This is a genomic window from Massilia cavernae (assembly GCF_003590855.1).
GTDB classification, from domain to species: domain Bacteria; phylum Pseudomonadota; class Gammaproteobacteria; order Burkholderiales; family Burkholderiaceae_D; genus Telluria_A; species Telluria_A cavernae.
Window position 1 is genome coordinate 1 of record NZ_QYUP01000089.1, and the last position, 56,847, is coordinate 56,847.

The 56,847-nt window shown below is 67.6% G+C and carries 48 protein-coding genes and 5 pseudogenes (1 of these 53 only partly in view); 18 read left to right on the forward strand and 35 right to left on the reverse strand.

All coding sequences use genetic code 11. The features are described from left to right. The 3 genes from D3872_RS09170 to D3872_RS09180 form a co-directional block, all read right to left on the reverse strand. Positions 1 to 1,292 (reverse strand): NAD(P)/FAD-dependent oxidoreductase (locus D3872_RS09170; RefSeq protein WP_147373844.1); only part of this gene is annotated, 1,292 nt, incomplete at its 3' end. A 44-nt stretch (positions 1,293 to 1,336) separates the two neighbouring features. Next, the gene (locus tag D3872_RS09175) at positions 1,337 to 2,263 is read right to left on the reverse strand and encodes an electron transfer flavoprotein subunit alpha/FixB family protein (RefSeq protein ID WP_119810484.1); all 927 of its coding nucleotides are present in this window, start codon (positions 2,261 to 2,263) and stop codon (positions 1,337 to 1,339) included. 46 nt (positions 2,264 to 2,309) lie between these two features. Then, positions 2,310 to 3,062 (reverse strand): electron transfer flavoprotein subunit beta/FixA family protein, encoded by a 753-nt coding sequence (locus D3872_RS09180; protein WP_119810485.1) that lies wholly within the window; start codon positions 3,060 to 3,062, stop codon positions 2,310 to 2,312. 232 nt (positions 3,063 to 3,294) lie between these two features. Between D3872_RS09180 and D3872_RS09185 the strand changes: the two genes are divergently transcribed. Genes D3872_RS09185 through D3872_RS09195 form a run of 3 tightly spaced genes read left to right on the forward strand, consistent with a single transcriptional unit; the run spans position 3,295 to position 6,612 of the window. Next, a complete protein-coding gene (locus tag D3872_RS09185) occupies positions 3,295 to 4,509 on the forward strand; it encodes a thiolase family protein (protein WP_119810486.1) in 1,215 nt (404 codons plus the stop codon). A gap of 2 nt (positions 4,510 to 4,511) precedes the next feature. Continuing rightward, positions 4,512 to 5,453 carry a bifunctional OB-fold nucleic acid binding domain-containing protein/MaoC family dehydratase gene (locus D3872_RS09190; protein WP_119810487.1) on the forward strand — a complete coding sequence of 314 codons (942 nt, stop codon included), beginning with the start codon at positions 4,512 to 4,514 and terminating at the stop codon, positions 5,451 to 5,453. A gap of 7 nt (positions 5,454 to 5,460) precedes the next feature. After that, entirely contained in the window at positions 5,461 to 6,612 is a 1,152-nt protein-coding gene (locus D3872_RS09195) for an MFS transporter (RefSeq protein ID WP_119810488.1), read from the forward strand. A 4-nt stretch (positions 6,613 to 6,616) separates the two neighbouring features. Here D3872_RS09195 and D3872_RS09200 read toward each other — a convergent pair whose 3' ends face one another. Further along, the gene (locus D3872_RS09200; protein WP_119810489.1) at positions 6,617 to 7,057 is read right to left on the reverse strand and encodes a nuclear transport factor 2 family protein; all 441 of its coding nucleotides are present in this window, start codon (positions 7,055 to 7,057) and stop codon (positions 6,617 to 6,619) included. A 133-nt stretch (positions 7,058 to 7,190) separates the two neighbouring features. Here D3872_RS09200 and D3872_RS09205 point away from each other — a divergent pair, with 133 nt between their 5' ends. Continuing rightward, complete coding sequence (locus tag D3872_RS09205) at positions 7,191 to 7,964, forward strand: SDR family oxidoreductase (RefSeq protein ID WP_119810490.1); 774 nt, start codon at positions 7,191 to 7,193, stop codon at positions 7,962 to 7,964. Between the two features lie 96 nt (positions 7,965 to 8,060). Here the strand turns inward: D3872_RS09205 and D3872_RS09210 are convergent, their stop codons facing one another. The 3 genes from D3872_RS09210 to D3872_RS09220 form a co-directional block, all read right to left on the reverse strand. Then, complete coding sequence (locus D3872_RS09210) at positions 8,061 to 10,367, reverse strand: TonB-dependent receptor (protein ID WP_182915745.1); 2,307 nt, start codon at positions 10,365 to 10,367, stop codon at positions 8,061 to 8,063. A 317-nt stretch (positions 10,368 to 10,684) separates the two neighbouring features. Then, complete coding sequence (locus tag D3872_RS09215) at positions 10,685 to 12,058, reverse strand: MFS transporter (RefSeq protein ID WP_229459237.1); 1,374 nt, start codon at positions 12,056 to 12,058, stop codon at positions 10,685 to 10,687. A 3-nt stretch (positions 12,059 to 12,061) separates the two neighbouring features. Continuing rightward, positions 12,062 to 13,420 carry a spinster family MFS transporter gene (locus D3872_RS09220; RefSeq protein WP_119810492.1) on the reverse strand — a complete coding sequence of 453 codons (1,359 nt, stop codon included), beginning with the start codon at positions 13,418 to 13,420 and terminating at the stop codon, positions 12,062 to 12,064. A 283-nt stretch (positions 13,421 to 13,703) separates the two neighbouring features. On the opposite strand from D3872_RS09220, the gene D3872_RS09225 reads away from it, so the two are divergent. Further along, positions 13,704 to 15,542 carry a long-chain-acyl-CoA synthetase gene (locus D3872_RS09225; RefSeq protein ID WP_119810493.1) on the forward strand — a complete coding sequence of 613 codons (1,839 nt, stop codon included), beginning with the start codon at positions 13,704 to 13,706 and terminating at the stop codon, positions 15,540 to 15,542. Between the two features lie 138 nt (positions 15,543 to 15,680). Here the strand turns inward: D3872_RS09225 and D3872_RS09230 are convergent, their stop codons facing one another. The 16 genes from D3872_RS09230 to D3872_RS09305 form a co-directional block, all read right to left on the reverse strand. Then, positions 15,681 to 16,745, reverse strand: coding sequence for an alkene reductase (locus tag D3872_RS09230; protein WP_119810494.1), 1,065 nt, complete (start codon positions 16,743 to 16,745; stop codon positions 15,681 to 15,683). Between the two features lie 10 nt (positions 16,746 to 16,755). Then, positions 16,756 to 17,385, reverse strand: coding sequence for a nuclear transport factor 2 family protein (locus D3872_RS09235; RefSeq protein WP_119810495.1), 630 nt, complete (start codon positions 17,383 to 17,385; stop codon positions 16,756 to 16,758). Between the two features lie 8 nt (positions 17,386 to 17,393). Next, positions 17,394 to 18,164, reverse strand: a complete 771-nt coding sequence (locus tag D3872_RS09240; RefSeq protein ID WP_119810496.1) for an SDR family NAD(P)-dependent oxidoreductase — start codon at positions 18,162 to 18,164, stop codon at positions 17,394 to 17,396. A 10-nt stretch (positions 18,165 to 18,174) separates the two neighbouring features. After that, complete coding sequence (locus D3872_RS09245; RefSeq protein WP_119810497.1) at positions 18,175 to 18,915, reverse strand: SDR family NAD(P)-dependent oxidoreductase; 741 nt, start codon at positions 18,913 to 18,915, stop codon at positions 18,175 to 18,177. 105 nt (positions 18,916 to 19,020) lie between these two features. Further along, a complete protein-coding gene (locus D3872_RS09250) occupies positions 19,021 to 20,622 on the reverse strand; it encodes a FadD3 family acyl-CoA ligase (protein ID WP_119810498.1) in 1,602 nt (533 codons plus the stop codon). A 2-nt stretch (positions 20,623 to 20,624) separates the two neighbouring features. Next, the gene (locus D3872_RS09255) at positions 20,625 to 21,659 is read right to left on the reverse strand and encodes a ferredoxin--NADP reductase (RefSeq protein ID WP_119810499.1); all 1,035 of its coding nucleotides are present in this window, start codon (positions 21,657 to 21,659) and stop codon (positions 20,625 to 20,627) included. Then, on the reverse strand, positions 21,656 to 23,398 hold the full coding sequence (locus tag D3872_RS09260; RefSeq protein WP_119810500.1) for an FAD-binding protein: 1,743 nt from the start codon (positions 23,396 to 23,398) through the stop codon (positions 21,656 to 21,658). Before D3872_RS09260 ends, D3872_RS09255 begins: the two co-directional genes overlap by 4 nt. Before the next feature lie 149 nt (positions 23,399 to 23,547). Continuing rightward, positions 23,548 to 25,236, reverse strand: coding sequence for a class I adenylate-forming enzyme family protein (locus D3872_RS09265; protein ID WP_119810501.1), 1,689 nt, complete (start codon positions 25,234 to 25,236; stop codon positions 23,548 to 23,550). Positions 25,237 to 25,239: 3 nt separating this feature from the next. After that, positions 25,240 to 26,376, reverse strand: coding sequence for an acyl-CoA dehydrogenase family protein (locus D3872_RS09270; protein WP_119810502.1), 1,137 nt, complete (start codon positions 26,374 to 26,376; stop codon positions 25,240 to 25,242). A 10-nt stretch (positions 26,377 to 26,386) separates the two neighbouring features. Next, positions 26,387 to 27,571 (reverse strand): acyl-CoA dehydrogenase family protein, encoded by a 1,185-nt coding sequence (locus D3872_RS09275; RefSeq protein WP_119810503.1) that lies wholly within the window; start codon positions 27,569 to 27,571, stop codon positions 26,387 to 26,389. A gap of 26 nt (positions 27,572 to 27,597) precedes the next feature. Beyond that, the gene (locus D3872_RS09280) at positions 27,598 to 28,662 is read right to left on the reverse strand and encodes an MBL fold metallo-hydrolase (RefSeq protein WP_119810504.1); all 1,065 of its coding nucleotides are present in this window, start codon (positions 28,660 to 28,662) and stop codon (positions 27,598 to 27,600) included. A gap of 1 nt (position 28,663) precedes the next feature. After that, the gene (locus tag D3872_RS09285) at positions 28,664 to 29,842 is read right to left on the reverse strand and encodes an acyl-CoA dehydrogenase family protein (protein WP_119810505.1); all 1,179 of its coding nucleotides are present in this window, start codon (positions 29,840 to 29,842) and stop codon (positions 28,664 to 28,666) included. Positions 29,843 to 29,858: 16 nt separating this feature from the next. After that, positions 29,859 to 31,037 carry a lipid-transfer protein gene (locus D3872_RS09290; RefSeq protein WP_119810506.1) on the reverse strand — a complete coding sequence of 393 codons (1,179 nt, stop codon included), beginning with the start codon at positions 31,035 to 31,037 and terminating at the stop codon, positions 29,859 to 29,861. Between the two features lie 24 nt (positions 31,038 to 31,061). Continuing rightward, positions 31,062 to 31,481 (reverse strand): MaoC family dehydratase, encoded by a 420-nt coding sequence (locus D3872_RS09295; protein WP_119810507.1) that lies wholly within the window; start codon positions 31,479 to 31,481, stop codon positions 31,062 to 31,064. After that, positions 31,453 to 32,583, reverse strand: a complete 1,131-nt coding sequence (locus D3872_RS09300; RefSeq protein WP_119810508.1) for an acyl-CoA dehydrogenase family protein — start codon at positions 32,581 to 32,583, stop codon at positions 31,453 to 31,455. The genes D3872_RS09295 and D3872_RS09300 overlap by 29 nt, the downstream gene beginning before the upstream one ends. Positions 32,584 to 32,592: 9 nt before the next feature. Next, positions 32,593 to 33,495: a Zn-ribbon domain-containing OB-fold protein gene (locus D3872_RS09305; RefSeq protein WP_119810509.1), complete on the reverse strand. Its 903-nt coding sequence runs from the start codon at positions 33,493 to 33,495 to the stop codon at positions 32,593 to 32,595. Positions 33,496 to 33,655: 160 nt separating this feature from the next. Here D3872_RS09305 and D3872_RS09310 point away from each other — a divergent pair, with 160 nt between their 5' ends. Beyond that, a complete protein-coding gene (locus D3872_RS09310; RefSeq protein ID WP_119810510.1) occupies positions 33,656 to 34,753 on the forward strand; it encodes an aromatic ring-hydroxylating dioxygenase subunit alpha in 1,098 nt (365 codons plus the stop codon). A 34-nt stretch (positions 34,754 to 34,787) separates the two neighbouring features. Here the strand turns inward: D3872_RS09310 and D3872_RS09315 are convergent. The 3 genes and pseudogenes from D3872_RS09315 to D3872_RS09325 form a co-directional block, all read right to left on the reverse strand. Beyond that, positions 34,788 to 36,256, reverse strand: a pseudogene (locus D3872_RS09315) (FAD-dependent oxidoreductase). Between the two features lie 13 nt (positions 36,257 to 36,269). Next, positions 36,270 to 36,742, reverse strand: a pseudogene (locus tag D3872_RS09320) (MaoC family dehydratase). Next, complete coding sequence (locus D3872_RS09325; RefSeq protein ID WP_370660956.1) at positions 36,735 to 37,523, reverse strand: SDR family oxidoreductase; 789 nt, start codon at positions 37,521 to 37,523, stop codon at positions 36,735 to 36,737. Before D3872_RS09325 ends, D3872_RS09320 begins: the two are co-directional and overlap by 8 nt. 198 nt (positions 37,524 to 37,721) lie before the next feature. Here D3872_RS09325 and D3872_RS25250 point away from each other — a divergent pair, with 198 nt between their 5' ends. Further along, complete coding sequence (locus D3872_RS25250) at positions 37,722 to 37,922, forward strand: hypothetical protein (RefSeq protein ID WP_147373843.1); 201 nt, start codon at positions 37,722 to 37,724, stop codon at positions 37,920 to 37,922. A gap of 506 nt (positions 37,923 to 38,428) precedes the next feature. Here D3872_RS25250 and D3872_RS25645 read toward each other — a convergent pair. The 3 genes and pseudogenes from D3872_RS25645 to D3872_RS26985 form a co-directional block, all read right to left on the reverse strand. Beyond that, on the reverse strand, positions 38,429 to 38,605 hold the full coding sequence (locus tag D3872_RS25645; protein ID WP_182915746.1) for a hypothetical protein: 177 nt from the start codon (positions 38,603 to 38,605) through the stop codon (positions 38,429 to 38,431). Then, the gene (locus D3872_RS26980; RefSeq protein ID WP_307719420.1) at positions 38,602 to 39,321 is read right to left on the reverse strand and encodes an MFS transporter; all 720 of its coding nucleotides are present in this window, start codon (positions 39,319 to 39,321) and stop codon (positions 38,602 to 38,604) included. The genes D3872_RS25645 and D3872_RS26980 overlap by 4 nt, the downstream gene beginning before the upstream one ends. A 61-nt stretch (positions 39,322 to 39,382) precedes the next feature. Next, positions 39,383 to 40,051, reverse strand: a pseudogene (locus tag D3872_RS26985) (MFS transporter); the annotation flags it as partial. A gap of 18 nt (positions 40,052 to 40,069) precedes the next feature. Between D3872_RS26985 and D3872_RS26390 the strand changes: the two are divergent. The 4 genes and pseudogenes from D3872_RS26390 to D3872_RS09345 all read left to right on the forward strand — a co-directional run. After that, positions 40,070 to 41,137: pseudogene (locus tag D3872_RS26390) on the forward strand (acyl-CoA dehydrogenase family protein); the annotation flags it as partial. A gap of 48 nt (positions 41,138 to 41,185) precedes the next feature. Next, positions 41,186 to 42,361: an acyl-CoA dehydrogenase family protein gene (locus D3872_RS26395; RefSeq protein ID WP_274381706.1), complete on the forward strand. Its 1,176-nt coding sequence runs from the start codon at positions 41,186 to 41,188 to the stop codon at positions 42,359 to 42,361. Positions 42,362 to 42,436: 75 nt separating this feature from the next. Next, positions 42,437 to 43,996: an amidase gene (locus tag D3872_RS09340; protein ID WP_119810527.1), complete on the forward strand. Its 1,560-nt coding sequence runs from the start codon at positions 42,437 to 42,439 to the stop codon at positions 43,994 to 43,996. Between the two features lie 144 nt (positions 43,997 to 44,140). After that, positions 44,141 to 46,333: a TonB-dependent receptor gene (locus D3872_RS09345; protein WP_119810512.1), complete on the forward strand. Its 2,193-nt coding sequence runs from the start codon at positions 44,141 to 44,143 to the stop codon at positions 46,331 to 46,333. Positions 46,334 to 46,391: 58 nt separating this feature from the next. Here the strand turns inward: D3872_RS09345 and D3872_RS09350 are convergent, their stop codons facing one another. Further along, positions 46,392 to 47,588, reverse strand: a complete 1,197-nt coding sequence (locus tag D3872_RS09350) for an acyl-CoA dehydrogenase family protein (RefSeq protein WP_119810513.1) — start codon at positions 47,586 to 47,588, stop codon at positions 46,392 to 46,394. Positions 47,589 to 47,776: 188 nt separating this feature from the next. Between D3872_RS09350 and D3872_RS09355 the strand changes: the two genes are divergently transcribed. The 5 genes from D3872_RS09355 to dmpG are packed head-to-tail and all read left to right on the forward strand — an operon-like array spanning position 47,777 to position 52,353. Further along, positions 47,777 to 48,730 (forward strand): flavin reductase, encoded by a 954-nt coding sequence (locus tag D3872_RS09355; RefSeq protein ID WP_229459239.1) that lies wholly within the window; start codon positions 47,777 to 47,779, stop codon positions 48,728 to 48,730. A gap of 34 nt (positions 48,731 to 48,764) precedes the next feature. Then, positions 48,765 to 49,592 (forward strand): alpha/beta fold hydrolase, encoded by an 828-nt coding sequence (locus tag D3872_RS09360; RefSeq protein WP_119810514.1) that lies wholly within the window; start codon positions 48,765 to 48,767, stop codon positions 49,590 to 49,592. 4 nt (positions 49,593 to 49,596) lie between these two features. Continuing rightward, complete coding sequence (locus D3872_RS09365) at positions 49,597 to 50,394, forward strand: fumarylacetoacetate hydrolase family protein (RefSeq protein ID WP_119810529.1); 798 nt, start codon at positions 49,597 to 49,599, stop codon at positions 50,392 to 50,394. A 5-nt stretch (positions 50,395 to 50,399) separates the two neighbouring features. Continuing rightward, the gene (locus D3872_RS09370) at positions 50,400 to 51,314 is read left to right on the forward strand and encodes an acetaldehyde dehydrogenase (acetylating) (RefSeq protein ID WP_220476911.1); all 915 of its coding nucleotides are present in this window, start codon (positions 50,400 to 50,402) and stop codon (positions 51,312 to 51,314) included. Positions 51,315 to 51,330: 16 nt separating this feature from the next. Then, positions 51,331 to 52,353, forward strand: a complete 1,023-nt coding sequence (dmpG, locus tag D3872_RS09375) for a 4-hydroxy-2-oxovalerate aldolase (protein WP_119810516.1) — start codon at positions 51,331 to 51,333, stop codon at positions 52,351 to 52,353. 49 nt (positions 52,354 to 52,402) lie between these two features. Here dmpG and D3872_RS09380 read toward each other — a convergent pair whose 3' ends face one another. Then, positions 52,403 to 53,170: an SDR family oxidoreductase gene (locus D3872_RS09380; protein ID WP_119810530.1), complete on the reverse strand. Its 768-nt coding sequence runs from the start codon at positions 53,168 to 53,170 to the stop codon at positions 52,403 to 52,405. A gap of 150 nt (positions 53,171 to 53,320) precedes the next feature. On the opposite strand from D3872_RS09380, the gene D3872_RS09385 reads away from it, so the two are divergent. Together D3872_RS09385 and coaD are read left to right on the forward strand one after the other, a co-directional pair. Beyond that, complete coding sequence (locus D3872_RS09385) at positions 53,321 to 54,130, forward strand: enoyl-CoA hydratase (RefSeq protein WP_119810531.1); 810 nt, start codon at positions 53,321 to 53,323, stop codon at positions 54,128 to 54,130. Between the two features lie 9 nt (positions 54,131 to 54,139). Beyond that, positions 54,140 to 54,628: a pantetheine-phosphate adenylyltransferase gene (gene coaD / locus D3872_RS09390; RefSeq protein ID WP_119810517.1), complete on the forward strand. Its 489-nt coding sequence runs from the start codon at positions 54,140 to 54,142 to the stop codon at positions 54,626 to 54,628. On the opposite strand, the pseudogene D3872_RS09395 reads toward coaD, so the two are convergent. From D3872_RS09395 to D3872_RS09410, 4 genes and pseudogenes are all read right to left on the reverse strand, one after another. Beyond that, a pseudogene (locus tag D3872_RS09395) lies at positions 54,614 to 54,973 on the reverse strand (YkvA family protein); the annotation flags it as partial. The gene coaD and the pseudogene D3872_RS09395 overlap by 15 nt on opposite strands. Positions 54,974 to 55,084: 111 nt before the next feature. Beyond that, the gene (locus tag D3872_RS09400) at positions 55,085 to 55,441 is read right to left on the reverse strand and encodes a HepT-like ribonuclease domain-containing protein (protein WP_119810519.1); all 357 of its coding nucleotides are present in this window, start codon (positions 55,439 to 55,441) and stop codon (positions 55,085 to 55,087) included. Continuing rightward, complete coding sequence (locus tag D3872_RS09405) at positions 55,438 to 55,728, reverse strand: nucleotidyltransferase family protein (protein ID WP_119810520.1); 291 nt, start codon at positions 55,726 to 55,728, stop codon at positions 55,438 to 55,440. The genes D3872_RS09400 and D3872_RS09405 overlap by 4 nt, the downstream gene beginning before the upstream one ends. 113 nt (positions 55,729 to 55,841) lie before the next feature. Further along, a protein-coding gene (locus tag D3872_RS09410; protein WP_119810532.1) for a coniferyl aldehyde dehydrogenase crosses the window boundary here: on the reverse strand, positions 55,842 to 56,847 show its 3' portion. It continues 389 nt past the right edge of the window; the window shows 1,006 of its 1,395 coding nt (coding positions 390-1,395); its start codon lies beyond the right edge, outside the window; the stop codon is at positions 55,842 to 55,844.

The window sequence follows — 56,847 nt, forward strand, 5'->3', positions numbered from 1 at the left end:
ATCGGCTTGTATCCGGCGGCCGGCTTCAGGCACTCATGGTCGGCGTGGGTACGGCGCAGCGTCCATGGCGCCTTGCCGCGGAACAGGATCTGGTCGATGCCGGTCATGACGGAACCGAGATACAGGCCCTTCGACAGCCACGGCTTGACGTTGCGCGCCACATGCAGTTCTTCCTTCAGCCACGATTGCTCGAACGCCTGCGGATAGCTTGCCAGCTCGTCGTGCCCGCGCGCTTCGCCGAGCGCGCCAAACATCGCGTGCGCTGCCAGCATGCCGCTCTTGATCGCCGCATGGCTGCCCTTGATGCGGCTCATGTTGAGGAAACCGGCATCGCAGCCGATCAGCGCGCCGCCCGGGAACACCAGCTTCGGCAGCGACTGCAGGCCGCCGGCGGTGATCGCGCGGGCGCCGTACGAAATGCGCCGGGCGCCTTCGAAGAAGGTGCGGATCTCGGGGTGCGTCTTGTAGCGCTGGAATTCCTCGAACGGCGACAGGTAGGGATTCTTGTAATTGAGGCCCACCACGTAGCCGACCGCGACCAGGTTATCCTCCAGGTGGTACAGGAAGGAGCCGCCGTAGGTAGCGGAGTCGAGCGGCCAGCCGGTAGTGTGGATCACCAGCCCGGGCTTGTGCCTGGCCGGGTCGATCTCCCATAGTTCCTTGATGCCGATGCCGTACGACTGCGGATCCTTGCCGGCGTTGAGGTCGTACCTGTCCATCAGCTGTTTGCCGAGGTGGCCGCGCGCGCCTTCGGCGAACAGCGTGTATTTCGCGTGCAGTTCCATCCCGGGCTGGAAGTCGGCGCCCGGCTCGCCGTCGCGCCCGACACCCATGCTGCCCGTGGCGACGCCCTTGACCGAGCCGTCGCCGTTGTACAGGATTTCCGCCGCCGGAAAGCCCGGGAAGATGTCGACTCCCATCGTTTCAGCCTGCTGGCCAAGCCAACGCACCACCTTGCCTAGCGAGACGACATAGTTTCCGTGGTTTTCGAAGCAGGCCGGGACCATGAAGCCCGGCGTACGGTAAGCCTTCTTCTCAGTCAGGAACAGGATGCGGTCTTCGCTCACTTCCGTATTGAGCGGCGCGCCCAGTTCCTTCCAGTTCGGGATCAGTTCGGTCAACGCGCGCGGGTCCATCACGGCGCCCGACAGGATATGGGCGCCCAGCTCGCCGCCTTTTTCCAGCACGCAGACCGACACCTCCTTGCCTTGTCCCGCGGCCAGCTGCTTGAGCCGGATCGCCGCCGACAGGCCGGCGGGGCCGCCGCCGACCACGACGACATCGTATTCCATGGTCTCGCGGGAACCGTGCGCTTGCGTGTTGGTCATGATGATCCTTACAGCGCGTCGACCAGCTGTGGAACGATGTCGAACAGGTCGCCGACAATGCCGTAGTCGGCGACGCCAAAGATCGGCGCTTCCGGATCCTTGTTGATCGCCACGATGACCTTCGAGTCCTTCATGCCGGCCAGGTGCTGGATGGCGCCGGAGATGCCGACCGCGATGTACAGGGACGGCGCGACGACCTTGCCGGTCTGCCCGACCTGCCAGTCGTTCGGCACGAACCCCGCATCGACCGCGGCGCGCGAGGCGCCCATGCCTGCACCCAGCCTGTCGGCCAGGGGTTCGAGGATCTTGAAGTTATCGCCCGATCCCATGCCGCGCCCGCCCGAAACGATGACCTTGGCGGCGGACAGCTCGGGACGGCTTGACGCTGCCAGTTCGCGCCCGACGAAGTCGCTGTCGCCGGTGGCCACGACCGCATCGACCGCAACCACTGGCGCTGAAGCGCCACCGCCGGCGGCGTCGAAGCCGGTGGTGCGCACGGTGATGACCTTGACGGCATCACGCGAGCGCACCACGGCGATTACATTGCCGGCATAGACCGGACGTTCGAAGGTATCCGGCGCCACCACCCTGGTGATTTCCGATATCTGCGCCACGTCCAGCAGCGCGGCCACGCGCGGCAGGATGTTCTTGCCGTACGCGGTGGCCGGGGCCAGGATATGCGAATAGCCGGCGGCCAGCGCCACCACCTGGTTCGCCACGTTTTCGGCGAGGCCATGGGCGAACTGTTCGCCGCCGGCGACCAGCACCCGGCTTACGCCGGCGATGCCGCTTGCCGCCGCGGCCACGGCCGCGCAGTCGTGGCCGGCGACCAGCACATGGACTTCGCCGCCGCATGCCAGCGCGGCGCTGACGGTGTTGAGCGTGCTGCCCTTGAGGGCCAGGTTATCGTGTTCGGCGATGACTAGTGCTGCCATGGTAGCTTTCCAATGTTTGTTGAAGATGTGTGGAATGGGATGCGGTTCACGCGATGACCTTCGCTTCGCTCCGGAGCTTGGCGACCAGATCAGCCACGTCCTTGACGATGACGCCGGCCCCACGCACGGCGGGCTCGCGCATGCTTAGCGTCTCCAGGCGCGCGGCGCAATCGACGCCCAGGCTCGCAGGCGTGCAGCTGTCGAGCGGCTTCTTCTTCGCCTTCATGATGTTGGGCAGCGTGACGTAGCGCGGTTCGTTCAGGCGCAGGTCGGTGGTGACGATCGCCGGAAGGCGCAGACACAGCGTTTCCAGCCCGCCGTCGATTTCGCGCGTCACCGTCGCGGTGGCGCCGTCGACCACGATCTTCGACGCGAAGGTCGCCTGCGGCCAGCCCAGCAGCGCCGCCAGCATCTGTCCGGTCTGGTTGCAATCGTCGTCGATCGCCTGCTTGCCAAGGATGATCAGCTGGGGCTGTTCCTGTTCGGCCACCGCCTTGAGCAGCTTCGCCACGGCCAGCGGTTCGAGCGCGTCGCCGGTCTCGACCAGGATGGCGCGGTCGGCGCCCAGGGCCAGCGCCGTGCGCAGCGTTTCCTGGCATTGGCTGGCGCCGCACGAAACGGCGACCACTTCGGCCGCCTGGCCGCCTTCGCGCAGCCGGATCGCCGCTTCCACCGCGATTTCATCGAAGGGGTTCATCGACATCTTGACCCCGGTGAGCTCGACGCCGCTGCCGTCGGATCTGACGCGCACCTTGACGTTGTGGTCGACCACCCGTTTAACTGGTACTAACACTTTCATGGACTACTCCTCTGTGTAACTTGATGCCGTGATCGCGATGCTGTCCAAGCGCATCCTTCCGGCCATCTCCGGTATAGTCGGAATGGCTCGCCCCGTATAGCGAGATTCAGGCCAATGGCTGTCAAAAACATCGTCCGAAAGGAGTAACTCCGGGGCGTAGTCCGCCCGGACGATGGCAGCCCGGCGCCCGCTGGCAAAATGGGCAAACAGCCATGGACGATGAAGGAAGAAAATGGGACTCAAAGGACAAGCCGCCGTGGTAGGCGCCGCGCAGTACAAGCCGGAAAAATACTCAACCGCACCGCGCATGTTCCACCTCGAGCAGGTGGCCGACCTGGCGCGGCAGGCACTGGACGACGCCGGCATGGAGCTGCGCGATATCGACGGCCTGGTGGTCCAGGGCCCGCAGTTCCATGAGGCCAGCATGTTCGTGCCTGCCATGGTGGGCGAATACCTGGGCGTGCCGCTCGACTTCGCCGAAGTGATCGACCTCGGCGGCGCCAGTTCGGTCGGCATGGTGTGGCGGGCGGCGGCGGCGATCGAGCTCGGCCTGTGCAACACCGTGCTGTGCGTCATTCCATCGCGTTTGGCCCCGGTCGGCAAACAGGACGACCACTCCCTGCAGGTCATGAAGGCATCGCGCTTCGGCGGGCACAGCACCCATTTCGGCGCGCCCGAAGCGGAGCTCGACCTGCCTTACGGCCACATGGCACAAAACACCGGCTACGCAATGATCGCGCAACGCTATGCCGCGCTGCACGGCTACGACGCCGCCGCGCTGGCGCGGATCGCGGTGGACCAGCGCTTCAACGCCTGCGCCAACCCGCTGGCGATGTTTTATGGCCAGCCGATCGGCATCGACGACGTGCTCAATTCGCGCATGGTGGCCGAGCCGCTGCGCATGCTCGAAATCGTCATGCCGGTGGCCGGCGGCGCAGCCGTCATCGTCACCCGCGCCGACATTGCGCGCAATTGCAGGCACCGCGCCGTCGAGGTCATCGGCTGCGGCGAGCATGTGCAATCGAAATCGCCGACCTATGCGCGCGACATGCTGTCCACGCCAATCGGCCCGGCATCGCGCAAGGCGTTTGCGATGGCCGGCATGAAGCCTGCCGACATGCACATGGCCCAGGTCTACGACTGCTACACCATCACTGTCATGCTGACGCTGGAAGACGCCGGCTTCTGCGAAAAAGGCCAGGGCATGCGCTTCCTGCGCGAGAACGACTTCACTTACAAAGGCAACTTCCCGATGAATACCCATGGCGGACAATTGAGCTTCGGCCAGACCGGCACTTCCGGCGGCATGACCCAGGTGATCGAGGCGCTGCACCAGCTTCAGGGCCGCGCTGGCGCACGCCAGCTCGCGCGCCACGACCTGGCTTATGTGTCGGGCACCGGCGGCGTGATGAGTGAACAGGGCGCACTGATCCTGCGCGGAGCGTGAACATGGACTGGAACAAGCCCCTGCCCCAGCCGACCACGATCTCGCAGCCGTTCTGGGACGGCCTGAAAGCGCACCAGGTACGCCTGCAGCAATGCGCCGACTGCAATCACTGGATCTTTTTCCCGCGCGCCCACTGCCCGCGCTGCGCCTCGGCCAGCCTGGCGTGGCACGAGGTGTCCGGCGCGGCCACCCTGTACACCTATACCGTGGCGCGCATACCGACCTTGCCGGAATTTGCCGACGAGATGCCGCAAATCCTGGCCGTCGTCGAATTCGACCAGGGCCCGCACATGAACACCACCCTGGTCGGCATCGACGAAGCCGCGCTGAAGGTCGGCATGCGGCTGCGCCCCGTGTTCGACGATCGCCCGGGCAGCGTGACCCTGCTGCGCTACACCTCGCTCGACTCGGATCAAGCCGGCGTGATCGAAGCCACAACGGCCGCGCCGGCGATCGCGGAGCCGGCGCCGTCAGCGCCGCGCCGACAGGTCGCGTGCAAGGACCTCGACGCGATGCGCACGCTGGTGAGCCAGGATTTTTCCGGCTGGTCGAACGAGTTCGTCGTGACGCAGGCCCTGATCGATCAGTTCGCAGAGCTGACCGGCGACGATTACTGGATCCACACCGATCCTGAAAAAGCGCGCGCGCAAAGCCCATTCGGCACCACCATCGCCCACGGCGCACTGGTGCAGGTGCTGGTCAGCAGGCTCACGCTGCCGCTCGACTTCGAAGTCACCGGCTTCAACAACATGGTCAACTATGGCTCCGACCGCTTGCGCTTCGCCTCGCCGGTTCCCTCCGGCAGCCGGATCCACGCGCGCTACCGCATCAAGGCGGTCGAGCAGGTCAAGAGCGGCGTGCAAATGACCATGGAGATCAACATCCATGTGGTGGGCGACCCGCGGCCGGCCGTCGTCAACGACCTCGTCGTGCTCTACATGTAGTCGCGGCATGGCCAATTCACTTTCCGGACGGGCGCTGCTCGCCATCATTCTCGCCGCCAGCATCGCCTCCACCATCGGCGGACTGCCCTTCAATTCGCTGCCGGTGGTATTGGGCAGCATGGCCGACACCTTCGGGCTGCCGCCGGACACCATCGGCATGATGGGCTCGGTCTGCTTCACGGGCTACCTGGCGGGAACGCTCGGCGCGCCGTTCTGGATCAACCGGATCGACTGGCGTACGCTGACCATCGTCAGCGCCGGCGCCACCGCCAGCGCGTTCGCCCTGAGCGCCACGGTGGTGCGCGTCGACATACTCTACCTGCTGTGGGCCTTGATCGGCTTCTTCGCCTCGACCATGACCTGCCTGGGCATGCGCATCCTGTCCGACCAGCCCGACAAGGTACGCGCGCTGGGCGTGCGGCTGGGCGTCGAACTGTCGATCACCGCGGCGGTGCTGTTCGCCCTGCCGCCCCTGCTCATCGCCAGCTGGCGCTATACCGGCGCGGCGCTTGGCCTGGCCGGTGTCGTCCTGCTGCTGGCGGTCTCCGCCCTGTGGCTGCCGCGCGGGCCGCGCGGCGTTCCGGCCAGCAACGCCGCGCCCGGGGCCGCCCTGCCGATGGCATCCTGGGCCAGCCTGGCCGTGTTCTTCCTGTTCTTGGTCGGCAACGTAGGCTTGTGGGCCTTCCTGGAACGCATCGGCGCCGCCAGCCAGGTCGCGCCGGCCGGCATGGGCATGGTGTTTGCCGTACTCAAGCTGCTCGGTGGTGTCGCCGGATTCGCCGTCGCGTTCGCGGGCGAACGCCTCGGACGGCGCCTGCCCTTCCTGCTGGTGCTGGCCGGCAGCACCGCCGGCCTGGCCCTGCTCGCCAGCGGCGGCGGCCTGGTCACGTTCGCGCTGGGCGCCTGGACCTGGGAATTCTTCTTCACCTGCGGCTGCGTGTTCCAGACCGCCGCGATTGCCCATACCGACCGCAGCGGCCGTGCGATCGTGCTGGTGCCGGCGGCGTTTGCGCTTGGCTCGATGGTCGGACCGGGCCTGGCGGGCTACCTGCTCGCCGACGCTGGCATCGCCGCCGTGCTGGGCCTGGCGTTTGCGTCCTCGCTGGCGCCGGTGCTGGCGACCGCCTGGCGCCGTTCCAGCCGCGCGATCGCCGCGTAACAAGCTAGGCGGCTGGACGCAGGATGTCGCGGCGTCCCGTTTCGTGGCTGATCACCATGCGCCGGTGGGCAATGCGCCAGCCGGCTGGTGTCAGTGTCCAGCGGTCCTGGTATTCGGCCAGCGATTCATAGGTCAGGTCCCGCATGCTGCCAGCGCCACGATGCGCCGCACGGACGTATACGCGGCTGTCGATTGCAGCGCCATTGACATCGACCACCAGATTGCCGAGCAGGTGCTGCGAAGGTCCGCAGCCGTCCAGATGCCCGCGGATCATGGCAACGATCGGTTCGCGTCCTTGCAGGCGGTACCCGCTGCCAAATTCAGCGCTGGCCTCCTCGATAAAAACCTCATCCATTGCAGGCCAGTCGCGTTGGTCGCAAGCGCGCGTATAGCGGCAAAGGACCAGGTGGAGCTCGCGCTCAAGCAGCAAAATCTTGGTATCCATCTATACTCCCTCGGTTAGTCCAAAAGCTTGAACATAACATCGCGGGACGCCACCCGTATCGTCCGTTTGGGGGCTGCTGGGCCGCCGGCCACGGACCACAATGAGTTTCACATCTAAAATTACAGGAGAACACATGACCAAAATTGCCATTACAGGATCGGGTTCCGGCATTGGCGCCGCCACCGCGGAGGCCTTGCGTGCGGCCGGCCATCAAGTCATCGGCATCGACATACGCAACGCGGACCTGAATGCCGACCTGTCGACCGCAGACGGGCGTGCGCAGGCGGTGGCCGGCGTCCTGGCGCGGTGCGATGGCGTGCTCGATGGCCTGGTGCTGTGCGCTGGCCTCGGCGTACAGGTGGAGCCGCCCGCGCGTATTGTGTCGGTCAACTATTTCGGCGCGGTCGAATTGCTGGACGGCCTGTTGCCAGCGCTTTCAAAAGGAAGCAAACCGGCCGCGGTCGTGGTGTCGTCGGTGGCGTCCGCGCATCTGAGCTGGGAAGACAACAGGCTCGCCGCGGTGCTGGAAGCTGGCGATGAGGCAGCGGTCGCCGGCGTGTTGGAAAGCGCGGGCGAGAAGCGCGGGAATTTCGCCTATGCCGGCTCGAAAAATGCGGTCACGGTGGCAGTGCGCAAGCGCGCAGTCGATTGGGGACGCGCGGGAGTACGCTTGAATACCGTGGCGCCGGGTGTAACGGAAACGCCACTGCTGCAGGCCAGCCTGGATGATCCGCGTTATTCGAAGGCGGTGCGCGATTTTGTCGCGCCGCTCGGGCGCAGCGCCAAGCCGCAGGAGATCGCGGCGGTGATCCTCTTCCTGCTGAGCACACAGGCCGGCTTTGTCCATGGCGCGCAGTTCTTTGTCGACGGCGGGATCGATGCCATGATGCGGCCAACGCGGTTCTGATTCCGCGGTATTCCGGACCTTCCGGAATCGTGCCTGGCCCACCAATAAAACGGGGGCTGCGGTTTCCCGCAGCCCCCGCAGCACATCAACCCCGGCTTACCACTTGTAGTTCAGCGACAGTCCGAAGGTACGCGGTTCCTGCCAGCCAGCGATACGGTAATAGCCGCCGACGTCGATATGCGCCACCGGCTTGCGCACGTCCGTCAGGTTGCGCACCCACAGCGATGCATTGACCGTCCCGGCATCGCCGAACATCGGGATATTGGCCAGCAGCAGGCGCGCGTTGACCAGGCCCAGCGCCGGGATGGTGGATTCCTCGACGGAATTGCCGATCGCGACATTGGTACCGATCGCCGACTTCTGCGCCGCGTAGTTGACGTAGTTGGACGTGTAGGTATAGTCGACGATCCCACGCAGCGTTCCAAACCTGGTCTCGGCCAGGCGCCCATCGAGGTTCAGGTTGAGCGAGTGCCTTGGCGCATAGCTGTTGCGGGTATTCTCCGCGATATTGACCAGAGCGCCCAGCTGGTTGTACGCCATGTATTCCTTGAACTTCGCATCGAGGAAGCCATAGCTGGCCTGGACGCGCCAGCCGTCGGCGACCTGCAGCTTTCCTTCCAGTTCCAGGCCCTGAGTGCGCACCTTGCCGGCATTGGTGATGGTCGGCGAGGTGCCGTTCGGCGGCAGCTGCGAGGTTTGCCAGTCTTTCACGTTGGTCAGGAAGACCGTGGCATTCAGTTGGGCTTTCCCGCCTAGCAAAGTCGACTTGACGCCGGCCTCGTAGCTGGTCGAGATCTCCGGGCTGAACGGTACCAATGGTCCGGTCCCGGTGGCGCCGTTGGTGTTCGCCTCCAGCGGGAAGCCTCCGCCCTTGAAGCCCTTGGCGTACCGGCCGAACAGGTTGACATTGTCGGTCAGCTTGTAGGCGAGCGCCAGCACCGGAGTGGTCGACGAGAACGTTGCCTCGGCGCTCTGCGGCGTATAGCCGGGCTGGTAGCTCACGCCCGGGCTGCCGGGGAGATCGAAATTGGCATTGGTATTGGCGCGCCAGATGTCGCCCTTCTTCTCCTCGCGCGTGTAGCGCAGGCCCAGGGTCCCGTTCAGGCGCGGGGTAAGCTTGTAGTCGACCTGGCCAAACACCGCGGCGGCATCGGTGCGGATGCGGTAGTAGGGCAATTTGTATTGCGCGGGCGCGAAGTTGAAGGTATAGAACAAACCATCCTGGTAAGAGAGCGTATTGCCGTCATCGCGGAACAGGTAGGCGCCGGCAACATAATTCATCTTTTCCGTATTGCCGATCCATTGCAGCTCATGCGAGGTCGAGACGTAGTGCGTATTCTTCCCCGCGTTGTACACCTGGATTGGCGTGCCATCGAGGTCGGTGCGGTCCTGGTAGTGCATCTTGCGCCGCGCGCCGATGTATTTGACTGCGTTGCTTGGGCTGATCTCATACGATGCGATCAGCGAGTGCCCGTCCGTGTCCAGCTTGTTGAAATAGGCGTTGCCGAACCTTGCGCTGGTCGGATCGGTGGCCACTGCGTCCGGATAGCCGGTGTTGACGTACTGCGCCAGCAGCCTGCCCAGGCTCTTCGGCCCGGCGGCATTCTGGAAGAAATTGTAATTACCGGCGATGCCAGGCGCCGTGTACAGCTTGGCGTAGCCGGTCGAGTCGATCAGCGAAATCGCACCTGGCGTCTCGTCGATCTTCGAACGGTCATACGCGTAATCGATCTTGAAGTTCTTCGAGATGTCGAAGCCCGCCGCAAAACGGGCGGCCTGGCGATCGCGGCTGTCCCACGCGGCGCCATTCGGGTTATCGATGGTACCGTCACGCTTTTCATTGCGCAGCGCCAGGCTGGTGCGCATGATGCCGAAGGCCGGCAGGTCCATCGCAATGCGCTCCGAGTGGCGGTTGTAATTGCCGACATCGATGGTCGCGCTGCCGCCCCATTCGCCGGTCGGCTTGGTCGTGATCATGTTGATGGCGCCGCCTTCGGTGTTGCGGCCGAACAGGGTCCCCTGCGGGCCGCGCAGCACTTCCACACGCTCGAGGTCGACGACCTCGAACAGCGCACCCTGGTTCTTGCCAACGAATACGCCGTCCACGTACATGCCGACCGAGCCATCGGCCCAGATCGCCGGCTGGCCCTGGTTCATACCGCGGATCGAGATGGCGGCGATCAGTCCGGCGCCGGGAGCGGCGGCTTTCACAGTCACGTTCGGCGCCAGGCCAGTCAGGTCCTTGATGCCTTCAATGCCGCGGGTCTCCAGTTGCGCGCCGCCGATCGCCGTCATGGCAAGCGGAACGTCCTGCAACTTTTCCTTGCGCTTTTGCGCGGTGACGACAACCGTTTCGATCACCTCCTGCGCGATCGCGTTGCCGGCATAGGCAGTCGCGATCATGAGCGGCAAGATCCGCACGGCCAACGTGTATTTTCTGATTGTCATCCTCAAACCTCCAGTAGTTGCAGCATTTTATAGTTGCGTCGCCTTCGTAAACTCGTGTCGCATCATCGAATTCTCCAGCGAGCGATTGGCTCTTGGTACTGGAACAAAATATATATGCCCTGTGAGCCCAAACATCGTCCACTTGGACGTACTGGCGATGTTTCAGGTGGACTATCGATGCGCACCGATCGAGCGCGCCGCACGGGGCCCCGTGCGTGCGGACGCCCCGGCGTGTTCGATATGGGAAGGTGGGCGCCGCGCGGTGCCATCGGCTACACCGCCGGCTGGGCGGGCGTAGCGGCAGCACTGTCGGCCATGCCGCGCAGTGCTGCGGGATAGGCGCGCATCGCACGCCAGAATGCATAGACGGACAGGCTCATCAACGCGACCGTACAGATCAGGGCCGCGCGCAGCGCCTGCCCGTGCAGCCAGGGCGTCAGCCAGGCGCTCAGGGCGCCCGTGAAAATCGGACCGATCCCGCCGCCCACGATCGAACCGGCCAGCATGACCATCGCGCTCGCGGTGGCGCGGCGCTGGTGCGGCACCACCAGGCTGAGGGCGGCGTAGCAAGGCGCCACCCACCACGCGATGAAGAACGCGAACAGCGACACCATCAGCGCCGCGGCGCCGGCCTGGCCGGCCGGCAGCGCGAAATACAGCAGGCCGATCGGCATCGCCAGCGTCACGCCGCACAGCGGCACGCCGATCTGCCAGCGCGCATGGCGGCGCCGCACCAGCCGGTCGGCGAGCGCGCCGGCCACCAGGCTACCGGCGACCGAAGCGATTGCCGCCAGCCCGGACACCCATCCCGCGTGGCGCAAGCTCAGGCCATGGCTGCGCACCAGATAACTGAAATTCCAGGCGCCGAAGGAATAGCCGGCCAGTAAAGTGAAGGCAGCCCCTACCATCAGCCAGCGCGCGACGGGGGCGCGCCAGACCAGCGCCACGGCGCCTGCGCCGGACGCATCCTGGACAATCTGCGGCGCCGCGCCGCGCGGCGGCTCGCGCATGAACAGGCGCAGCATCAGCGCCGGCACGACCGCGCTGGCGCCCACGATAGCCAGGGTCGCGCGCCAGCCCCAGCGCTGCGCCATCCACGAGCCCAGCACCAGCGCCAGCATCGCACCGAGGGCGGAGCCGACGCCAAACACGCTCATCGCGCGCGAGCGCTGGGCCGGCGCATACAGGTCGGCGATCAGGGACATCGAGGCGGGAGCGCCGCCGGCGTCGCTAAGCGCGCTGCCGGAGCGCGAGACCATCAGGGTCCAGAAGCCGGTCGCGCCGGCAGCCAGCGCCGCCACCAAGCCACCCAGGCCGCGCGTGAAGGCGATCAGGCTGCGCCGTTCCACCCGGTCGGCCACCCTTCCCAGCGGCACGCCGAGCAGGCTGAACGAGAGCGCGAAACCGAGCCCGCTGACCAGGCCGATCTGCAAATCGCTCAGGCCGAACTCGGCCTTGACCGGCTCGACCACCACCGCGAGGATTTGCCGGTCCATCGCCGACAGCACGGCCATCGCCGTCAACAGCAACAGGAAGCGGCGCCTTGCGCGCACGCTGCCGGCGGGATGCGGCGCCTCCGCCTGTGGCTGCGCCAAACCCTCTGGCGTGACGGCAGCGCCGTCCGCCTGGATGATCTTGTCGGTCACCGCTCAGCGCGCCGCAGGAACCCCGGCCTGGCTGCGCGCATAGGCGTTCAGTGCCGTCGCAAACGCCACCATCGCCAGCACGTACGCGCCCATCGCGCTCACCAGGGCCCAGCGCAGCGCTTCGGCGCCGAACATCGGCGTCAATGCGTCGCTGAGCATGCCGACGAACAGCGGCCCAAGGCCGCCGCCAAACATGGTCAGGCCGAGGCTGTACAGGGCCAGCACGGTGGTGCGCCGATGCGAGGCAACCAGCGCGGTCAGCGCGGCAAAGCTCGGCGCCGTCCACCAGACCGAGAAGAACGAGAACAGCAGGTTGAACACCATGGCATGGGGCACCTTCAGGGGGCCGACCTGCCAGTCGTTGCCGGCCGGATAGAGCAGGTAAATCACGCCGAGCGGAAGCGCCAGCAGCAAGCCGATGATGGGCACGCCGAGCTGCCAGCGGACATCGCGCTGGATCAGGCGGTCGCACAACCAGCCGCTGAACAGCGAGCCGCAGATCGCCGCGACGCCGCTGGTGAGGCCGATCAGGATGCCGGCGTCCTTGAGCGCGAGGCCATGGCTGCGCACCAGGAAGGCGGTGCTCCAGATCCCGATCGCGTAGCCGGCAAAGCCGAGCAGCAGCCCGGCCACGGTAATGCGCATGAAGGCCGACGAAGCCCACATCGCCTTCACCACCGTGGCCAGCGATTCGCCGGCGCCCGCACTCGCACTGGCAGCTTCGCTGCTGCTGTCCCAGCGCCCGCGCAGCGGTTCGATCCCGCCGGTGCGCAACAGGATGGCCGCCACCACGCCGGGCACCATCATCCACAAGAAGGCGCTGCGCCAGCCGTAGCGCTGGGCCAGCCAGGCGCCCAGCCCGAGGCCGAACAGGGTTCCCAGCGGCGGCCCCAGCATGAACACGCTCATGGCGCGGCTGCGCTGGCGTGGCGGGTAGTGATCGGCAATCATCGACAGCGACGGCGCGGTGCCGCCGGCCTCGCCGATCGCCACGCCGACGCGCGCGGCCGCCAGTTGCCAGTAGCTGCCGGCCAGTCCGCACAGCCCGGTCATCAGGCTCCAGGCGCCGCAGCACAGGGCCACCATGTTGCGCCGGTTGCTGCGGTCGGCCAGGCGCCCCATCGGCACCGCCAGGGTGGAATAGAACAGCGCGAAGGCCAGGCCGGTGAGCAGGCCCATGGCCGTGTCGGACACCTGGAACTCCCGCTTCACCGGCTCGATCAGCACACCCATGATCTGCCGGTCGATCAGGCTCATCGCGTAGACGAAGGTCAGCAGCAGCAAGGTGTAGTGGCGGCGCCAGGCCGGCACCGGCGGTGCGGCGGCCTCGCCCGCGTTCCCTGCGTAACTTGATATGGACATGATGTTATCCCCTGTTTGGATAGGCCAGTGTGACACGGCCCCGGCACGGACACCCCCTTCAAATGGACTAGGCGCCGGGTGCCGTCCAACAACATGATACGCGCCCCCCAATCGGCCGGAACCCCCGGTCGGCCGCTTTAGTCTGCTCAGACGATGCAGGCGCAGTCCCTCGGGAACATCATCGCTTTCAGGATGAGCAGAACCGCGCGTTGTTGCGCCGGTCTGCCCGCACATTATTTCACCGATATTGACAACCAGGAGAAGCGGATATGGAGCAGCGTGCATGAGCAAGGACACCGCACCACCAAGCGCGTGCGTGTCGCGCGATGCCACCCAGGCCAAGCTCGACCGGCGCAACGCGGCAAGCGCGGCGATCAAGCCCAAGGACCTGTACACGATTGCAGACCGGGTCGAGCAGCAGGCGCGCGACGCCGGCGAACGCCTGTTCCTGGCCTACGCCGAACAGCGCTTCACCTACGCCGAGCTCGATGCGCGCGCCAACCAGTTCGCGCACGCGGCGCTGGCGCACGGACTGCGCCCCGGCGCCGTTTGCGCGATCGCCATCGAGAACCGGCCGGAGTTCTATTTCACCTGGTTTGGCCTGCTCAAGATCGGCGCCGTGGTAGCCTTCCTGAATACCAACGTCAGCGGGCGCGCGCTGGTACACGCCATCGAGAGCACCGGCGCCAGTTTTGTGATCGTCGGCGAAGAATGCCACGCCCACTTCAGCGCCACCGCCGGCTTGCCGCCGGTGGCGCAGTTCTTCCTGCCCGACCCCGAGAAGCCGCTGCCGGCGGCTCTGCGCGAGGGCATGGACTTCTCGTTTGCGCGCGCGGTGGCCAATGCGCCGCGCACGGCGCCGCCGCCGAGCCTGCGCGAGGGCATCACCGCCGAGCATCCCGCCGTGCTGGTGTTCACCTCGGGCACCACCGGGCTGCCGAAGGCGGCGATCTACAGCCATATGCGCTGGCTGATGTCGGGCGACGTCATGAATGTGACGATCGGCGCCAGCGCCGACGACACCTTCTACTGCTGCCTGCCGCTGTATCACGGCGCCGCCTCGCTGGCGGTGACGTCGACCGCGCTCAAGGCCGGCGCCGCTATCGCAATGCGGCGCAAGTTCAGCGTGCGCGCTTTCTGGCACGACATCCGGCTGCACAAGGTGACGGTCTGGCAGTACATCGGCGAACTTTGCCGCTACCTGGTCAACCAGCCGCCCGCCCCCGCCGACCGCGACCACGGCCTGCGCGCCATCATGGGCGCCGGCTTCAACGCCGAATCCTGGAACCGCTGGGTGGCGCGCTTCGGCCCGATGGACATCTACGAAGGCTGGGGCGGCACCGAGGCGAACACCAACCTGATCAACGTGGACAACTATCCAGGCGCCGTCGGCCGCGTGCCCGACTGGAACAAGACCAACTTCCGCCTGCTACGCTACGACATCGAGAACGACCAGCTGGTGCGCGACCAGAACGGCTTCTGCATCCTGTGCGAAGCCGGCGAGATCGGCGAGGCCACTGGCCTGATCGTCACGGATCCGGACATCGGCGGCGGCCGCTTCGAAGGCTACACCTCGGCAGCGGCGACCGAGCAGAAAATCCTGCGCAATGTGTTCCGCACTGGCGACGCCTACTGGAGTTCGGGCGACCTGCTGCGCTATGACGCCGACGGCTATTTCTACTTCGTCGACCGGATCGGAGACACCTTCCGCTGGAAGAGCGAAAACGTCTCGACGCTCGAAGTGGCCGAGACGCTCGCCGACCTGCCGGGGGCGGAGCTGATCAACATCTATGGCGTCGCCGTGCCCGAGCACGAGGGCCGTGCCGGCATGGCGGCGATCGTCATGCAGCCAGGATGCCAGTTCGATCCGCAGGCGCTGTATGCGATGGCCGAAGAGCGACTACCGCGCTACGCCGCACCGCTGTTCGTGCGCATCGCCCGCGCCGCCGAACTGACCAGCACCTACAAGCTGCGCAAGGTCGACCTGCAGGCCCAGGGCTACGATCCGCGCGCCTTCGACGATCCGCTGTTCGTGCGCGACGAGCAGGGCCGCACCTACCAGCCCTACTCCGCCGCCGCGCTCGAGCAAGCCGGGCTGCCGCCTTTCAAGGGCAAAGCCTGACAGCTCCGGACATGTGTCGTACACATGTCCGGAAACCTGCCGCCTCCGTCCTGGAGGCGACATACATAAAATGGATTTGTGGGGGGATGGTGCCGCAGCCTGCCCGGGCGCACCGGAACGGTACGCCCGGCTGGCCTGCTAGCAGGCGTCGGGATAGTCGGTGTAGCCGGCGGGACCAGGCGTATAGAGCAGCTTGCGGTCGAACTTCGACAAGGCCTGACCGTGGCGCCAGCGCCGCACCAGGTCCGGATTGCCGATGAAGTGGCGGGCGAAGGAAATCGCCTCGCCTTCGTTGGCGGCCAGCGCCTGTTCCGCGCTGTCGATGCCGAAGCCGTCATTGAGGATCAGGCGCGCGCCGAAATGCGCACGCGCCAGCGCGAACGCATCGATCGACGCCAGCGGCGCGCGCATCACGTGCAGGTAGGCCAGTTGCAGCGAGGCCGCCTGGCGCATCAACTCGGCGTGGGTGGCGGCCGAGTCCTCGTCGCTGGTATCGTTGAAGGTATTGCCCGGATTGAGGCGCAGGCCGACCCGCCCTGCCCCGATCGCATCGGCCATCGCGGCCAGGCACTCGAACGCGAAACGCGCACGCCCGGCGGCGTCGCCGCCGTACTCGTCGCTGCGCCGGTTGCTGCCCGAGCTGAGGAACTGCATCGGCAGGTAGCCGCTGGTGCCGTGCAGCTCGACGCCGTCGAAGCCGGCCGCGCGCGCGTTCAGCGCCGCTTGCCGGTGTTCGTCCACCACCTCCTTCACCTCGGCGGTACTGAGTGCGCGCGGCGCGTCGAACGGCTGCATGCCGGCGCTGTCGGTAAACACCTCCCCGGCCGCCTGCAGCGCCGACGGCGCCACCGTTTCCACGCCGGGCGGCTTGATGCAGCTGCTTCCGATCCGCCCGGCATGCATCACCTGCAGCACGATCAGGCCGCCGCGCGCATGCACCGCGTCGGTCACCTGGCGCCATCCCTCGATTTGAGCGGCGGTCGCGATGCCGGGCTGGCGGCAGTACGCCTGGCCGGCCGCGCTCGGCCAGCTGCCTTCGGCGACGATCAGGCCGGCCTCGGCGCGCTGGGCGTAATGCTCGCGCATCATCGCGGTCGGCACGCCTTCCGGCGTGGCGCGGTTGCGCGTCATCGGCGCCATCACGATCCGGTTGGACAGCTGCAGCTCGCCGAGGGTCAAAGGTTCGAATAAATGCTTTGTCATGTCGGCTCCTTCATCGCACGCGAATGCGCGGCGCCGGGGTCCCGCGCCGCATCGTTTCGAGGAACTGTTCCAGCGGCGCCGGCGCCGCCACCTCGGGCAGCACATCCTTGTCCGGCCGGCTGGCCCAGAATTCCGCCCATGACGGGAACAGGTCGTGGAAGGTGCCCGCATACGGCGCCCGCCCCGGCCAGCGCATCTTCATGTCGCCGATCGGCGGCTTGTTCTGGTCGCTGGCGTACCAGTAGCACGGCAGGCGCCGGCGGAAGTACCAGGTGCCGCCCATGCGTTCGTAGTCGTCCCAGTACAGCATCTGCATGGTCACCCATTCGGCGCCGCATTCGTGCTCGTTCTTGGAGTAGACCACGCCGGTGGCGTGCTCGCTGTCCTTGAATTCGATGATGTGCTGGCCCAGGTGGTGCGAGGTGCCGGTAAACTGGTCGCGCAGCGTATCGGTCTGCCACGCCTTGAAATGGGCGCGCCCGACCTTCTCCTTGCCGACCCGGATATCGGGCGCGAACAGGTTGACGTGCGCATCCATGTCGCGCATGTCGAGCGACAGCGAGTAGCGGGCCGCGAGCTGGCGGATGGCGTCGAGCGACTCGAGCCGGTCGATGCGTTGTTCGAGCGTGTTGTTGGACATGTGCGGCCTCACCCGAGCGCCGTGACCAGCACCGCCGAACGGCCGCCGTCGACCGCCAGCGTGGCGCCGGTGACGTAGGAGGCTTCGTCGCTGGCCAGGAACAGGATCGCGTTTGCCAGCTCGTCCGGCCGGCCGACCCGGCCCAGCGGGATCAGCTTCTCGGTGTTGCGGCGCGCCGCCTCGTCGGACAGCATGCCGGCGGTGCCGGGCGTGTCGACCACCGCAGGAATCACCACGTTGACCCTGATGTTGTTAGGTGCGCCCTCGGCCGCGGCAACCCGCGAGAAGTTGATCACTGCCGCCTTGGCCGCGGAGTAGCCGGCCATCCAGGGCGAACCCAGCGTGCCGCAGATCGACGACAGGTTGACGATCGCGCCGCCGCTATCCTTCATCAGGCGCATGGCGCTGCGGGTGCCCCAGAAGGTGCCGTCCACCGAAGTGGTGAAGTTGGCGCGCCAGTCCTCGGTGCCGATCGACTCGATCGGTCCCCAGGTGTAGGCCATCGCGTTGTTGACCAGGATGTCGAGCTTGCCATGGCGCTGGGCTGCGCCCTCGATCGCGGCGACATACTCGGCTTCGATGCCGACGTCGGCCTGCACCGCTTCCGCCGCGCCGCCGTCCTGCACGATCCGCGCCACCACCTCGTCGAGCATGCCCTTGCGGCGCCCGCAGATCACGACCGTCGCGCCTTCCTGCGCAAAACGGATCGCGGTGGCTGCGCCGATTCCGCTGCCGCCACCTGAAATGAATGCTACCTTGCCTTGCAATCTGCCTGCCATGCCGTGCTCCTTAGATAAATGCCATGCCGCCGTTGACGGCGATGTTCTGGCCGGTCATGAAACTGCTGTCCTCGCCGGCGAGGAACAGCGCCGCGCGCGCGATTTCTTCCGGTTCGCCCATGCGCCCCATCGGCACCGCCTTGAGGATCGCTTCCTCCCATTCGCTGGGCAGGCCCTGCATCATCGGCGTGTTGGTCGGCCCCGGCACGATGGTATTGATGCGGATGCCCTGCGCGGCCACTTCTTTCGCGGCGCTGCGGGTCAGGCCCATCACGCCGGCCTTGGAGGCGCAGTAGTGCGCCGGTCCGTCGCCATTGAGCGCCGCCGTGCTGGACAGGTTGATCACCGAGCCACGGGTGCCGCTGGCGGCCATACTGCGCACCGCTTCGCGCACGCAGTGGAAGGTGCCGGTCAGGTTGACGCCGATGACCCGCGCCCAGCTTTCGTCGGGCGTTTCGGCCAGGGTGTCGAACGAGCCGATGCCGGCGCTGTTGACCACGATGTCGATACGGCCATAGCGCGTTACCGCTTCGTCGAACAGCGCGCGCACGGCGCCGCTGTCGGCCACGTTCACGGCGCGCGCCATGCCCGCGCGTTCCGGGTCGGCGCCGGCGATGGTTTCCTGCGCCGCCTCCAGGTTAAGGTCGGCCGCCACCACCACCGCGCCGTGCTCGGCGAACAGGCGCGCGATCGCGCGTCCCATGCCTTGCCCGGCGCCGGTCACCAACGCTATCTTTCCACTGAGTTTCATTTCCTGCTCCACGATTGAATGACTGCTGTTGTTATCGGATCTACTATTACTGCCCTTACCGCCAAGCTTAGTGCCAAGGCCTGCCGCCACCATCGTCCGAGCAGACTAAGGCGCGGCCAAGCGCGCTTGCGCGGTTTTGGCCAGTTCGCGCTTGAGCACCTTGTTCGACGCATTCAGCGGGAAGGCCTCGAATTCGAGCTGGTAGCGCGGCACCTTGTAGTTCGCCATGTGCTGGCGCGACCAGGCCGCCAGCTCGCCTTCGCCGAGCGCGGCCCTCGGGCGCAGGATGACGCAGGCGCATCCAACCTCGCCCATGCGCTCGTCCGGCACGCCCACCACGGCCACCTGCGCGACCGCGGGATGGGCCGCCAGGATGCGTTCGATCTCGGCCGGGTAGCAGTTGAAGCCACCGACGATGAACATGTCCTTCAGGCGGTCGGTGATGCGCAGGTAGCCGCGTTCGTCCAGCACGCCGATGTCGCCGGTATGCAGCCAGCCGTCGGCGTCGATCGCTTCGCGCGTGGCCTCCGGGTCGTCGAAATAGCCCTGCATCACGTGATAGCCGCGCAGCAGAACCTCGCCCGGCTGGCCTGCCGGCACCGGCCGGCCTTGTTCGTCGGCGCAGCGCACCTCGGTGCCGGGTAGCGCCTTGCCGCAGGTGGTGGCAATGGTCTCGGCGCTGTCGTCCGGATCGCACAGCGTGGCGCAGCCGCCGCATTCGGTCAGCCCGTAGGCGGTGGTCACGCTGCGGAAGCCCAGTTCCTCGCGCATGCGGGTAATCAGGATCGGCGGCACCGTGGCCGCGCCGGTGCACGCGGACTTGAGCGAACCGAGGTCGAAGGATTTCAGATCAGGATGCGCCAGCATGCTCAGGAACAGCGTCGGCGGGCCCGGCAGGAAACTGATGCGGTCCTGCTCGATGCGCTGCAGGACCAGCGTGGCGTCGAACACCTGGCAGGGATAGACGGTCGCGCCGCGCAGGAAGGCCGCCACCCAGCCCGCCTTGTAGCCGAAGGAGTGGAAGAAGGGATTGATGATCAGGTAGCGGTCGCCCTCCTCCAGCCCGGTCACCGCCGACCAGGCGCTGAAGGCTCGGATGCTAGGTCCGTGCGCGGACAGCACGCCCTTGGCGCGTCCGGTGGTGCCGGAGGTATACATCAGGTCGGCGATGCTGTCGCCGTCGAGCGCCCGCTCGCGCGCCTGCACGCGCGCCGGCGCCACCTTTGCCGCCAGCGCCAGGAATGACCGCCAGTCGATCTCGCCCTTTGCTTCCGAGTAGCCATCGCGCAGCACGACCACATGGCGCAGGCCGCTCGGGCGCGTGCCGTCGAGCAGGCGCGGATAGTACTGGCCGAGGAAATCGCCGATGCAGAACAACACCTTGGCGTCGCAGCGTTCCAGCACCTCGGCCGCCTCGCCCCCCTTCATGCGGGTATTGATTGGCACCAGCACCGCGCCAGCGGCGTGGATGCCGCAGGCCGCAATGATCCATTCGTGCAGGTTCGGCGCCCAGATCGCCACCCGGTCGCCGGCTTCGACGCCGAGCGCGATCAGCGCCGCCGCTGCCTGTTCGCTGCGGTACGCCAGGTCGGGATAGGCGATCGACAGCGCGCCGTCGACGATCGCCGCACGATGCGGGAACCGGCGCGCCGCTTGGCGGATCATCTGCGGCAGGGTCTGCGGCAAGCGTTCGACTTCGCTAATCATGTTTACTCCGGAAATTTGACACGGACTCGTTGAGTCATCGGTATGGCCTGGCAGCTCAGGGTCCAGGCCCTGGCCAGGTCCTTCTGGTCCAGTACGTCGTTGTGGCGCAGGTGGACGCTTCCTTCCACCACCTGGCACATGCAGGCCGCGCACATGCCGGCCTGGCACGAGCTGGGCAGCACTACGCCGGCACGGGCGGCGGCGGCGAGCAGGGTTTCATCGCCGCCGCAGTCGATGCGGTGGGTCACGCCATCGAGCAGGATCTCCAGTTCGGCGCCCGCCACGCCGCCAGGCGGCGCCGGCGCCGGGGCCGGCGAATCTTCCTCGTCGGGCAGCGACACGAAGCGCTCCACATGCACCCGCGCCGGCGCCATTTCCACCTGCTCCAATGCTGCCACCGCGGCATCCATGAACGGCCCGGGGCCGCAGATGAACGCCTCGGCGCCACGCCACGGCAGGACCAGTTCGGCCAGTTGAGCAATGGACGGCACTCCCTGTTCGGCGTCGAGCCAGTGGATCACCTGCAGGCGCTCCGGGTGGGCGGCCGCCAGGGCATCGAGGACGCCTTGGAAGATCACCGACGGGCGATCGCGGTTAGCGTAGACCAGGCAGGCATTGCCGTGGCCGTCGGCCAGCAGCGAGCGCAGGATGGACAGCACCGGCGTGATGCCGCTGCCGCCGGCGAACAGCACCAGGTCGCGGTCGAGCGTCGCCGGGGTGAAGACCCCGGCCGGCGGCAGCACCTCGACCAGGTCGCCGGCCTTGACGTTGTCGCAAATCCAGTTCGAGCCGCGCCCGTCGCGCACCCGCTTGACCGTTACCCGCAAGCCGTCGTCGAGCGATGGCGCGCTCGACATCGAATAGCAGCGCAGCAGGTGGCGGCCGTCGTACGGCAGGCGCAGCGTCACGAACTGGCCGCAGCGGTAGCGGAAGGTGTCGGACAGGGTGGGCGGCACGTCGAACACCAGGGATTTGGCGTCCGCGCTTTCGTCGATCACGGCACGCACACGCAAGCCGTGGTATCGCTGGCCGCTCACAGCACACCCGCCTTCATGGCGCCGTCGAGCAGGTCGGTGCGTTCCAGCGCGATCGGATTGCCGGCCATGTGCGCCACCGCGCGGTAGGCAAAGGTCATTGCAGGACCCAGCGTGGAGCCGGCGCCCGGATAGGCCGGGCCCATCACCGATGCCGAATTGTTGCCAGTGCAGTAGAGTCCGGGGATCGGCTGGCCGGCGCCGTCGAGCACGCGCGCATCCTGGTCGGTCAGCAGCCCGCCCTTGGTGCCGATGTCGCCCGGGTACAGCCGGATCGCGTAGAACGGCGCCTTGGCCAGCGGCGCCAGGTTGGGGTTCGGCTTGACCGCGGGATCGCCGTAGTAGCGGTCGAATACATTGCCGCCGCGGTCGAACTCGAGGTCCTTGCCGCTGGCGGCCCAGTCGTTCATGCGCGCCACGCTGGCGGCCAGGCCGTCGGCGTCGACGCCGATCTGCTGCGCCAGTCCGGCCAGCGTATCGGCTTTCCAGTACACGCTGCCTTGCCACTTCTTCGGCAGGCGGTGGTCCGGCTGCGCTTCGCCCGGGCCCAGCGGGCCCATCGGATACTTGCGGCGGAACTCGGCGTCGAACACGATCCACGCCGGGATCGCCCCGCCGCCGCTGGCCTGGTCGGCGAACATCGCCTGCTGGAATTCCGGATACGGGCATGACTCGTTGAGGAAGCGCCGGCCGGCGGCGTTGACCACCATGCAACCCGGCAGCGAGCGTTCGACGAACAGCGCGCGGAAACGGTCTTCCTTCGGCACGGAAAGCGTCGGTGCGCCCCAGGTATGGGACATCAGGTGCAGCGCGCCGCCGGCGCTTTCGCCGGCGCGGATCGCGTCGCCCGTATTGCCGCCGGGCGGAGTCGCGGTCCACGCCTGGTCGGTTGGCTTGGGCAGGTACTGTTCGCGCATCGCCTGGTTGCGTTCGAAGCCGCCGGCCGCCAGCAGCACACCCATGCGGGCCCGTACAGCGACCGGCTTGCCGTCGCGCTCGACCAGCACGCCGGTGACGCGCCCGTCTTCGGTCTGCAGCGACTTCAGCGGCGTGCCAAGCCAGAGCGCCACCCGGCGCTTGCGCAGGGCCGCCAGCAGGCCGCCCACCAGCGCCTGGCCTCCGGTCATGCGGCGGTCGCGCTTCGTCTTGCGGCGCCATGGATAGTCGACCGCATAACGCAGCATGATCCACATCAGCTTCAGCTTGGCGCTGCGTTCGCGCGACAGGATCGAATGCGCCTCGAAGGCGTTCAAGGTCATGCGCCCGAGGATCAGCTGGCCCGGATTGGTGGGCCGCAGCTGGGCCAGTCCCTCCAGCCCGAGCAGGGCGCCGTTGAAGTCGGCCGGGTCCATGGTGCGCCCGCCTGGCATTGCGCCATCCATGCCCGGATAGTAGTCGGAATACTTGGGCATGCTTTTGTAGCGCACCCCCAGCTGGTCGAGGTAGCGCGCCATGTGGCGCGCCGTTTCGACGTACGCCAGGATGCGCTCGTCGCTGGACAGTCCCCGCGCGCAGGCGCGTACGTACCTGAACGCGGCGTCGACGCCATCGCTCAGGCCGACGCGCGCCATGTCATGGTTGTCCGGGATCCAGATGCCGCCGCCGGACGTCGCCGAAGTACCGCCGGCCACCTCAGCCTTCTCCACCACCAGCGCCGTCAGTCCGGCATCAGCCGCGCGGATCGCGGCGAGCAGCGCACCGGCGCCCGAGCCGACCACCACCACATCGAATATTTGCTCCACTACCGCTCCTTGGGTTGTGCCATGAGGGTGCAAGCCGGGCTTCGGCTTGCCCGCCAGGACACTGTCCTGGCGTAGTGAATCGTCCCACTTGCCGCCGCCGCGATCATCGTCTGTCCGGACTAAAAACTGCCCGGAAGCGGGGCGGCGTTTCAGGTGCCGGCGTACTCGCGCTTGAGCGCGGACTTGAGCAGCTTGCCGACCGCGTTGCGCGGCAGCGGTCCGGTGTGCAGGTGCACCCGCGAAGGCACCTTGTAACCGGCCAGGCTGGCGGCGACGTGGGCCTGGATGGCGGCGCCGTCCAGCGCGGCGCCCGGCTTGGGCACCACTACCGCCACCACCGTCTCGCCGGCAGCCTCGTCGTCCGCCGCCAGCACCGCCACCTCCAGCACCTGCGGATGTTGCAGGATGCAGGACTCGACTTCGCTGGCGGCGATCTTCTCGCCGTTTCGGTTGATGACGTCCTTGATGCGGTCGACGACGAACAGGAAGCCTTCGTCGTCGATGTAGCCGATGTCGCCGCTGCGGAACCAGCCGTCGGACATCGCCGCGGCGGTGGTGTCCGGGTCACGCCAGTAGCCGTCCATCAGGCTGGCGCCGCGCAGCCACAATTCACCCGCCTGGCCGGCCGGCAGCGGCGAACCGTCGATGTCAGCCACGCGCAGCGTCATGATCGGCGACAGCCGCCCTGAACTGCGCGGCTTGTAGACGAACAGGTCGCCCGAAGCCGCGGTGCCAACGCCGTTCGATTCGGTCAGGCCGAAGCCAACGCCCGACAGCGAGTCCGGCTTGCGGCGCAACAGCTCGTCGATCGCGCGCTGCGGCAGGCCGGCGCCGCCGAACCCGATCCCAGCCAGGCTGGTTGTAGCCTCGTCGAAGCCAGGTTCGGCCAGCAGCTGCAGAACCATCGACGGCGCGCCGTTGAACTGGGTGATGCGTTCCGAGCGAATCAGCTCCAGCGCGCGCGCCGGATCCCAGCGGTGCATGAACACGATGCGCCGCCCATTGCGCATGGCCGACAGCAGTTGCGCGTGCAGGCCGCTGACGTGGAACAGCGGCACCGCCGCCAAGATGGTGGGCGCAAAGCCGCGCTGAACGATCGCCGCCACGCGTTCCGGCGAGGCGAGCGCCGACACCGCGCCAATATAGTCCATATTGCACAAGGCCTGGCAGACCGCGCGCTGGCTCGACAGCACGCCCTTGGCCTTGCTGGTGGCGCCCGAGGTGAACAGGATCAGCGCCGGATCCTGCGCCGACAGCTGCACCGCGCGCGGCGTGCGCGCCGGCCCGGCCACCACGTCCTCGTAGCGCAGCACCATCGGCGCTGCGGCGTCGCCGCCGACCACCACCGCAACGCAGTCCAGCTGCGCCGGGACGTCGGGGACGCGCGCCAGCCGCTCGCCGTCGCACAGCACCACGCGCGGCGCCACGTCGCGCAGGCTGGCGGCCAGTTCCGCGCTCATGCCGAAGCTGTTGATCGGCGCCGCCACCGCGCCGATGCTGGCCGCGGCCACGAAACCCACCGCCCATTCGGGCCGGTTGCGCATCATGATCGCGACGCGGTCGCCGCGCGCGACGCCGAAGCGTTGTTGCAGCTGCGCGGCCAGTGCATCGACGGCCTCGAAGAAGCGGGCAAAGGTCCAGCGGTCGCCCTCGTACACCATGAATTCCTTGTCGCCATGCACTCGCGCCGCCGCGATCAGCTCGGGCAGCGTGGCGAAGGCGTTGCGGTACATCGGCATCGGCACGCCGCCGATCTCGCCCTGAACCAGTTCGAACGGCGCGCCGGGCGCGGTCAGCTGCTGCTGGCACCGGCTGGCTGTCTGTGGAATATTTGCCATGTTTCAAAAACCCTTCAACTGGGCGTAGCGGTCGCGGTGGAACACGCCGTCGCCGAATGTTTGCTGAATCACCCGGCCGCGCTTGACGAACAGGCCGAGGTCGAGTTCGTCGGTGACGCCGATGCCGCCATGCAGCTGGACCGCTTCGTTCAAGGCGCGTTCGCTCAGGTCGGCGGCGCGCGCCTTGGCCAGGCTGCCCAGCAGCGCCACCTCGCTGCTGCCGCTATCGATCGCGTCGAGCGCCGCGCCGACGCAGCTGCGCAGCATTTCGAGGTCGACGTACAGGCGCGCCATGCGGTGCTGCAGCGCCTGGAACGAGCCGATCGCGACGTCGAACTGGACCCGCTCCTTCAGGTAGGCCACGGTACGGTCGAACGCCTCGCTGATCACGCCGAGCGCCTCGGCGGCCAGGCAGATGCGGGCGCGGTCGAGCACCGGTTCGAGCAGCGCGAAGCCCTCGCCGGCGGCGCCGAGCAGCGCCGCGCCGTCGAGCCGCACGCCGGACAGGCGCACCCGCGCCGCATTGCGGCTGTCGGCCATCAGGCTGCGCTGCACGACGACGCCTTCCGCCTTCGGATCGACCAGGAACAGGCTCAGGCCATGGGAATCGCCCGGCGCGCCGGCGCTGCGCGCCACCACCACCAGCATGTTGGCCACGTGGCCGTCGAGCACAAACCATTTTTCGCCGTCCAGCACCCAGCCGCCGGCATCTGGCCGCGCCGTGGTGCGCACCGCGCAAGGCGCGTGACGGCCCTCTTCTTCCAGCGCCAGCGCCAGCAGTGCGCTGCCGTCGATGACGCCGGCGATCAGCGCGCGCTGGCGCGCGTCGCCGCCGGCGAGCAGCAGGCCGCCGCCCAGCACCACGGAAGGCAGCAGCGGCAGCGCAGCCAAGGTGCGGCCGGCCTGCTCGAATACCGCGCCCAGTCCCTTGTAGCCGAAATCGAGGCCGCCTTCGGTTTCCGGGAATACTGCCGCGGTCCAGCCCATCTCGGCCACTTCGCGCCATACGGCGGGGTCGTAGCCGAGCGGGTCGCGGCTGTCGCGCAGGCGCCGCAAGGCGCTCACCGGCGCGCGGGCGGACAGGAATTCGCGCGCGGTCTCGCCCAGCAGGCGCTGTTCCTCGTTCAATAACATGCTCATGGTCTTTTCCTCACGCCGGCAGTCCGAGGACCCGCTTGGCGATAATATTGAGCTGGATCTCCGACGATCCGCCGGCAATGGTGTAAGTCTTGGACAGCAGCCAGGCGCGGCAGATGTCATGCTCTTCCGCACTGAACTCGCTGCCCTCCCAGCTCAGGCCGCGATGGCCCATCAGCTGCATCAGCAGTTCGTACTTGGCCACCTCGTGCTCGGTCATCACCAGCTTCATGATCGCCCCCAGGGCGCTGACGTCCATGCGCGCCGCCGCTTCCTCGGTGATGCGGCGGTGCGTCTGCGTGAACGCATGCGCGTCCATCAGCAGTCCCGCCAGGCGGTCGCGCCAGACCGGTTCGCGCAGCACGCCATCGGCGTCGTACAGGTAGGGACGGGCCACCGCCAGCGCGTCGTGCGACGGCGCCCCGCCTTCGGTGAATTTCGACATCGCGGCGCGCTCGTGCTGCAGCAATTGCTTGGCCACCGCCCAGCCGCCGTCAAGCGCTCCGACCAGGTTTTCGGCCGGCACCCTGACGTTGTCGAAGAAGACCTCGCAAAAGCTCGACTTGCCACTGATCAGTTCGATCGGCTTGGCCGTCACGCCAGGGCTGTGCATGTCGATCAGCAGGAAACTGATGCCGTCCTGCTTGCGCGCCGTATTATTGGTGCGCACCAGCGCGTACATCCAGTCGGACTGGTCGCCGTACGAGGTCCAGATCTTGGCGCCGTTGACGATGAAGTCATCGCCCTCGCGGCGCGCCGAGGTTTTCAGGCTGGCCAGGTCGGAGCCGGCGTTCGGCTCGCTGAAGCCCTGGCACCAGCGCACCCGCCCTTCCATCATCGGCGTCAGGTGCCGGCGCTTCTGCTCTTCGCTGCCGAGCGCCAGCAGCACCGGTCCGAGCATCCAGATGCCCAGGTTGTATTGCGGCTGGCGGCAGCCGAGGGCCGCCATTTCCTGCTCCAGCACGGCGGCCTGGCGGGCGCTCAGCCCGCCGCCGCCGTATTCCTTCGGCCAATCCGGCGCGAACCAGCCGCGCTCGCGCATGCGCTCGAACCACAGGCGCTGGTCGGCGTTCCTGAATTCGAGGCGCGAGCCGCCCCATACCATCTCGTCGGCGACGATCGGCGTGCGCATCGACGGCGGGCAATTTGCCAGCAGCCATGCGCGCACTTCGCCCCGGAATATCTCCATCTCACTCATTGCTTCCCCCGTTTGATCCGCATTCTTCATTCCACCATGCTGAATTTATACCTGCCGTCGTCGTCGAGCACGCGCCGGATGCTGCCGTCGTAGCGCAGCCAGGACAGGTGGGCAATCGCCTCGCCCAGTCCCAGCATATAGTCGATCGGGCTGCGCAAGTTGGGAAACATGGATTCCATCGCCGCGAAGGCGGTGCAATCCGGATTGTCTCGCACATGGGCGCGCAGCTGGTCGAATTCGTGTGCGTGATGGTCGCGCAGTTGCTGCACCCGCGTGTGCAGGCCTCGGTACACCCGCTGGTGCGACGGCAGCACCAAGGTGTCCGGGGCCAGCTGGTCGAGCCGGTCGAGCGACTCGAGCCACAGCTGCAGCGGATTGGCCTCCGGCTCTATGCAGCTGACCGCCACGTTCGAACTGATGCGTGGCAGCAACTGGTCGCCGGCGATCAGGATCCGCTCGTCCTCGCAGTACAGGCAGGCATGCTCTGGCGAATGGCCCTCGCCGATCACCACGCGCCAGCGGCGCGCACCGATGTCCAGCACGTCGCCGCCGCGCAGGCGGCGAAACGCCTGCGCGGCCGGCGCCAGGAAGGGATCGGCGCGCATCTTCGCCATCATCGGCTCGATGATGGCCTCCGGCATGCCGGCGCGGCTGAAGAAGTCCTGGTGCGCCTGCGGCATCGGGTCGGACGGCGGCGTCGACGCCATGCGCAGCATGAAGTACTCGCCATGCGTCATGTACAGCGGCACCTTGAAATGCTCGGTCAGCCAGTGCGCCAGGCCGGCATGGTCGTAGTGAAAATGGGTGCACAGGACCGCCTTGACCGGCAGGCCGTCGAGGTGGGTGGCGGCGATGTGGATCCACAGCCGGCGCACCGCATCGGTATTGAGGCCGGTATCGACCAGGGTCCAGCCGTCCTCGGCACGCAGCAGGTAGACGTTGATATGGTCGAGCGACATCGGCATCGGCATGCGCGCCCACAGGATGCCGGGCGCGATCTCGACCACCGAACCGTCCGGCAAGGGCGCGACCAGCGGATAGTCGAGCGCCGGGGGCGTGGCTGGAATCCCGGCGAGGGATATCGGCGCCATGTCAGCGCACCGGCCGCGGCATGTTCAGCCCGAACTGGGCGATCAGTTCGCGCTGCAGTTCATTGGTGCCGCCGCCGAAGGTCGAGATGGTCGCCTCGCGGGTTTCGAATTCGATCTCGGCGCACAGGCGCGTCGCCGCCGAGTCGACCGTGCCGGCGCGCACCATCGCACCGGCGCCGAGGATGTCGCTCAGCGCGCGCAGCACCTCGATCACGCATTCGGAGCCGTAGACCTTGGTGGTCGATGCCAGCGCGACATCGAGGCTGCCCGCTTCCAGCGCAGCGGCGACACGGAAATTGATCAGGCGCATGGCTTCGAGCTTTGCATAGCATTCCGCCAGCGAGCGCCGCACCCACGGCTGGTCGATCGCGCGCCGGCCGTGCTCGTCACGCGCCTTGGCCCACTGCAGCACCTTGCAGAACGGTCCGAACACCTTGTCGGCCCAGGAACCGAGGCCGAGCCGCTCGTGGTTGAGCTGCGCGGTGATCAGTTTCCAGCCGCCATGCAGTTCGCCCACCATCATTCCCAGCGGCACCTCGACGTCGTCGTAATAGGTGGCGGCGGTCCAGGTCGCCGTGGTCTGGATCAGTGTGTGCGAAAAGCCGGGCGAGGCGGTATCGACGATCAGCAGCGAGACCCCCTTGTGGCGCGCCAGCTCGGTGCTGGTACGGGCGGCCAGCCAGACATAGTCGGCCGATTGCACGCCGGAGGTCCACAGCTTGTTGCCGTTGACCACGAAGTGGTCGCCTTCGAGGCGCGCCTGGGTGGTCAGCATGGCCAGGTCGGAGCCGGCATTCGGCTCCGAGTAGCCGATCGAGAAGATGATGTCGCCGCTGGCCATGCCGGGCAGGAACTTTTTCTTCTGCTCGTCGGTGCCGTGCGCCATCAGCGCCGGCCCCACCGTGCTGATGGTGACGAAGGGCAGCGGCGCGCCGGCGATGTTGGCCTCTTCGAAGAAGATCAGCTGCTCGGTCGGGCCGTAGCCTTCGCCGCCGTGTTCCTTCGGCCAGCCGACCGCCAGCCAGCCGTCGCGGCCCATCTGGCGGATCACGTTGCGGTACAGCTCGCCGCCTTCGGAACCGCGCAAGCTATGGCGCAGTTCCGGCGTCATCAGTTCCTTGAAGTAGTCGCGCACGCGGATGCGCAGGCGGTGCTGCTCGGGAGTCAGGTCTACCAGCATGGGAAGTTCCTTTTCATCACGAGTTGCTCAAGATCAGGCCGCTGGTCGGCACGCCGCTGCCGGCGGTCACCAGCACATTGTGCACATCCTCGACCTGGTTGACGGCGCTGCCGCGCACCTGTCGCACCCCTTCGGCGATGCCGTTCATGCCGTGGATATACGCCTCGCCCAGCTGGCCGCCATGCGTATTGATGGGCAGCGAACCGCCGCGCGCATGCTCGCCCGAGCGGATGAAATCCTTCGCCTCGCCGCGCCCGACGAAGCCGAATTCCTCCAGCTGCGGCAGCACGAAGGGGGTGAAGTGATCGTAGATGATGGCGGTCTGGATGTCGCCCGGCGACAGCTTGCTCTGCTGCCACAACTGGCGCGCCACCAGCCCCATTTCCGGCAGGCCGGTGATGTCGTCGCGGTAGAACGAAGTCATGCTCTGCTGGCCGCGGCTGACGCCCTGGGCGGCGCCCTTGATCAGTACCGGCTTCTGGCGCAGGTCACGTGCGCGCTCGACCGAAGTGATCACCATCGCCACCGCGCCATCGGACTCCTGGCAGCAGTCGAGCAGGCGCAGCGGCTCGCAGATCCAGCGCGAGGCCTGGTGCTCTTCGAGGGTGATCGGCTTGCCGTAGAAGAAAGCCTTGGGATTGGTGGCGGCAAAGTCGCGCACCGCCACCGAGATGCGGCCGAAGTCCTCGCTGGTTGCGCCGTACATATGCATGTAGCGCCGCGCGAACATGCCGACCCAGGCCGCCGGCGTGTGCAGGCCGTGCGGCATGTACCAGCCGTAGTTGACGTTGTCGAAGATCGGGGTGTCGCCGAAACCGTAGCTGCCGCTGCCGAAGCGGTACCACGAGCGTTCGTTCATGGCGCGGTACACCACCACGGTCTTGGCCGCGCCAGATGCCACGGCCATCGCCGCGTGCATCACCGGCGCGCAGGCGGCGCCGCCGCCGTGCGGGATCTGCGAGAAGAAGGTGACGTCGTTGGCGCCGAGCAGGCGCGCGATCTCGTATTCGGGAACCTTGTCGACCGAATAGGAGCAAAAGCCGTCCACCTCGGACGGATCGATGCCGGCATCGGCCAGCGCCGCCAGGGTCGCTTCCATCGCCAGCCGCAGCTCGGTGCGGCCGGAGTTCTTGGAAAATTCGGTGGCGCCCAGGCCGACGATGGCCGCGCGCCCGGAAAGTGAATTTGTTGGCATGGTAGGGGTTCCTTGGTACGCGGCTTAAGGCAGGTGCAGGCGCACGGTGCCGCTGACGTGGGTGCCGATCGAATTGGTGCCGGCCAGGGTCAGCTCGACGCTGCGGTCCTCGGGCCGTTTGGCGCTGACCTTGCCGCTGAAGGTCATGGTGTCGCCCGGGTAGTTCGGCGCCCCCAGCTTGATCTTCAGGGTAGTCATCCGCGCATCAATGCCGGCCCAGGATTCGACGAAACGCTGCACCAGCCCGTTGGTGGTGAGGATGTTCATGAAAATGTTGGGCGAACCGAGCTTGCGCGCGGCTTCCAGGTCGTGGTGGCCCGGGAAATAGTCGCGCGTGGCGATCGCGCCACCGGCAATCAGGGGCACCGTGATCGGCACCGCCAGCGCCGGCAAGTCGTCGCCGACGGCGACATCGTCAAACCGCATGGTCTTCTGGGAGGTCATATTTCCAGCCTAAAGTATTATGATCGGCAAGCCAGTCACCCAGCTTGGCAAGATTGTGTTCCGCGCCGCCCAGGGTCACGCCCAGCACCCGGCTCCAGAACAGGAAACGGTGGATCGGGAAGGTGACGTCGACGCCGATGCCGCCGTGCACGTGCTGCGCCATGTGGCCGATCCGGTGCCCGGCGCCGCAGGCCAGGAAACGGGTGGCCCAGCCCTGCGGCGCGCAGCCCAGCCCGGCATCGATCCGGTAAACCAGCTGCCACAGCGAGCTGCGCAGCGCTTCGGCGGCGATGTGGCCGTCGGCCATTTGTCCTGCCACCAGCTGGAACGAGCCGATCACACGGTTGAACTGCTTGCGCTCGCTGACGTACTCGACGGTGCGGCCCAGCTGCTGCAGGCTCACGCCCAGCTGCAGCGCGGCCAGGCAGGCGATCGCGCGCGGCTCGACCCAGTCCAGTGCCGGCTCGGCCAGCAGCGCAGACACGGGCAACTGCACGCCGTCGAACACCAGGTCGGCCACCGCCAGGTGGTGCTGTGCAACGCCCTCGGCCTTGCCGATGGCGCCATTGGCCAGGTCGAGCAGCATCAGGCGCGGCGCGCCATCGAGCACGACGCCGGCCAGCAGCCACGCCGCCTGCGCACCCAGCGGCACCGCCGCGGCGCATCCGTCGAGCCGGAAGCCGGCGCCCTCGCGGCGAGCCTCCAGGGCCGGTCCGCGCGCGGCGGCCAAGCCGCCCAGCGACAGGGTCAGCAGCGCGTCGGCAGGCAAGGTCTTGAGCGCGGCGCACAGCGGGTCGGAACCGAAACGCAGCGCCGCCGCCAGCGCCAGCTGGTGTTCCCACAGCGGCACCGGCGCCAGCGCGCGGCCCTGCTGCTCCAGCACGCCCATCAGCTCGGCCATGCCCAGCCCCAGGCCGCCGCCGTCCTCGGGCACCAGGATCGCATGCAGGCCGCCGGCAACGCACTGCTGCCATAAGTCTTGCATGAACGGCAAGCCGGAGGCGTCGAAGGCGCGCAGCTGCTCGTCGTTGCAAAAGTCGGCGAACAGGGCTTGCGCGATGTCGGCGAAAGCGCGCTGGTCTTCAGTAAGTTGGAAGTCCACGGCGGCTCCTCAGGCAGGCACGGGACGGAATTGCGGCAGCGTCAGGCCGCCGTCGAATTCCTCGAATTCGACCTGCAGCTGCTGGCCGATTTGCAGCGCGCCGGGATCGACCCCGACCAGTTGCGCGACCAGGCGCGTGCCCTCTTCCAGTTCGACCAGGCCGATCGGGTTCGGATGGTCGAACGGCGCCACCACCGGATAGTGCATCACCACGTAGGAGTACAAGGTGGCGCGGCCGGAGGCTTCGCGCGTGTCCCACTCGAAGCTGTGGCATTCCGGGCACACCGGGCCGGGCGGATGGCGCAGGCTGCTGCAGGCCTTGCAGCGCTGGATCAGCAGCTTGCCCTGGCGCGCACCTTCCCAGAAAAAGCGGGTGTCGTCGCTGACGCCCGGCATCGGGCGCTTGACCTTGGGCGCCGGCGCGCTTGCCGGACGGAATTTGAACACCCTGAACAGCAAGCGCCCGACCTGCTCGTCGCCGCCGTCCTTCTGCGAGAAATAGGTCATGACCAGGGTGACGAAAAAGCCGGTGCCCAGGCCCGTGGTCTTTTCCTCGCCCACCGAATCGAGCCGGGTGGTGTAGTACAGCTTCTCGCCCTCGTGCAGGTAGCGGCTGAATTCCAGCTCCGAATTGACCGCCACCACCGACGGATAGCCGTGCGCCTCGATCAGTTGCAGCGCCTCGTACGGGTTCTCCGTGGTCGAGCCAGGCGGGTAATTGTTCTGCTCCAGCCCTTCCATGCACCACACCTGCAACATCGCCGGCGGCACCTGCCCGGCAACGTGGGTCACGCCCATCACTTCGCACCATTGCCTGGCCATCGGCGCGTTGACCGGGTCCCAGGCATATACGCGACCGTATTCCTTGCCCACCAGGGCACGGACCTCCGCCATCCATTCTTGTTCAACCAAGGCAGTTCTCCTCAAGATCATTCGTCGTTGCGACTGCTGCTGATTGTCAATTTATAAGAAGCGGCCCAGCCCGAATACGTCCATAAGGACGATGCCGGCATGGCGGGCGCGAACGAACATTGGGGCAGCACAGCTCGATAGACTTACACAAGGAGGATTTATGGCAACATCGAAGGATTACCGCCTGGGCGACTTCACCTTCCCGCGCGGCTGGTTCATGGTCGCCGACGGCGCCGAACTGAACACCCACAAGCCGTTGGCGGTACGCTTCTTCGGCAAGGATTTCGCGCTGTACCGTGGCCGCGAGAGCGGCAAGGTGGTGCTGCTCGATGCCTACTGCCCGCACATGAAGACCCACCTGGCGGCGCCGAACACCACCTCCTACGTGGTGATCGACGGCGGCGGCAGCAATGTCGAAGGCGACGGCATCCGCTGCCCTTACCATGGCTGGCGCTTCGGCGCCGACGGCAAGTGCGACGACATCCCATATCACCAGGGGCCGATCCCGGCGGCCGCCGCCGTCAAGTCGTGGCCGGTGGTCGAAAGCATGGGCGCGGTTTGGGTCTGGCACGACCCCGAAGGCGGCGAACCGGAGTGGAATCACCCGTCGCTGCCGCAGTGGGACGATCCGTCCTGGGTGCACTGGAAGTTCGACCACCTCGGCATGCTGCAGCAGCATCCGCAGGAAGTGATCGACAACATCGCCGACGTCGCGCACCTGAGCCCGATCCACGGCTCGACCGTGCAACGGTACGAGAACATCTTCGACGGCCACACCGCCACCCAGCGCCAGTGCGGACCGCACCGCACGCTCGTGGCAGCCGACGGCGTCAGCACCATCCTGCATACCGACACCACCTACCACGGCCCGGGCGTGCTGATCTCCTACCTGACCGGCTACCTCGAGTCGATCCTGATGATCACCCACACCCCGGTCGAAGACGGCAGCATCAAGGTGTGGCACGCGCTGATGGTGAAATCGGCCGGCAACAATGCGCAGGCGACGGTACCAGACGTGGTGGCCGCGCGCCAGTTCCAGGAATCGAGCCGTCTCGCATTCATGCAGGATTTCGAAGTCTGGACCAACAAGGCGCCATGCCTGCAGGGATTGTTCCTGCCCAGCGACGGCCCGTTCATGAAGACGCGCATCTGGTACAAGCAGTTCTACAACCCGCGTGCCAACAAGCACGAATACCTGGACCAGTGCGAAGGAACCTACGTCCCGCGCGGCGCGGTGGCGTATTCGGAAGCCAGATAGCGGCAAACGGCGCGCCAGGCCGGCGCGCCGGCTGTCAACGGGCTGCCGCGTGCAGCCCGGCCATGCGGCCGAAGAAGGTGGAGTCGCCCAGCGACATGCCGGAACTATAGCCTTCGCCCCAGCGCGGAAGTCCGCATGCGGTGCGGCCGGCGGCGTACAGCCCGGCGATCGGCTGGCGACCGGTGTCGAGCACCCTGCCGTCCGGCAGCGTGGCCAGCCCGCCGAGCGTGAAGGCGTGTGCCGGCATATCGTCCGGGCAGTAGCTGAGCGCGGCGAACGGCCCCTCGCTCAAGGGACGCAGCCAGGTGGCCGCCTTGTGGAAGTACGGATCGTCGCCGGCGGCGGCATGGCGGTTGAATTCCTCTACCGTGTGCACCAGCGCTCCGGTCGGCATGCCCAGTTCCTGTTCCACTTCGCTCCAGCTGTCGCCCGCCGCCGCCACCGTGATGTCGGGGTGGATCATCGGACGGCCGAAGATCCCGTTGTCGACCAGCAGCCATGCGCGGCCGCCGGGCTGGCCCAGCACGTAATGAGCGACCCGGCCGTGGTAGGCGTCCTCGTTGATGAAACGGCTGCCGCGCTGGTTGACGAAGATGCCCTTGACCAGCGATTCGGGCGGGAAGAACGGCAAGGTGGCGAAGAACTGATCCATGTGGATCGCCGCGGCGCCCACCGAGATGCCCATCCGGATGCCGGCGCCGTCGTCATTGCCCCCCGAAACAAGCTGCGGGCAGCGCAGCGCGGCGGGCGCGTACTGCCCGACCATCTCGCGGTTGCCGATGAAGCCGCCGGCACACAGGACCACGCCGCGCCGCGCGCGCACGAAGCGCAGCGCGCCGTCGATCCGCACCGCGATGCCGGCGATGGCGCCGGCCTGGTCGACAACCAATGCCAGCACGCGGCTGCTGTAGTGCGCCACGGCGCCAAGCGCCAGCGCCCTGGCCGACAGGCTGGCCATCAGCACCTTGCCGGCGCCCCAGCCGTCGAACTGGGCGGCGTGCCCGCGCGGCGCCGGCCTGGCCGCTGCCGAAAACGGCCAGGCCTGTTCGGAACCGGACCACACCAGCGTGTCGTCGGTCAGCGGTTCGAGCCACTTGCCCGGCAGGTAGGTCCCTTGAACGGCACCCCCTGCTCCTGCAGCCAGCGGAAGTGCGGCTCGGCCTGTTCGGCATACAGCCGGGTGCGCGCCTCGTCGGCGCCCGGCCCGCCCGCCATCATCAGGTATTTGTACAAATCCTCGGTGGCGTCCTCGAAACCGGCGGCGCGCTGCACCGAGGTGCCGCCGCCCCCGCCGACATACACTTCTCCGCCCGACAAGGCGGCGCTGCCGCCCGCGGCAGCGGCGACTTCAAAAATCTCCACCTGCGCGCCCGCCGCCAGGGCCTCGATGGCGGCGCAGCTGCCGGCGGCGCCGAAGCCGACCACCACCACGTCGGTCTCGCTGTCCCACTGGGGGACATCCTCGGCCCGGCATGGCTGCGACGGCGAATACTGGTTCTGCATGGGCACTCCCTCCTTATTCGAAGAACAGGCGGCTGATGGTATCGGCCACGCAGCCGGGACGTTCGGAGCCTTCGATCTCGACAGTGATGCGCACGGTGACCTGCACGCCGCCGCCCGCCTCCTCGGCGCGCAGCACCAGGCCGTGGCCGCGCACGCGCGCGCCGGCCGCCACCGGCGCCGGGAAGCGCACCCTGTCGCAGCCATAGTTGACGCCCATCTTCAGGCGGTCGTAGGCGACCAGCTGCGGAAGGAAGCAGTTTGCCAGCGCCAGGGTCAGGTAGCCGTGCGCGACGCAGGCGCCGAACGGCCCTCGGCGGCGCGCACCGGGTCGACGTGGATCCACTGGTGGTCGCCGGTGGCATCGGCGAACAGGTCGATCCGGTCCTGGCCGAGCGTCATCCACTCTGTCACGCCGAGGTCGCAGCCCTGGGCCGCCATCACCGCGGCGACGGATCCGAAGCGCTTGCCGGTGCTGTCGTCACGCATGCTGGGCACTCACCGACACCACTTCGCCGGTCATGTAGGAGGCATAGTCGCTGGCCAGGAAGACCATGACGTTGGCCACTTCCCAAGGCTCGGCGCCGCGGCCGAACGCCTCCTTGCTGGTCAGCTCGTCGAGCAGTTCCTCGGAGGCGGATTTCTTCAGGAAGGCGTGCACCGCGATCGACGGCGCGACGGCGTTGATCCGCACGCCGAAGGGGGCCGCTTCGAGGGCGCTGCAGCGCGTCAGCGCCATCACCCCGGCCTTGGCCGCGGCGTAGTGCGCCTGCTCGGCCTGCGCGCGCCAGCCCAGCACCGAGGCGTTGTTGACAATCACGCCGCGCCCGCGCGGCTGCATCGCCTTGAGCATCGCGCGCGTCATGCGGAAGGTGCCGGTCAGCGTGACGTCGATCACCTTGTGCCATTCGTCATCGCCCATCTCCACCACCAGCTTGCTGGTGCCGAGGCCGGCATTGTTGATCAGCACGTCGGTGCCGCCCATCACGCTTTCGGCGGCGCCGACCAGCGACTGCACCTGGTCTTCCCTTGCTGACGTCGCAACAGCTGGCCGTGCACTTCCTGCCAAGGCCGGCTTTGCTGGGATCGCCCCGACCCGCTTCGCCAACGGCCCGACTGCGTGCACGTCGGAGATGAACAGGCGCGGCAGCCTTCTTCGGCGCAGCGCAGCGCGGCCGCGAAGCCGATGCCGGCGCCGGCGGCGGAGGTGACGAGACGAGTGCCGGCCAACAGGGCCGTGCGGCGGGACATACTGGGAGCTCGGTTTCATGGGTCTCGATTCTCGTGGTTCAGTAATTCAATGGTCGACTTGGTGCGCCCGCGGACATCGGCCGCGCCGGAGGTGGGTCGGCCGCAGGCGCTGGGACGGTTCCGGGCGCTCCATCCCAGCTCGCGCCGGATCGGGCCAGTCGGGCAGCGGCGCCATGCTGGGAGCCGCCGTGGCGTGCAAGCCAGGCGCGCACGCTGTATGGGGGGCTTATCCAGATCACTCCCGCCCCAGCCCGCGCTCGCGCGCGAGGGGCTGACAGTCGAGCATCCGGCCGACCTTGACAGCGCCCGCCGCGTCCGGTCGGTGGCCAGCCACAGCAAGGTGGCAGCGATCGCAGCCGCTTCAATCGCAGCCGTAGCGCTGCTCCAGTGCGCCCGCCGTTCGCCCCAGGTGGCGTGACCGGCTCGGTGCTGACCAGGCCCGGGTTGACGCGAAGGCGCGCAGCCCTGTGCGCCGTGTTCGAGGTTGATGCCAGCCAGCCATTGCGCGCCATCGCCGCCTTCGAAAGCGGCCGTAGGCGAAGCCCCAGGCCGCCTGGGTCGGCCGCCACCGCAGGGTCCGCTCTTGCCGGCGCGCGAACAACGTTGATTGACCTGGCCGCCGCCTTGGCGATCATGCGGCAAGCAGGCGGGCACCAGGCGCAATGGCGCCACACCACATTGCCGTGCAGGGTGCCGCCAGCCGGCGTCGTCCAGGTCGGCAGCATGGCGTTCATCTCGCGGCCGGTGACCGCATTGGTGATCAACAGTCGACCCGGCGAAGCCGCGCCAGCACCGCATCGGACGCGCAGGCTCGAGCGAGGCGCGCGACCATCAGGATCCAAGATCGGATGGACGAACACGTCGGGCGCCCACCGCACATCGAGCGCCGCCGCGGTGGTGGCGAGGCTGCCGCCAGCCGCTGCGTCAGGCCGGCGCAACCTGGTGGTGGTGCTCTGGAGCGGGTTCGCCTGCGACCTGGCTGCGGGCGGTGATCGCGGTGAGCGTGGTCGCGCTAGCCCCCCCGCCGAAAGCCCAAGCCGTGGCGGCGCCGATTGCCGGGCTGGCGCCGGTGACCAGCACCACAGGGGAAGATGCAGTCATTCTGCTATTTCTCGCTTACCAAAGGGGTGGGCCGCAGGCGCCATCGACGCCAGCCGCGTGCGGTAAGGCGACATCGCCAGGCCGTACAGGACGACCGAGACACCATCAGGCACATCGCGCTGGCCAGTGCGTAGCGCAAGCCCTCCTGGCCGTACAGCGGCAGGAACCAGTCGCTCAGGGAGCCGATCGCCATCGGGCCGATGCCGAGGCCGAGCAGCGTCATGAACAGGTTCAGCGTGGCGGCCGCGGTGCTGCGCTGGTGCGCCGGCACCATGTGGCTGGTGGCGCTGTACGACAGCGCCGGCCACCAGCTGGCGAACAGCGCAAATATGAATGCGAACGCGATCGGGATGCGGCACCTTCAGCGCGCCGAGCATCCAGTGGCCGCCGCTCGGCCACAGGAAGAACGCCAGCGAGGCCGGAATGCTCAACGCCACGCCCAGCATCGGCAGGCCGAGCTGCCAGCGCGTGTCGCGCCGCACCAGCTTATCGCACAGCAGGCCGCTGAGCAGCGCACCCACGATCGCGCCGACGCCGCTGACCACTCCGAACACCAGGCCGGCATGGGCGAGCGACATGCCATGCGAGCGCACCAGGTAGCTCGGCGTCCAGACCCCGTAGCCGTACCCCGCGACGCCGGCGACGCCGCAGGCCAGGCAGACGTTGCGGAACGCCGGGATCGCCAGTAGCGCCAGCATCCGCCGACGGTTGCGCATCGGCCGGCGCCGGCGCTTCGAAGGCGCCGCGGCGCGGTTCTTTCACCAGCAGCCAGACCAGCCCTGCCAGCACCATTCCGGGCACGCCGAACCACACGAAGGTCGCGCGCCAGCCGTACTGCTGCGCGATCCAGCCGCCCAGCGCCAGGCCGATCAGCACGCCCAGGTTCGGTCCCATCATGAACAGGGTGATCACCAGCGAACGCCGCTCTTTCGGATACAGGTCGGATACCAGCGCGATCGACGGCGCCATGCCGCCCGCTTCGCCGACCGCCACCGACATGCGCGCCACCACCAGCATCCAGAACCTGGGCACGAGGCCGCAGGCGAGCGTGGCCAGGCTCCACAGCGCGCAGCAGAAAGCGACGATGTTGCGGCGGTTGCCGCGGTCCGCCAGCTTGCCGACCGGCACGGCGAGGCCGGCGTACAGAATTGCGAACGCGAGGCCGGTCAGCATCCCCATCGCGGTATCGGAGACGCCGAACTCACGCTTGATCGGCTCGATCAGGATCGAGATGACCTGGCGGTCGATATAGGAAAAGATATACACCAGCGCCAGCAGCGCCAGGCTGAGGTGGGCGCGGGGAGAAACGGTTGGGATCGGTGTGGCTTGCATGGCGGGTCCAGGTTGGATGCGGTTTATACATGGTCGCGCCGCCGCGCAAGCGGGGCATCGTCCCTTCGGACGACGCCGCGCAACTGGCGCGGCCCTACCTTGAAGGCATCGCATCTAACTAGGAAAACCAGCATGGATTTCGCACTGACCCCGGAACAGGAAATGATCCGCGACGCGGCGGCCGCCTTCCTGGCCGCACAAAGCGGCTCGGCCGCGATGCGGCAGGCGCATGGCCACGACGCCGGCCTGTGGCGCGCAATGGGCGAAGAACTGGGCTGGTGCGGCGTCGCCATCCCGTCGGCGCTGGGCGGGATGGGCATGGGACAGGTCGAACGCGCGCTGCTGATGGAGCAGATGGGCCGGCGCCTGGCGCCCGTGCCCTACCTGGCCAGCGCCTGCCTGGCGGCCGACGCCCTGCTGCATGCCGCCACCCCGGCGATGCAGCAGCGCTACCTGCCGGCGCTGGCCGCCGGCACGCTCGGCGCCGCGCTGGCACTGCCGGCGCCGGCCGGCTGGGATCCGGCCGCGTGTACCGTGAGCGCCAGCCGCCACGGCGCCGGCTACGCACTGAGCGGCGAGGTCGCGCAGGTGCCCGGCGCGGCCCAGGCCGCACTGCTGCTGGTGCCGGCACGCCTGGACTGGCAACCCGGCGCATTCGGCCTGTTCGCGCTCGACGCGAATGCCGACGGCGTGGCCGTGACGGCGTTGCCGGCCCTGGATGCGACGCGCTCGATCGCGCGGCTGGCACTGAAACAGGCCGCCGGCATCCGCATCGACCCGGAGGACAACCCGGCCGCCCTCGGCGCCGGTTTGCACAAGACCGTCCACCTGGCCATGCTTGCGCTGGCCGCGGAACAGGTCGGCAGCGCCTGGCAATGCCTGGACCTGACCCTGGACTACGTCAGGCAGCGCAACCAGTTCGGCCGGACAGTCGCCTCGTTCCAGGCCGTCAAGCACCGCTGCGCGCAGATGCTCGTCATGCTGGAAGCGGCGCGCGCGGCCGTGTATGGGGCGCTGCGGGCTGCGTCCGCGCTGCCGGACGGCGCGCTCGGGTTCGAGGCGGCCTGCGCCAAGGATGCCGCCGGCACGGCGCTGTTCTTCTGCGCGCAGGAGGCGATCCAGTTGCACGGCGGCGTGGGCTTCACCTGGGAGTACGATCCGCACCTGTACTTCAAGCGCGCGCAGGCGGCGCGCCACTGGCTGGGCGACGACGCCGGCTGCACCGCCCTGCTGGAGGAAGCGCCGCCGCTGCAAACAGGAGGCGAGCACGCCGGCCTGCGCGCCGAAGTCGCGGCATGGATGCACCAGCACCTGAAGGGCCAGTACGCGCCGCTGCATCACCGGGGCGGCCCGGGCGACGAGGACGCCTTCCCGCGCGAGCGCAAGGCATGGGAAGCGGAACTGGCGGCCGGCGGCTGGACCTGCGTCGGCTGGCCGCGCAGCGCCGGCGGACGGGAGCTGCCGCCCGCCCAGCAGCTGGTGGTCCACGAGGAGTACGCGCGCGCCGGCGGGCCGGGCAGGATGGGCCACATCGGCGAAGGGCTGATCGGCCCTACCCTGATCGCGCACGGCAGCGCGGACCAGCAGGCGCGTTTCCTGCCCGGCATCCGCAACGGCACGATGTTCTGGTGCCAGGGTTATTCGGAACCCCATGCCGGCTCGGACCTGGCCAACGTCCAGACCAGGGCGGTGCAGGATGCCGGCGGCGACTGGCTGGTGCACGGCCAGAAAGTCTGGACCTCGCTGGCGCATGAAGCGGACTGGATCTTCGTGCTGGCGCGCTGCAAGCCGGGCACGCGCGGCAAGCAGGGCCTGATCTTCCTGCTGATGCCGCTCGACCAGCCCGGCGTGACGGTGCGGCCGATCCGCCAGATCGGCGGTTCGTCCGAGTTCAACGAAGTATTCTTCGACGGCGCCCGGGCCAGCGCCGCCGACGTCGTCGGCGCGCCCGGCGACGGCTGGCGCATCGCCATGGACCTGCTGGTCGCCGAGCGCGGCATGTCGACGCTGGGCCAGCAGATGCATTTCCGCCATGAACTCGAGCTGGTGGCCGACGCCGCGCGCGCCAACGGCGCCTGGCGCGACCCGGTGCTGCGGCGCCGCATCGGCCAGGCCCGCGCCGGCCTGCACGCCATGCGCTACAACGCGCTGCGGATGCTGTCCGACGCGGCCGGCCACGCCGGGCTGATCCACAAGTACCTGTGGTCGAACTGGCACCGGGCGCTGGGCGAACTGGCGATGGACGTGCTGGGCGCCGACGGCAACCTGGTCGCGCCGGACGATGCCCGCCGCAGCCGCCTGCAAGCCTTGTTCCTGTTCAGCCGGGCCGATACGATTTATGCTGGCACCAATGAAATCCAGCTCAACATCATTGCCGAGCGCGGGCTCGGGATGCCGGGAGAGCCGCGCCGCGCCGCAGCCTAGTCCGTTGGGACGTTGCAGCCAGCGAAACGGGCTGCAAATATCGCCTTGACCACCTTTATCGACAGGAACCAGTACATGACCAAACCTACCCCATCCGGCGTTCCCGACAACGGCCGCCGCCGCCTGCTCGCGGGCGGCACCCTGGCCGCCGGCGCCGCCCTGCTCGGCCCGTTCGCGCGCGCGGCGCAGGCCGCTCCCCGCGGCGCCATCAGCAGCGCCGACTACCTGGCGCTGGACGCCACCGCGATGGCCGAGGCGGTACGGCGCCGCCAGCTCAGCGGGGCCGAACTGATGGCGGCGGCGATGGCGCGCTGCGATGCGGTCAACCCGCGCGTCAATGCGGTGGTGATGCGCCACGACGAACGTGCGCGCGCGCTGCTGGCTGGCGGCGCCGGCCGCGGCGGCGCACTGGCCGGGGTGCCGATGCTGGTCAAGGACCTGCAAACCCAGGTGGCGGGCACCGTCACCACCCACGGCAGCCGGCTGTTCCGCGACGCCCCACCAGCCGAGCGCAGCAGCACCCTGGTCGAGCGCTACGAAGCGGCAGGTTCGGTGGTGTTCGGCAAGACCTCCTCGCCCGAGTTCGGCCTGAGCACGACCACCGAATCGCGCCAGTGGGGCCAGACCCGCAATCCGTGGAACCTGGCGCACAGCGCCGGCGGCTCGTCCGGCGGCGCGGCCGCCGCGGTGGCGGCCGGCATCATCCCGGCCGCCCACGCCACCGACGGCGGCGGCTCGATCCGCATCCCGGCCTCGTACTGCGGCCTGTTCGGCCTGAAGCCGAGCCGCTACCGCACGCCGTCCGGACCGCTGCGCTACGAAGGCTGGTTCGGCGCCAGCGTCGGCCACGTGGTCTCGCGCAGCGTGCGCGATTCGGCCTTGCTGCTCGACGTGGGCCACGGCCACGAAGCGGGCAGCCCGTACTGGAGCGCACCGCTGGAGCGCCCCTTTGTCGCCGAGCTCAAGCGAGCGCCTGGCAAGCTGCGCGTCGCCCTGGTCGCCGATGCGCTGACGGGCGCCCCGCTCGATCCGGCCATCCGCCGCACTCTCGACGACACCGTGAAGCTGCTGCTCGGCCTCGGCCACCATGTCGACGCCGACCGCCTGGGGCTCGATCCGCGCCAGCTGTTCGGCTCGCACGGCGCCGTGGTCGGCGCGGCCTTGCTGGCCACCGTGCGCGACCGCGAGCAGCAGCTCGGGCGCGCGCTTGCCACCGATGAGCTGGAGCAGGTTACCCACCACATCCTGCGCAACGGCGCCACCGTCACCGGCGAAGGCCTGTACCGCGCACGCCAGGGCTTCGAGAGCATCACCATGGGCATGGAAAGCATGCTGGCCAAATACGATGTGATCCTGTCGCCGGTGACCGCCACCGTCACCCCGCTGCTAGGCGCGCTGTCGCTCGACCAGGCCTACGAGTCGTACGCCCGCGCCGCGATGGGCAGCGCCGCATTTACCCTCCCGGCCAACGTGGGCGGCCAGCCGTCGATGTCGGTGCCGCTCGGCTGGAGCGATGACGGCCTGCCGATCGGCATGATGTTCACCGCACGCATCGGCGCCGAAGGCCTGCTGTTCCGCCTCGCCGCGCAACTCGAGCGCGAACGTCCCTGGGCCCAGCGCCGCGCCCAGCTCTGAGCCGCAACGCCCCCGTTCCGGGGGCGCTCCAGCGCCGCTAGTCCGCATGGACGATGGTGTATTTCGTTCAGTCTTTATGATCAAGCAAGGCACGCTTCGCTTCGGGGCGCTGCACTTCCGCAAAAAAAATTCATAAGGGACAAAATGCATCCAACCATCCATGCGAAATACCGACTAACCCTGCTGGCACAGCTGCTCGGGGCCGCCTTCGCGGCCCCTGCCCTCGCCCAGAGCCCGCCGCCCGCCGCCACCGACGACGCGCCGCAAGTGGTGATGGTCACCGCCCAGAAGCGCAAGGAAAAACTGCAGGACGTGCCGGTCGCGGCCACCGCTCTCAGCGCCCGCGAACTCGAGATGCGCGGCCTGGACAACGTCGCTAACCTCGGCTCGATCGCGCCCAACCTGGCCGTCACCCACACCCCCGGCAATTCGACGGCGGCGCAGATCTCGATCCGCGGCTCGGTCACCATCAATCCCGCGCTGTTCTGGGAGCCGACGGTGGGCATGTACGTCGACGGCGTCTATTCGGGCAAGGTGCAAGGCGCGGTGATGGACCTGGTCGACCTCGAACGGGTCGAGGTGCTGCGCGGCCCGCAAGGCACCCTGTACGGGCGCAACACGATGGCCGGCGCGATCAACTTCATCACCCGCAAGCCATCCGGCGAACTGGGCGGATCCGCCACGCTCGAGGTGGGCAACTACCGCGCGCGGGTCGGCAAGGCCACGCTCGACCTGCCGCGCGTGGGCATCTTCAAGGCCACGGTGGGCATGCGCGCAGAACGGCGCGACGGCTGGGTCACCACCACGCCGGGCAGCTCGGTGCCGGAGCTGAACAACCGCGACGGCCAGTCCGCCCGCATCGCGCTCGACGCCGATGCCAGCGAAGACGTCCAGTTCAGCTACCGCTACGACGCCAGCCGCGCCGACCAGAACGGCAGCTTCTCGCAGGTGGTGCATTCCGACTTGCCTGTTCCCGGCATCGTCGTCACGCAGGGGCGCACCGAACGCGCCAGCGTCGACGCGCCATCGCTGGAAAAGATGGACAGCGACGGCCACGCGCTGAGCGCCGACTGGAAGCTCGACGCCGGCAACACCCTGAAGGCCACTGTCGCCACCCGCGCCCTGACTTGGGACGACGGCCTTGACCTGGACGGCTCGCCGATCCCGCTGGCGCAGGCGGAGCGCCATTCGACCTACCGGCAACGGTCGGCCGAACTGCAACTGACCGGCCAGCGCGGCGCCTGGTTTTACGTGATGGGGCTGTACGCATTCCGCGACGATGGCTTCACCAACAATCCGCAGTCGTTCTTCTTCGGCGCCGCCAACTACGATTCGCAATACGGTTTCACCACCGACGCGAAGTCGGCCTACGCGCAGCTGGATTACCAGATCACCGAACAGCTCAGGGTCAGCGCCGGCCTGCGCTACACCGAAGAAGACAAAACCATTTCCCGCTTCCTGGCCGGCCCGGGCGTGTCGGTACCGTTTGGCACCGCCGGCGCGGCGACCTTCCGCGCGACGACGCCATTGCTCAGCGTCGGTTACAAAGTCAACGCGCGCGTCAACGTCTACGCCAAGTACGCCGAAGGCTTCAAGAGCGGCGGCTTCAACGGCGAGGCGAGCGACGTCGTCGAAACCTTGACCCCGTTCCGGCCCGAGAAGCTGAAGTCGGTCGAAGCGGGCCTGAAGACCACGCTGGCCGGCGGGACTACCCTCAACCTGGCGCTGTTCAACAACCTCACCACCGACCTGCAGGAATCGATCTTCACCGCCCAGGGCGCGGCGGCGTCGAACATCCGCAACGCCGGCAAGGCCACCACGCGCGGGCTGGAACTCGAATTCGGCACGCGTCCGGCCCAGGACCTGCGCCTGCAGGCCAGCTATGGTTACCTCAGCGCGCACTACGACGAATTCATCGACCGTGGCGTCAACGTCGCCGACAACCGTGCCATGGTGCACGCGCCGAGGCACAGCCTGAACCTGCTGGCCGACGCCACCCTCAGCCGCAACTCCTACGGCACCTGGCGCGCGCTGGCCGACTACGTGTATTCCGCTTCGCATTACAGCTATCCTTACCAGCTGCGGCAAACCGACCCGTCCTCCGCGGTGGCCGGCAACAGCCGGATCGCCGCGGCGGGCTTCCTCAACCTGCGCCTGGCGCTGTCGGGTATTGCGGTCGGCGGCACGCGCCATGAGATCGCGTTCTGGGCGCGCAATGCGCTCGACAAGGAGCACGTGGCCAACTACATCGATTTCGGTCCCGGCTTCGGCAACCTGCGCCAGGCCTACTATGCGCCGCCGCGCACCATCGGCGCTACGCTGAAATCCACGTTCTAAGAAAAGAAAAGGCCGGGTGCGCATCAGCACCCGGCCTCTTTTCTTACCGCCCTGGCGCTTACACGAAAGGATCGGCGTTCGGCAAACCAAGCATGACGGCGCCATGCGCGCGCGCGTAGGCGTCGGTGTTGTTGGCGATGTGGCCACGCGACTGGTAGATGTCGCGCAGCGTACGCTCGACCGGGTTGGTCTTGTACATGCCCGAGGCGGCGCTAGCGCGCATCAGCGCATCGACCCGCTCGGCGCACACCTTCGGCACCTGGGCCGACTGGGCGCGCTGCAGCAGGCGGTCCTCGACCGACATCCGCTCGCCGGTGACCGCGCACTCGACCACGCGCGCGATATTGCGCATCAACACCAGCTTGAGGGCGTCGACCGTCATCATCGCTTCCGACACCGCGCTTTGCGCGTTCGGGTCTTCCGCCGTCTTGCCGCCGTGCTTGCCGACGTGGGCTGCGGCGCGCCGGCGAAAATCGTCGATCGCTCCCTGCAGGGCGCCAATGCACGCGCCCGAAACGGCGCGCTGGAACACCTGGGTGAACGGGATCTTGTACAGGGGCGCCGAGTTGTGCGCGCGCCCCGGGCAGCCGGCGTCGCTGTGGTCGTTGGTGCGCTGGGTGCGGTGGGCCGGCACGAACACGTCCTCGACGACGATGTCGTGGCTGCCGGTCGCGCGCAGGCCAAGGACGTCCCAGTTATGCACGATCGTGAAGTCGGCTGCCGGCAGCAGGAAGGTGGTGTGTTCGAGCGCGCCGGAACCGTCCTGCTTCGGCAGCAAGCCGCCCAGGAAGATCCATTGGCAATGTTCGACCCCGCTGGAGAACGACCAGCGGCCGGAGAAGCGGTAGCCGCCCTCGACCGGCTCGGCCTTTCCTGTCGGCATGTAAGTCGAGGCGATCAAGGTGCCGGTGCCGCCCGACCAGACGTCTTGCTGCGCCTGTTCCGGGAACAAGGGCAGCTGCCAGTTGTGGACCCCGATCACGCCATAGATCCAGGCGGTCGACATGCAGCCTTCCGCGAGCGTCATCTGGACCTGGTAGAACACGCGCGGATCGAGCTCGTAGCCGCCGAAGCGGCGCGGCTGCAGCACCCGGAACAGTCCCGCTTCCTGCAGGTCGCGAATGGTCTCCACCGGCACCTTGCCGGCCTTTTCCGCCTCGGCGGCGCGCGCCGCCAGCACCGGCACCAGCGCGCGTGCGCTTTCAATCAGCCTGATCGCATCGAGCGTCATATAGGTTTCGTTAGGCCTGCTCATCTCACTCCTCGTTGTCGGTAGTTTGTACGCCGCGCCACGCGCGGGGCATGAAGGCATGTTCCCACCGCCGCCACGCCGCTTCATCGTCTGAGCGGACTAACGCGGCGCGCATGACTAGTCCAAGTGGAGGATTCCGCCCGCGCCCAACTGCCGCAAGCTGATCCTGTACATCAGAAAAGGGAGCAACCGTGGACACTTCGAGCGCATTCGACCCGCGCGACTTTCGCCAGGCGCTGAGCATGTTCGCCACCGGCGTCACCATCGTCACCACCAAGGGCGACGACGGCGTTGCGGTCGGCATGACCGCCAACAGCTTCAACTCGGTGTCGCTGGATCCGCCGATGGTGTTGTGGAGCCTTGCCAAAAGCGCGCGCAGCCTGCCGGCGTTTTCCGCCGCGCCGTACTGGAACGTGCACGTACTGGCCAGCGACCAGGACGCGCTGTCGAACCGCTTCGCGCGCGCCGGCGAGGACAAGTTCGCCGGCCTGCCGCTCGAGGACTGCGCCACGGGCATGCCGCTGCTGCCCGGCTGCAGCGCGCGCTTCCAGTGCCGCTCGGTGTTCCAGTACGAGGGCGGCGACCATATCATCTTCGTCGGCGAGGTGATCGCCTATGACCGCGCCGAACTGGCGCCGCTGCTGTACGTCTCCGGCGCCTACGCCATCGCCGCGCACAAGGGCGAGCCGCCCAAGGCGGCCGCGGCGCCGCAGGTGGGCGCGTTTTCCGAAGACATGCTCGGCTACCTGCTGGGGCGCGCCCACTACCAGTTCATGGCGCGCTTCCGCCCGATGCTGGCCGAGAAGCGGATCAGCGACCCCGAATTCTTCCTGCTCTCGCTGCTGAGCGTGCGGCAGCCGATGTCGCTGGCGGAAATCGCCGCCCACATGGCCGACACCGGGTTCGAGACCAGCGAAGCGGTGCTGGATGCGGCCTGCGCGCGCGGCCTGCTGCGCCGCGACAGCGGCGGCTACAGCCTGAGTCCGGCCGGCAGCGACGCCATCCTGCACATCCTGGCTGCGGCCAAGGCGGTCGAGGCCGACCTTGGCGGACGGATCGGCGCGCTGCAGGGCACCGCGCTGCGCCAGTTGCTCAAGACCCTGGTCGGCACCACCGACCGGGGGCTGCCCAGCCTGTGGGCCTAACCCGATTCAGTTTGCCATCCACCACAAGGAAACCATGGAACAGCAGTCACCCATCCCGGTCGGCCACTTCGCCGACATCGGCAACGGCCACCAGATCCACTACCACGACAGCGGCAGCGGCGCGCCGGTGATCTTCCTGCATGGCGCCGGCGCCGGCGCCAGCGGCTACAGCAACTTCAAGGGCAACTTCCCTGAGTTCGCCGAAGCCGGCTACCGCAGCATCGTGCCCGACCTGCTCGGCTACGGCCTGTCGAGCAAACCCGACCTGCTGCAGTACGACCTCGACTTCTTCATCGCCGGCGTCAAGGGCCTGGTCGATGCGCTCGGTCTCAAGCAGGTGACCCTGCTCGGCAACTCGCTGGGCGGCGCGATCGCAATCGGCTACGCGCTGGCCTATCCCGAGGATGTCGGCCGCCTGATCCTGATGGCCCCGGGCGGCGTCGAGCAGCTCGACACCTACCTGGCCATGCCGGGCGTGGCCAACATGTTCGCCGTCTACAAGTCGATGCTGACCGGCGTCGACGCCATGCGCGCCGTGATGACCATGCAGCTGTACGACCCGTCACTGCTGACCGACGCCATCCTGGCCGAGCGCGCGCCGATCGCCGCCACCCAGACCCAGGCCGCGCGTTCGATCCTGAAAGTGCCCGACATGACCTCACGCCTGGCCGAACTGAGCTGCCCGGTGCTGGCGTTCTGGGGCGTCGACGACCAGTTCAATCCGGCCAGCGGCGCCGATAAGCTGATGGCGCATTGCCGCAACATCCGCACCATCCTGGTCAACCGCTGCGGCCACTGGGTGCAGGTCGAGCACCGCGCCATGTTCAACCGCATGTGCATCGACTTCCTCCATCATGGGTAGCCCGATGCAGGAGGACCTGGTCGCCGCGCTCGGCGACGAATTGTTCCATGCCTGGCGCAGCGGCGCCACGCTGGCCCCCTTGACCGAGCGCCATGCCGCCATCACGCTCGACGACGCCTACCGCATCTCGCTGCACACGCTGAGGCGGCGCGAGGCGGCCGGCGAGCGCGTGATCGGCAAGAAGATCGGCGTCACCTCGGAGCCGGTGCAGAAGATGCTGAATGTGCACCAGCCCGACTTCGGCTTCCTGACCGATACCATGCAGTATCCGGACGGCGCCAGCGCCAGCGTCAGCCTCGCCGCGGCCGGCCTGATCCAGCCGCGCGCCGAAGGCGAGATCGCCTTCATGCTCAAGCACGACCTGCACGGCACGGCAATCACGCTAGATGACGTGCTCGACGCCACCGACTGGGTCGCGCCCTGCTTCGAAATCGTCGACTCGCGCGTGCGCAACTGGGAAATCCGGATCCAGGACACGGTGGCCGACAACGCCTCGTGCGGCGTGTTCGTGGTCGGCGCCAGCCGCACCGCGCCGCGCGCGCTCGACTTGGCGGCGGTGCGCATGGACCTGTACCGCAACAACACGCTCACCTGCAGCGGCCTCGGCTCCGCGGTGCAGGGCCATCCGGCCGCCGCGGTGGCGTGGCTGGCGAATACCCTGGGCCGCTTCGGCATTCCGTTCCGCAGCGGCGAACTGATCCTGTCCGGCTCGCTCGCCGCGCTGGTGCCGGTAAGTGCCGGCGACGCCTTCTCGCTGCAGATCCATGGCCTCGGCGGGTGCTCCATCAACTTTGTCGAATAAAGAGAATCATGAAGAAAATTAAATGCGCCGTGATCGGCCCCGGAAACATCGGCACCGACCTGCTGTACAAGCTGCAACGCAGCACTGTGCTCGAACCGGTCTGGATGGTGGGCGTCGACCCGGCCTCGGAAGGCTTGTCGCGCGCCCGCGCGATGGGCGTCAAGACCACCGCCGACGGGGTCGACGGACTGCTTCCGCACGTGCTGGCCGACGGCGTGCAGATCGCATTCGACGCCACCAGCGCCTACGTCCACGCGGAAAACTCGCGCAAGCTCAATGAGCTGGGCGTGCTGATGATCGACCTGACCCCGGCAGCCATCGGCCCGTACTGCGTGCCGCCGGTGAACCTGAAGGAACTGGTCGGCACCAGCCAGATGAACGTCAACATGGTGACCTGCGGCGGCCAGGCCACGATCCCGATGGTGGCCGCGGTCTCGCGCGTGCAGCCGGTGGCGTATGGCGAGATCATCGCCACTGCTTCGTCGCGCTCGGCCGGTCCAGGCACCCGCAAGAACATCGACGAGTTCACCCGCACCACCGCCGGCGCGATCCGCGCGGTCGGCGGCGCAAAGAAGAGCAAGGCGATCATCGTGCTCAATCCGGCCGAACCGCCGATCATCATGCGCGACACCGTCCATTGCCTGACCGAGGGCGTTCCGGACCAGGAAGCGATCACCGCCTCGATCCACGCCATGATCAAGGAAGTGCAGAAGTATGTCCCCGGCTACAAGCTGGTGAACGGCCCTGTGTTCGACGGCAACCGGGTCTCAATCTTCCTCGAAGTCGAAGGACTGGGCGACTACCTGCCGAAATACGCCGGCAACCTGGACATCATGACGGCGGCCGCGGCCCGCACCGCCGAGATGTTCGCCGAAGAACTGCTGAACGGCACGCTCACGCTCGAACGCGTGGCGGCCTGACCATAAGGAGATCCAGATGAACCTCAAGGGCAAGAAGATCATTTTGCATGACAACACGCTGCGCGACGGCATGCATCCGAAGCGTCACCAGATCACCATCGACCAGATGCTGGCCGTGGCCAAAGGGCTTGACGCTGCCGGCATGCCGCTGCTCGAAATCACCCACGGCGACGGCCTTGGCGGCAATTCGGTCAACTACGGCTTTTCGGCCCACAGCGATGTCGAGTATCTCAATGCGGTGATCCCCCACCTCAAGCACACCAAGGTGTCGGCGCTGCTGGTGCCGGGCATCGGCACCGTCGACGACCTGAAGGAAGCGTTTGACTGCGGCCTGCACACGGTGCGGGTCGCGACCCACTGCACCGAAGCGGACGTCTCCGAGCAGCACATTATCGCGGCGCGCAAGCTGGGGCTGGACACGGTCGGCTTCCTGATGATGGCCCACATGACCAGTCCCGAGCGGCTCGCCGCGCAGGCGCTGCTGATGGAATCGTACGGCGCCCAGTGCGTCTACGTCACCGATTCGGCCGGCTACCTGCTGCCGGACGGCGTCACCGAGCGCGTCGCCGCGCTGCGCGCCGCGCTGCGGCCCGAGACCCAGATCGGCTTCCACGGCCACCACAACATGGCGATGGGCGTGGCCAATTCGCTGGCCGCGGTGGAAGCCGGCGCGGTCCGCATCGATGGCTCGACCAACGGCCTGGGCGCGGGCGCCGGCAATACGCCGCTGGAAGTGATGGTCGCGGTCTGCGACCGGATGGGCATCGAGACCGGAGTCGATCTTTACCAGATCATGGACGTGGCCGAAGACATCGTGCTGCCGATGATGGACCACATGGTGCGGATCGACCGCGACGCGCTGACCCTCGGCTACGCCGGCGTGTACTCGACCTTCCTGCTATTCGCCAAGCGCGCCGCAGCCAAGTACAAGGTGCCGGCGCGCGACATCCTGGTCGAGCTGGGACGGCGCGGCATGGTCGCCGGCCAGGAAGACATGATCGAGGACACGGCGCTGACGATGGCGCGGGCGCGGGGCTGAGGAAAGGGGTTTGCGCGGCCGCCAGGCGGCCGCGCAAAGCGGAGGGAATTTAGTGCTGGGCCGCGGCCAGGAAGGCCGGTTTCTCGCCGCCGCCGTGCAGCAGCAGGTTGCTGCCGCTCATGTAGGCTGCCTTCGCGGAGGCGACGAACACGCAGGCGTTGGCGATGTCGGCAGGCTGCGCCATGCGGCCGGCCGGGATGGTGGCGCCGACGGCGGCGATACCGTCCGCGTCGCCGTAATGCAGGTGCGACTGTTCGGTCTGCACCAGGCCGGGGCTGACGGCCACCACCCTCACCTTCGGTGCCCATTCCACCGCCAGCGAGGTCACCAGGCTCAGCACGCCCGCCTTGGCGGCGCCGTAGGCGGCGGTGCCGGGCGACGGCCGCAGCGCGCTGACGCTGCCGATGAAGATGATGACGCCGCCCTGCCCTGCCTGCATCATCGCATTGGCCTCCTGCGCCAGCTGGAACGGCGCCAGCAGGTTGAGGCGGATGATGCTGTCGTGGAAGCGTGGCGAGGCGGTCGCGGCGTCGGCCGACGGACTGCCGCCGGCGTTGTTGACCAGCACGTCGAGCCGGCCATGGCGTTCGGCGATGGTGCCCATCATGGCCTTGACGGCGTCGCTATCCTTGACGTCGCAGGCGATGAAACTGGCGCTGCGCCTGCCGGCGGCAGGCAAGCTGTCCGGCGCCGTGCGCCCGCAGACGATCACCTGTGCGCCGGCGGCGAGAAAGGCTTCGGCGATGGCGCGGCCGATGCCCTTGGTGCCGCCGGTGACGAGCACCAGGCGCCCGCTGAAATTGTCGGACTCGGTCATGTCATTGTTCCCTGTAGTTATGGTCACCTTACTGTAGGAGCGCGCCGAGGCGACGGATACGTCCAAAGGGACGATGCCGTCGCCGCTCCCAGCGCCGATGATCGCTGCATGACGCTGGCGCACCGCGCCGCGCGCGAAGGAGGAACCATCATGCACAGCGCAACAGCGCAAGCCCCATCCGGACCGGCCATGCCGGAACTGGTCGTCGAACGCCCGCACGAGGGAGTCGCCCTGGTCTTGCTAAACCGGCCCGACGCCACCAATGCCCTCAGCCTGAACCTGCAGGCGCTGCTGTCGGCCGCATTCACCGAACTGTCCGCCGATCCGGCGGTGCGCGTCATCATCCTCAGCGGCGGCGCCAAGGTGTTCGCCGCCGGCGGCGACATCAAGAGCATGGTCGATGCCGGCCCGATCGACATCATGCAGCGCCATACCGAGCGCGTATGGGCGCCGCTCGAGCGCTGCCCGAAACCGGTGATCGCGGCGGTGTGCGGCTTTGCCTTTGGCGGCGGCAACGAACTGGCCATGCATTGCGATATCATCATCGCCGGGGAAAACGCCAGCTTCGCCCAGCCGGAGATTCGCATCGGCATCATGCCGGGCATCGGCGGCACCCAGCGCCTGGTGCGCGCGGTGGGCAAGTTCAACGCCATGCGGATATTGCTCACCGGAAAACCGATCAGCGCCGCCGAAGCCAGCCAGATGGGCCTGGTCAGCCTGGTGGTGCCGGACGACAAGGTGCTGGACGAAGCGTTGGCGATGGCGCGCACCATCGCCGCCATGCCGCCGCTGGCGGCCATGCAGATCAAGGAAGTGGTGCTGGCGGGCATGGATGCGCCGCTCGACGTCGCCCTCATGCTCGAGCGCAAGGCCAATCAGTTATTATTCGCCAGCCATGACCAGCAGGAAGGCATGCAGGCATTCATCGACAAACGCAAGCCCGCCTATCAGGGCCGTTAGGAGCATCACATGGTTATCGCAGTCTATCCGGGTACCTTCGATCCATTTACCCGCGGCCATGAGGACCTGGTCCGGCGCGCCGCGCGCCTGTTCGACGAACTGGTGGTCGGCGTGGCCGACAGCAAGAGCAAGAACCCGCTGTTCCCGCTCGAGGAGCGGGTCGCCATCGCCACCGAGGTGCTGGGCCACTTCCCGAACGTCCGGGTGGCCAGCTTTTCAGGATTGCTCAAGGATTTCGTGCGCGCCAACGATGCCCGCATCATCGTGCGCGGCTTGCGCGCCGTGTCCGACTTCGAATTCGAATTCCAGATGGCCGGCATGAACCGCTACCTGATGCCGGATGTCGAATCGATGTTCCTGACCCCGTCGGACCAGTACCAGTTCATCTCCGGGACGATGGTGCGCGAAATCGCCAGCATGGGCGGCGACGTCTCGAAGTTCGTCTTCCCGTCGGTGGAGAAGTGGCTGCTGCAGAAGCTGGCGTCAAAGCAGGGGTAACAGGAACACGCGCGCCACAAGAACCGCGCAGGCAATCCAGAGAGCAATGATGAGGCCCGCAGCGAACCGGCTGACGGGCCGCTCGGAAGCCTTGTCTGCGGCTTCTCGATGCTCGGCCATCAGCTCGGGCGGAATGAGGCGCACGACCAGAAGGATGCCGAGCGGCACAATGACAAGATCGTCGAGATAGCCAATGACCGGGATGAAGTCAGGAATCAAGTCGATGGGCGAAACGGCGTAGGCGGCGACCGCCAGCGCGAGTACCTTGGCGAACCAGGGCGTGCGGGGATCGCGGGCAGCAAGCCATACTGCGTGCACGTCGCGCTTCATGGTGCGCGCCCACTGTTTTGCGGTATCGATCAGGCGCGTTGTCATGACTGAACCCCTACCGCGATGTGTGCACCAAATTGACGATCCGGTAGCCGATTACGGTTCTATCCTATCGTCGTTGCGGACTTAATCGTCGGCATCCTGGCGTACGGCGGACAGCTGCTTGAGCAGCTCCGGCAGCGCCGTTTGCACGGTGTCCCACACCACGTCGAGGTTGATGTCGAAGTAGCCGTGCGCGATACGGTTTCGCATGCCGCGCATACTGCGCCAAGGCACCTCAGGATGGGCCTGTGTGAATTCAGCATAGACATCCATCACCTTCGTCGCGGCCTCGCCGATGATGATGAGACTCATGATGACGGCCTGCTGGGTTCGCTTGTCCTTCAGGAAGTCATCTTTGACCAGCCCTTCCATGAAGCCACATGCATCTGTCGCCGCCTGCCGCATGTGGTCAAGGTAATCGGGCAGGCGGTTCTCGCTCATACCGGCCGCGCCTCCGCAAGTACCTTGGCCCGGAACTTCGGCGGCAGATCGGCCGGGGTCAGCAAGTCGACGCGGATTCCAAGCAGCGATTCCAGCTCATCATGCAAACCGCCCAGGTCGAACAGCGTCGCGCCGGGCAGCGCATCGACCAGCAGATCGAGGTCGCTGCCGTCCCGGTCGGTGCCGTGCAGCACCGATCCGAAGACGCGCGGGTTCGCCGCACAGAAGCGGCCTGTCGCTTCGCGCACTGCGCTTCGCTTCATATCGAGCACAACGGACGGTCGCATAGACCCCTTTCTTATCGAAACTCGTTGAGATGGTATGCAATCAATAATAGCATTTCAAGAACTATTCTCGAGAATTGCAATGCCCTGTTCCTCCTCGTCCGTTCGCAGCAGCGTCAGGGCGTGACGGCGGCGCGCATCATCGCGCGCAGCTGGTCCCCGTACGGCGGCAGCATGCCCCATTCGCGGCGCGGGTCGTGTCCGCCGGCCTGGTAGACGCTGCGCGCGTGGCTGAACGCGAGGAAGCCTTCGCGCCCGTGGTAGTGTCCCATGCCGGAAGCGCCGACGCCGCCGAACGGCGCATCGGCCAGCGCCGGATGCATCGTGACGTCGTTGATCGATACACCACCCGACAAGGTGCGTTCGAGTACCTGCTGCTGTTCGGCCGCATCGCTGCCGAAGTAGTACAACGCCAGCGGGTTGGGTCCGGCATTCACGGCATCCAGCGCCTCGCCGATCTGGGTAAAGGTGTTGATGACCAGTGCCGGGCCAAAGATCTCGTTGGTGGCGATCAGGCTGTCGGCAGGCGGATCGATCACCAGGTGCAGCGCCATCCGGCGTCCGTCGGCAGTGCCGGCGGTCTCGATGCGCGCGCCGCGCGCGCGCGCGTCGTCGAGGTAGCCGGCAATGCGCTGGTAATGGCGCTCGTTGACCACCGCCACCACGTCGGTGGCATCGGGGAACATTCCCTCGTGGCAGGCGCGCGCGGCCCGGATGAACGCCTCGAGCTGCTCATGCGGCAGCCACACCACGTCCGGCGAGACGCACAACTGGCCGCCGTTGCCGGACTTGCCGACGATGATGCGTTCGGCGGCGTTGCCGATGTCGGCGCTACGGCCGATCAGCACCGGCGACTTGCCGCCCAGTTCCAGCGTCAGCGGCACCAGGTTGGCGGCGGCAGCGGCCATCACCGCCTTGCCGACGCCGGTCGAGCCGGTAAACACCAGGTGCGCCCACGGCTGCGCGCTGAATTCCGCCGCCACGGCGGCGTCGCCAGTGACAACGGCCAGCACCGCCGGATCGAAGAAATCGGCCACCGCGGCGGCCAGCACGGCGCCGGTACGCGGGGCGATCTCGGACGGCTTGAGCACCGCGCGGTTGCCCGCCGCCAGCACACTGGCC

What these genes read in the sequence shown, in the direction of transcription:
- D3872_RS09175 (WP_119810484.1), bottom strand. Translation starts at nt 2,263, where the DNA reads ATGGCAGCACTAGTCATCGCCGAACACGATAACCTGGCCCTCAAGGGC.
- D3872_RS09180 (WP_119810485.1), bottom strand. Translation starts at nt 3,062, where the DNA reads ATGAAAGTGTTAGTACCAGTTAAACGGGTGGTCGACCACAACGTCAAG.
- D3872_RS09185 (WP_119810486.1), top strand. Translation starts at nt 3,295, where the DNA reads ATGGGACTCAAAGGACAAGCCGCCGTGGTAGGCGCCGCGCAGTACAAG.
- D3872_RS09190 (WP_119810487.1), top strand. Translation starts at nt 4,512, where the DNA reads ATGGACTGGAACAAGCCCCTGCCCCAGCCGACCACGATCTCGCAGCCG.
- D3872_RS09195 (WP_119810488.1), top strand. Translation starts at nt 5,461, where the DNA reads ATGGCCAATTCACTTTCCGGACGGGCGCTGCTCGCCATCATTCTCGCC.
- D3872_RS09200 (WP_119810489.1), bottom strand. Translation starts at nt 7,057, where the DNA reads ATGGATACCAAGATTTTGCTGCTTGAGCGCGAGCTCCACCTGGTCCTT.
- D3872_RS09205 (WP_119810490.1), top strand. Translation starts at nt 7,191, where the DNA reads ATGACCAAAATTGCCATTACAGGATCGGGTTCCGGCATTGGCGCCGCC.
- D3872_RS09210 (WP_182915745.1), bottom strand. Translation starts at nt 10,367, where the DNA reads ATGATCGCGACTGCCTATGCCGGCAACGCGATCGCGCAGGAGGTGATC.
- D3872_RS09220 (WP_119810492.1), bottom strand. Translation starts at nt 13,420, where the DNA reads ATGTCCATATCAAGTTACGCAGGGAACGCGGGCGAGGCCGCCGCACCG.
- D3872_RS09225 (WP_119810493.1), top strand. Translation starts at nt 13,704, where the DNA reads ATGAGCAAGGACACCGCACCACCAAGCGCGTGCGTGTCGCGCGATGCC.
- D3872_RS09230 (WP_119810494.1), bottom strand. Translation starts at nt 16,745, where the DNA reads ATGACAAAGCATTTATTCGAACCTTTGACCCTCGGCGAGCTGCAGCTG.
- D3872_RS09235 (WP_119810495.1), bottom strand. Translation starts at nt 17,385, where the DNA reads ATGTCCAACAACACGCTCGAACAACGCATCGACCGGCTCGAGTCGCTC.
- D3872_RS09240 (WP_119810496.1), bottom strand. Translation starts at nt 18,164, where the DNA reads ATGGCAGGCAGATTGCAAGGCAAGGTAGCATTCATTTCAGGTGGCGGC.
- D3872_RS09245 (WP_119810497.1), bottom strand. Translation starts at nt 18,915, where the DNA reads ATGAAACTCAGTGGAAAGATAGCGTTGGTGACCGGCGCCGGGCAAGGC.
- D3872_RS09250 (WP_119810498.1), bottom strand. Translation starts at nt 20,622, where the DNA reads ATGATTAGCGAAGTCGAACGCTTGCCGCAGACCCTGCCGCAGATGATC.
- D3872_RS09265 (WP_119810501.1), bottom strand. Translation starts at nt 25,236, where the DNA reads ATGGCAAATATTCCACAGACAGCCAGCCGGTGCCAGCAGCAGCTGACC.
- D3872_RS09270 (WP_119810502.1), bottom strand. Translation starts at nt 26,376, where the DNA reads ATGAGCATGTTATTGAACGAGGAACAGCGCCTGCTGGGCGAGACCGCG.
- D3872_RS09275 (WP_119810503.1), bottom strand. Translation starts at nt 27,571, where the DNA reads ATGAGTGAGATGGAGATATTCCGGGGCGAAGTGCGCGCATGGCTGCTG.
- D3872_RS09280 (WP_119810504.1), bottom strand. Translation starts at nt 28,662, where the DNA reads ATGGCGCCGATATCCCTCGCCGGGATTCCAGCCACGCCCCCGGCGCTC.
- D3872_RS09285 (WP_119810505.1), bottom strand. Translation starts at nt 29,842, where the DNA reads ATGCTGGTAGACCTGACTCCCGAGCAGCACCGCCTGCGCATCCGCGTG.
- D3872_RS09290 (WP_119810506.1), bottom strand. Translation starts at nt 31,037, where the DNA reads ATGCCAACAAATTCACTTTCCGGGCGCGCGGCCATCGTCGGCCTGGGC.
- D3872_RS09295 (WP_119810507.1), bottom strand. Translation starts at nt 31,481, where the DNA reads ATGACCTCCCAGAAGACCATGCGGTTTGACGATGTCGCCGTCGGCGAC.
- D3872_RS09310 (WP_119810510.1), top strand. Translation starts at nt 33,656, where the DNA reads ATGGCAACATCGAAGGATTACCGCCTGGGCGACTTCACCTTCCCGCGC.
- D3872_RS09325 (WP_370660956.1), bottom strand. Translation starts at nt 37,523, where the DNA reads ATGAAACCGAGCTCCCAGTATGTCCCGCCGCACGGCCCTGTTGGCCGG.
- D3872_RS25250 (WP_147373843.1), top strand. Translation starts at nt 37,722, where the DNA reads ATGGGGGGCTTATCCAGATCACTCCCGCCCCAGCCCGCGCTCGCGCGC.
- D3872_RS25645 (WP_182915746.1), bottom strand. Translation starts at nt 38,605, where the DNA reads ATGACTGCATCTTCCCCTGTGGTGCTGGTCACCGGCGCCAGCCCGGCA.
- D3872_RS26980 (WP_307719420.1), bottom strand. Translation starts at nt 39,321, where the DNA reads ATGCGCAACCGTCGGCGGATGCTGGCGCTACTGGCGATCCCGGCGTTC.
- D3872_RS09340 (WP_119810527.1), top strand. Translation starts at nt 42,437, where the DNA reads ATGACCAAACCTACCCCATCCGGCGTTCCCGACAACGGCCGCCGCCGC.
- D3872_RS09345 (WP_119810512.1), top strand. Translation starts at nt 44,141, where the DNA reads ATGCATCCAACCATCCATGCGAAATACCGACTAACCCTGCTGGCACAG.
- D3872_RS09350 (WP_119810513.1), bottom strand. Translation starts at nt 47,588, where the DNA reads ATGAGCAGGCCTAACGAAACCTATATGACGCTCGATGCGATCAGGCTG.
- D3872_RS09360 (WP_119810514.1), top strand. Translation starts at nt 48,765, where the DNA reads ATGGAACAGCAGTCACCCATCCCGGTCGGCCACTTCGCCGACATCGGC.
- D3872_RS09365 (WP_119810529.1), top strand. Translation starts at nt 49,597, where the DNA reads ATGCAGGAGGACCTGGTCGCCGCGCTCGGCGACGAATTGTTCCATGCC.
- dmpG (WP_119810516.1), top strand. Translation starts at nt 51,331, where the DNA reads ATGAACCTCAAGGGCAAGAAGATCATTTTGCATGACAACACGCTGCGC.
- D3872_RS09380 (WP_119810530.1), bottom strand. Translation starts at nt 53,170, where the DNA reads ATGACCGAGTCCGACAATTTCAGCGGGCGCCTGGTGCTCGTCACCGGC.
- D3872_RS09385 (WP_119810531.1), top strand. Translation starts at nt 53,321, where the DNA reads ATGCACAGCGCAACAGCGCAAGCCCCATCCGGACCGGCCATGCCGGAA.
- coaD (WP_119810517.1), top strand. Translation starts at nt 54,140, where the DNA reads ATGGTTATCGCAGTCTATCCGGGTACCTTCGATCCATTTACCCGCGGC.
- D3872_RS09400 (WP_119810519.1), bottom strand. Translation starts at nt 55,441, where the DNA reads ATGAGCGAGAACCGCCTGCCCGATTACCTTGACCACATGCGGCAGGCG.
- D3872_RS09405 (WP_119810520.1), bottom strand. Translation starts at nt 55,728, where the DNA reads ATGCGACCGTCCGTTGTGCTCGATATGAAGCGAAGCGCAGTGCGCGAA.